The following is a 55853-nucleotide window of genomic DNA, read 5'->3' as shown; positions in this document are numbered from 1 at the left end:
GGCACCCCGCGGGGGCGCCAGGTAGCGCAGCAGGCGCAGGTGTTCCCTGGACAGCCGGCGCAGCTCGGTGCGGGCCCGCGCGCGCCATGGGCCGAACATGCTCTGGCCCAAGCCGCTGCCCAGCAGCGTGATGCTCAACACCGTTTCCCACAGGGGGTCGGGCCTGCTGACGAACCGGATTCGAGAGAGGTCGTCGCCGGTGAAGTGCAACCGCAACATTCATGCTCCCATCAGTCGGTGTCGCCGGTTTTACCGGCATGAGATGGCTTATATCCACCCCCTTTTGGCTACAACCAAAAGTCATGGAAATGACCGCTCATGTTCCGCCCCGCCGAAGCACGACCGGAGATCGCCCCTGATCCCCGGCATGTACGGATAAGGAAGGGACACATCATGCCCATATCGAAGCGGAAAGTCTTCGCGGCGGCAGCTTTGTGTGCGTCGGCGCTCCTGGCTCCGGTTGTCGTCGCGACGGCGCCGGCATCCGCATCGACGTCGGGTCCTGTCACCATCGCCGCGAACACCTGTGGCCTGCCGACATCCGCCACGCCGCCCAGCAAATTCATTCAGAGCTGCAGCAACTGCAACACCTGCGTCGCCCAGGCCTACAAAAAACGACGAGCAACCCCTTCGGCCGGTGGTACTACTGCACCTACAACCCGAGCAACAACCTGAACGACCTGCACCGGTATCTCGGCTAGGCAGGCCGGAAGGCCTCCGTGGAACGGCGGCCGCCGGCGCGATCTGGTGCCCGGACACCGTGCCCGCCGGCCTGGCTGTCCCCGGAAAGATCACTCGCCCAGGCGGGCGCCCGCCCGCCTGCCTGGCTGGCTGGGGCGCTGACGGCGATCTGCTACGGACCACGCCCAGTGGTGTGGTGCACGAGTATCCGACGCCGAGGGTGAGGCCGGGACCGGGGGTGGCGTCGGGGGAGTATCCGGAGCGGAAATCACTCGAAGCCTCGCCCGAGGCGGCTGCTAGCGTGTGCTCGTGTCGAAAACAGACAAGGTGCGCCGTCGCTGAGAGCGGCGGCGCAAAACCCCAGTTCTCGCCGTCGCTCCTGACCCCTCGGCCAGGAGCGCCTTCGTGGCGCTCGGATTCCCTTGTTCCGGAGCGCACTCATGTTCGCCTTGTCCCTTCGTCAACGTCGGCGTGTCCTCTGGGCTGCCCTCATCTCTGACGCGGTGTTCCCACTCGCCATCACCGGTTCGACAGCGGTCGTCCCCGATGTGACCGCGCAGCTGCCCGGTGCGGGTGCGCTGGGCCCGTGGATCGTCCTCGCCTACAACGGGCTGTTCGCCGCAGCCCTGCTGCTGGCGGGGGCGACAGCGGACCGCACGGCCCGCACCCGGTTCTTCGCCGTCGGCAACCTCGTTGTCGCGGCCACCGGAGCCTTGTCCGCCCTCGCTCCGGACCTGGTGTCTCTGGTGGCACTTCGCACAGTCGCCGGCGTCGGGGCGGCGATGTGCGCCGCCGGCGGATCGTCGATGATCCTGGCCGTGTACCCGCCGGAGGAGCGGCGCCGGGTGTACGGCTACGCGGGCGCCGTCCTGGGCAGCAGTCTGGCGCTGGGCCCGGTCGTTGCCCAGGCCCTCATGGCCGTCGGAGGTTGGCCCCTCGTCTTCGTCACGCCGGGGGCCGTCGCCGCCGTCGCGGCCTTGGCCACGCTCGGGCTTCCGGGCCTTCGCAGCCCCGAGGTGCCCGATGACTTCGACCTTGCCGGCGCCGTCCTCTTCGGGGTGACCATCGCCGCCGTGGTGTCCGCACTCGGGCTGGGCTTCGGGGCCGACGTCCCGTGGTGGGGGCCAGGTGGGCTGATCCTCGTCGCGGCGGCCGGCGCCACGTTGCTCGTCCGCGTGGAACGGCGCGCGTCCGATCCCGCGATCCCCGTGGACCTGCTGCGGATTCCCGCCTATCGCGCGTACGCCGTGGCGACGGGGGCCTTCATGGGGATGCTCGTGGTGGGATTGACCGTGCTCCCTCAGCTTGGCTCTGTCCAGGGCATGGGCCCGGGCGAGACAGCGATCATGCTCAGCCTGCTGACCCTGCCGTCAACGGTCCTTCCGCTCCTTGCCGCCCGGCTCGCGCGCCGGCTGGCACGGCAGCTGGTCACAACCGCCCTGTTCGCCTGCACCGTCACCGCCGTCATCCTCCAGGTGACCAACCATCCCGCCTCCCTTCTCGTCGCGGCCGGGGTTGTCGGGCTGTGTCTCGGGCTGACCGAAGGCGTCCCGGACGGGCAAGCACTCAAGTACGTGCCCTCCCAGCGCGGAGGGGCGGGCGCCGCGCTGTTCAGCACGGCGCGGATGAGCCTTGAAACTGTCACCCTGGCCGCTGCCACCGGGGTGATGGCAGCTCTCGGCCCCTCATCCGGAATGGCGGTCGCCGGAGCCATGTGCCTTACCGCCGCCCTCATCGTCCGGCGAGCCGTCCCCTCCCGCGATGCCTAGCCCCGGCCGTCCCATGCAGTTGCCGGTGTCAGGGAGGCGTTCCAGAAGTCGGCGTAGCGGCCGCCGTGGCGCAGCAGCTCGTGATGGCTGCCTTCTTCCACGATCCGGCCGCCGTCCAGGAAGGCGATGCGGTCGGCGCGTTGGACGGTCCGCATCCGATGCGCGACCATCACCACCGTCCGGCCCGCCATCAGGCGCTCGATGCCCTCGTGGACGGCCGCCTCGTTCACCGGGTCCAGGGCGGAGGTCACCTCGTCCAGCAGCACGATGGGCGCGTTCTTCAGCAGCGCTCGCGCGATCGAGACACGCTGGCGCTCCCCACCCGACAGCAGTGTGCCGCCCTCGCCGACGTTCGCCGCCCACCCGCCGGGCAGCCGCTCGATCACCTCGTCCAACCGCGCGGCGGTCGCTGCCGCCCGTACCTCGGCAACGCCCGCGTCGGGACGGCCCAGGCGCACGTTCTCCTCGATCGTGCCGTCGAAGAGATAGACCTCCTGGAAGACGATGGCGATCTGCGCCATCAGCACCTCGGTGCTGATGGCGCGCACGTCCGCACCCCCCACGCGCACCGCGCCCGCGTCCACGTCGTAGAAGCGGGCGAGCAACTGCAGCAGCGTGCTCTTGCCCGCACCCGAGGGTCCGACGACGGCAAGCCGCTGCCCCTCCGGCACCGACAACGACACCTCGTCGATCACCGTGCGGCCGCCGTGCCGGAAGGCGACGGAGTCGAACTCCAGGTCGCGGCCTACCGGCTGGATCGGTTCACGGGCTTCCGGCAGCGGCTCGGTGCGCAGTACCGTGTCGAGCCTGGCCAGCTCCGAGCGTGCGCCGCGGAGCTGGCTGCCGATATCGGCCAGCGACAGCAGCGGATCGGCGCAGCGGGCGGCCAGCACCAGGATCGCCAGAACCTCTGCCGCGCCGATGTTCCCGCCGAGCGCGAGGGAGGCGCCCAGGACCAGCAGCACGGTGAACATCGCCTGCACGGTGAGCGTCAGGCCCACCGCGCCGGGCAGCACCGACAGCACGCTGCGGCGGGAGACGCGCTGGACCTCCCGCAGCGAGTCGTCGAGCAACCGGAAGCGTTCGCCGCTCCGGCCGCCGGCGCGCAGCACCGGCTGGGCCTGGAGGTATTCGATGACGCGCCCGGTGGCCTCCTGGTCGCGTTCGGCGCGCTCGGCATCGGTGGCGGCCGTCGAGCGTGCGGTCCAGAGCTGGATCGCCGCCACGACCGGTACCGCGACCAGCGCGGCCAGCCCCAGCTGCCAGTTGAAGGCGAGCATCACGACAATGATCGTCAGGGGAGTCACGCTGGCGGAGATGGACGGTGCCAGCAGATGTGCGATCACGCTCATCGCCTGCAGGACGCCGCCGCTGGCCAGGGCGGAGACCTGCCCGATGCGGCCCGCGTTGTACCAGCCGATGGGCAACCGGGCCAGATGATCGCCGAGCCGGTGATACATGCCGCGCAACATCGTGGTCCCGACGCGGAAACCGGACAGATCACTGATGTAGCGCAGCGCCGCGTAGGCCGCGACCACGGCCCCGAACGCGATCAGCCAGGGCCAGGCGGCTGCGGGCTCGCTGCCGAACAGGGCCCGCAGCACCGGGACCAGTAGTGCGTAGGACAACCCCTCGGCTATCGCGGTCGTCGTCATCAGGGCCACGGTGCGACGTATCGGCCGGGCGTACTGGTCTCCGAGCACGCGCAGCAGCATTCGGATCATCGGGGCTCGTCTCCTTGCGGTACGCCACGGTGGGTGTCGATCTCGTCGGCGATCGCCGATCGGTGGGATTGCCAGAACGCGGCGAACTTTCCGTTCTGTGCCAGCAGCTCGGCGGGCCTGCCGCGCTCGACGATCGACCCGTTCTCCAGCATCACGACGGTGTCGGCGTCGGCGACCGTCTCCAGGCGATGGGCGATGACCACGATGGTCCGATCGCCCCCCAGCGTGGCCAGGGCCCGGCGCACCGCCTGCTCGGTCTGCGGGTCGGCGAAGGAGGTCGCCTCGTCCAGCACCAGGACGGGCGTGGCGGCCAGCAGGGCGCGGGCGAGCGAGATCCGCTGTGCCTCGCCGCCCGACAGCCCGGCGTCTTCACCGATCACCGACTCGTATCCACGCGGCAGCTGGAGAATCCGATCGTGAATATTCGCCAGCCGGGCGGCGCGGATCACGTCGTCGCGGTCGGCGTGCGGTACCGCCAGCGCGATATTGTCGGCGACCGACGCGCGCAGCAGGCGGACGTCCTGGAAGACGAAGGACACCGTCCGGTAGAGCTCCCGGCTGCCGAGCTCGCGCAGATCGACACCGCCGATGGCGACCGAACCGTGGGTCGGGTCGAAAAAGCGCGGCAGCAGCTGGACCAGCGTGGACTTCCCGCTTCCCGACGGCCCGACGATCGCGGTGACGGTCCCGGGTTCGAGCACCAGGTCGATCCCGCGCAGCACCTCGTGTTCGGCTTCGTAGCCGAATCGAACCTCACGCAGTTCCACCCGGTGTCCCTGGGGGGCGAGCGGGTGTGCAGGCTCCGGCAGCGCCTGCACCTCGAGCACGTCCTTGATCCGGCCGACCGCGCGCCGGGCGGCCTGCAGGTCGTCGAAGCCGTGGCTGAGGGCCGCGACCGGAGCGGTCAGGCCCAGTCCGAGCAGCAGGAAGGGCAGCAGGTCGGCCACGGCCATGGATCCGGCCGTGATCAGAGCCGCACCGCCGATCAGCACGGCCAGCAGCACGAACGGCGGCGACAGCGCCACCTGCATGCCGGCACCGACCACGGACAGGCCGCGCACCATCCGGTAGAAGATGCGGGCGAAATCGTCTGCGGCCGTGCGGAACTTATGGTGGGCGCGCTCGCCGCCGCCGAACGCCTTGACCACCGAGATGCCCTGGACGAACTCGACGACGGAACTGGCGATCCGTCCCATCGCCGCATCGAACTCCTCCTGCTCGCGCAGCCGGGTCGGGGTCATCAGCAGCGGGACCAGCGCCACTGCCAGCACCACCGGGATCAGCGTGATCAGCGTGAGCCGCCAGTCGATGGTGAACAGGTAGATCAGCGACACCAGCGGCACCACGAACGCGGAGATGAGCTCGCCGGGGGCGTGGGCGATGAACGGGTGCACGGCACCCACGTCCTCGCCCACCACCTTCGCCAGCTCGCCGGTGCGGCGCCGGGAGAACCAGCCGATCGGTACGCTTCCCAGCCGCGCGGCCAGTTGCCGGCGGAACGACAGTTGCACCCGGCCGTCGAGAATGTGCCCGAGTCCGGACGAGGCGGCCGTGAACAGCAGCCGGACGAACAGGCCGGCCGCACCCGCGATGACGACGGTCCAGACATGACCGTGATCGATCGGGCCGGGCGACAACAGAGTGCGCCCCAGCTCGACGACCGCCAGCAGCGGCGCCAGACCCGCGACGGCGCCGACGACCTGCAGGATCACAACGGCGGCGAAACTCCGGAGATAAGGGCGCAGCAGCCCCGCCAGGCTCTGTCCCGCCCCGGAGTCGGCCTCCGGTGGTGGTGCGGACCGCTCCCTCGCCTGGGCAAGGTCGGTGGTGGTCATCGCTCTCCCGTCTTCGTCAATCTCGTCGCGACCAGGCGCGGATTCGAGCCGATGGTCGTATTTCCTGGGCAGTGCACCGACCGTGTCGATCGACAGGTGACCGCTCGTCTCATGATCAATGAGTGCGACGGGGACTCTCCCCGTGCTGTCCGTCCCACCTCACTCGGCCGGCGCAGGGCGGCGCCGAGTTCGGGCCGGGGATTGCGGCACATTCCCCGTATCCCGGCTGGACCCGATGATGGGGCGGAAACCGGCAGGCCGGGACCTGTCACCCGGCGAGGGCCCCTCGGAGGAACTCGACGATCTCCGCCCGTGCGGCCTTGGCCTGCGGCACCACGCCCGGCATGCTGAGGAACGCGTGCGTCGCTCCGGGATGTTCGGTGAGCCGCGCGGGCGTCCCGGCCGCTCGCAGCCGTTCGGCGTAACAGCGGCCGTGATCGGCCAGCGGGTCAAGGGTCGGCACCACCACGAGCGCTGGGGCCAGCCCGCTCAGATCGTCGGCATACAGCGGCGACAGCGCACGAGGGTCGGTTCCCGGCGGAACGGCGAACCGGTGGAGCAGCCGCAGCTGCGGCACGGTGAGGGTCGGGCTGTTGGCGTGCCGGATGATCGAGGCGTGGTCGAACATCGTCGAGGTCAGGTCGACAGCGGGATTGACCAGCACCTGCGCCCGCAGGTGCAGGCCGGCCTCTCTGGCCCGGATCGCGGCCAGGGCGGTGACCATCGAGCCGGTGCTCTCGCCGAAGACGGCGGTCCGCGCCGGGTCGATGCCCCACCGCGCGGCGTGCTGCACCACGTGCCGGAGCACGTCCCAGCCATCGTCGACGGCCTCCGACAGCGGAGTCTCCGGGCCGAGGAGGCGGTGCTCGACCGAGACGACGACCGCGGGCAGCCGGGCCGCGAGGCGGCTGTTCACCCAGTCGCACTGCACCGCCGTGCCCACGAAGCCGCCTCCGTGCACGTGGATCACCAGTGGCAGCTCAGCCCGGTCCACGCCCCTGCCGCCGCGGCCGGGCGAGGGCCGGTACACCCGGACCGGGAGCTCGCGGCCGGGCAGCGCCACCCGTTGCCACCGGATCGCGGCGCCGCGGTCCGGACGCCCGGTGATCACTCGCGCCAGGCGGGACGCCCGAAAGCGGTTCTCCGCGTCTCGGTAGGCGACCAGCTCCTCGTCCGTCATCGCCGACCAGTCCCGCTCCTTTCCCAGGGCATGCAGCAGCCGGATGCCCAGCGGCGGCCGCTCCGTGCTCGTGCCGGGTTCCGGCGCGAGGGGTGATGGCCGGCAGCTCTCCGGGCTCACGTAGCGGGGCTCGCCCTTGACGTGGATCGTGTGCATACCGGACATCGTGGTATCCGGGCCGGTCAGCGGTCATCATGCCCAGGGAGACTCCTCCGCCTGGCACCTGGGAAGCAGGATCTGCCCCACTACATCGCGGGGAGTAGTGATTTATTACGACATACGGCGGAGGACTCCCAGCGGGAAAGCCCTTAATCTACGCAAATGAGATTTACAGACCGCTGGCGGCCTCTCGCCCAGGACGGCCTGCTGGCCGCGGTGATGGCCGTCCTGCTGTCGGTCGTCGTGGTCAACACGCCGCGCGCGGGCGCGCTGGATCTCTCGGCCGCCCTCGCCGGCTCGCTCGCGGTCGTCGCCTGGCGGCGGGCGCCCCTGGTGTCGTTGCTCGTCAGCACGGCCTGCATGCTCGTGGTCGCGGCGCACATCCAGCCGGGCCCGCCGGCTGCCTTTCCCGTGCTGGTGTCGGTGTTCGGCGCGGTCAGGGCCGGCCATCGGCTGGCCCCGGCGCTGGCGGGCGTGCTTTTCCTGGGTGTCGACCTGGTGGCGCACCTGCCCGGCGCCGACGGGTCCGGGCAGAATCTTCACAGCGCCGCACTGCTGGTCGGCTGGTTCGTGGCGGCCGGCGTGGCGGCGACGATGATCCGGCACCGGCAGGCGTACCTGGAGGAGGCCGAGCAGCGGGCCGCCGAGGCCGAGCGCACCCGCGAGGAGGCGGCCCTGCGCCGCGCGGGCGAGGAGCGGCTGCGCATCGCCAGGGAACTGCACGACTCGCTCACCCACAGCATCTCGGTCATCAAGGTCCAGGCCGGAGTGGCCGTCCACCTGGCACGCAAGCGCGGCGAGGACGTGCCCCCCGCGCTGCTGGCCATCCAGGAAGCCAGCGGCGACGCCATGCGCGAGCTGCGCGCCACCCTGGAGGTGCTGCGCGACTCCGACCGCTCCGACGGCGAGGTCCCGGCCAGCGGCCTCGACCGGCTCGACGACCTGGTGGAGCGGGCCCGCTCGACCGGGCTGCCGGCCACGGTGACGATCTCCGGCACGCGGCGGGAGCTGTCGGCCGAGGTGGACCGGGCCGCGTACCGGATCGTCCAGGAAGCGCTCACCAACGTCTCCAGGCACGCCGGCGGGGCGGCCGCGGCGGTGCGCATCGACTACGCGGACGAGGAGCTGGTCGTGCAGGTCGACGACGACGGAAAGGCCGACCCGGACGCACCGCCCGTGCCCGGCACGGGTCTGCTCGGCATGCGCGAGCGCGTCGCGTCGCTCGGCGGCCGCCTACGGGCCGAGCCCCGCCCCACAGGCGGCTTCACCGTACGCGCCGAGCTTCCCCTTGGAGAACCATCATGATCCGCGTGCTGCTCGTGGACGACCAGGCGCTCATCCGCGGCGGCTTCCGGGCCCTGCTGGAGATCGAGGACGACATCGAGGTGGTGGCCGAGGCCGTGAACGGCGAGCAAGGCGTCGCGCTCGCCCTCGAGCACCGGCCCGACGTCGCCCTCGTCGACATCCAGATGCCGGTGATGGACGGCATCGAGGCGACCCGGCTGATCGCCGCCGACGAGCGGCTGAGCGGCGTCCACGTCGTGATCCTGACCAACTACGGCCTCGACGAGTACGTCTTCAACGCGCTCCGCGCCGGCGCCTGCGGCTTCATGGTCAAGGACACCGAACCCGCCGACCTGCTGCAGGGCGTCAGGGTCGCGGCCCGCGGCGACGCGCTGCTGTCTCCCGCGATCACCCGCCGCCTGATCGCCGAGTACGTCGCCCGCCGCCCCGCGTCCGCGCCCGAGGGACTCGACGTGCTGACCAACCGCGAGCGCGAGGTCACCGCGCTGGTGGCCCGCGGCCTGTCCAACGACGAGATCGCCGTCCACATGGTGATCAGCCCGACCACCGCGAAGACGCACGTCAGCAGGGCGATGACCAAGCTGCGTGCCAGGGACCGCGCCCAGCTCGTGGTGTTCGCCTACGAATCCGGCCTCGTCACTCCGCGGCGCGGCTGATCGCGTGCCGCTCGACCGGTGGGACTTCGCCACCGGCACCGGCTGCCCGGCAGCCGGACAAGCGGCGTCCGGATCGCCGCCGTCCCGATGCGACCAGGCCTGTGCTCGACATGAGCCTCCTACCCCGCGCCGAGGCGCTCCCGCAGCGCGCCGTACACCTCCGCCGGGAGCGGGCCCTTCCGGACGGCTGCGACATTGGCCTGCACGTGCGCGACCTGGGCCGAGCCGACGATCACCGAGTGAAGATCTTGGTGGCTGAGGATGAAGCGAAGCAGGAGTTCCATCGTCGAGGCGCCGTCTGCCAGATCGTCCAGGCCGGCGGCGGCGAGCCGCGCGTGGTGGTCGGCGAGCGGCCGGCGCAGCGGTTCCGGCATGGCCTCGGGCGGAGCCGCGAGTGGGCGGGCGACCGAGCCGCGAGCGATCGTCCCCGCGCCGGCCGCCGCGGCGGCGCTGATGAGTTCCTCGTGGGAACGGTCGAGCGCCGAGTAGGGGAGGAGGAAAACGTCGAACACCCCGATCGCTATGTGCTCCGGAAGGTTGGGCAGGTTCCCTGACATGCCGGTGAAGCGGATCGCGCCTTCGTCCTGGAGTGCCTGCATCTCGGCGATGGTGTCCTCGGCCTGCATCACGGCGACGCTCGGGCTCATGTGCACCATCAAGACGTCAAGGTGGTCGGTGCGCATCCGGCGCAGGCTCTGCTCGACGCACGCGCGGACGTTCGCCCTCGTGTAGGCGTGCAGCGGAAACGTCCGCGGGTCACCGTCCGCGGCGAGCGGGCAGCCGCACTTGCTGACGAGGACGAACTCGTCACGCCGGTGGGAGATCCAGCGGCCGATGTGCTCCTCGGCGTCGCCGTAGTCCGGTGACGTGTCGATGAGGTTCATGCCCGAGTCGAGGACCGTGTTCAATACCGTGCGGGCCTGATCGTCGCTTATCGGCTTGCCCCACGCCTGCGGCCCGCGCATCTCCATCGCTCCGTAGCCGAGACGGCTCGTCTGCAATCCGGTCCTTCCGAGCTTCGCAGTCGGCAGCGTCACGTCATCGTCCTCTCTTCGGTCGCAAGCGCCGCTGGCGCGTCCGTATTCGGCCAGGGCGTGGAAGGCGGCCTTGGGCTCCCACGGCAGCCCCGGATATGCAGTCCCTGTGCGGCCGCGCTCCAGGATCTTGACGATGCCGAAGCCGGCGGTGTCGAAGTCCCGTTCGGGCTCGGAGGACGTCGGCAGGTCCCGGCGGGCGAACGTGTCGACGAACGCCGCGTCCGCGCCCTCCTCGTCGTAGATGTCGAGAAGCTCGCGCACGTACCCGGCTTGTTCTTCTTCGTCTCGAATGACGGCCGCGGTCAGGCGGGGGCGGGCGTGTCCGTCTCCGGTGACGCGGACCGCGTCGCGGTACAGCTCGTCGCGGACGATCTGCATCTCGCGGCGCACTGTGTCCGGGGTGAAGGGCTCGTGGGGCCCGCGTCCGCGACGCGCAGGTTGAAGATGGGGCTAGAAGTCCATGTCGCCGCCGCCCGGCATGGCGGGAGCGGCTCCGGCCTTCTCGGGCTTCTCGGCGATGACGGCCTCGGTGGTGAGGAAGAGCGCCGCGATGGAAGCGGCGTTCTGCAGCGCGGAGCGCGTCACCTTGGCCGGGTCGATGATGCCCGACTCGAACATGTTGACGTACTCGCCGGTGGCGGCGTTCAGGCCCTCACCCGGGGTGAGGTTGCGCACCTTCTCCACCACGACGCCGCCCTCAAGGCCGGCGTTGACGGCGATCTGCTTCAGCGGCTCCTCAAGAGCCTTCTTCACGATCGCGGCACCGGTGGCCTCGTCGCCGGACAGCTCCAGCTTGTCGAACGCCTTGGCGCCGGCCTGCAGCAGGGCCACGCCACCGCCGGGGACGATGCCCTCCTCGACGGCCGCCTTCGCGTTGCGAACGGCGTCCTCGATGCGGTGCTTGCGCTCCTTGAGCTCGACCTCGGTCGCCGCGCCGGCCTTGATGACGGCCACGCCGCCGGCCAGCTTGGCCAGACGCTCCTGGAGCTTCTCGCGGTCGTAGTCGGAGTCGGTGTTGTCGATCTCGGCGCGGATCTGGTTGACCCGGCCGGCGATCTGCTCGGCGTCGCCGCCACCGTCGACGATGGTGGTCTCGTCCTTGGTGACGATGACCTGGCGGGCGCGGCCGAGCTGGTCCAGCGTGGTGGACTCCAGCTTGAGGCCGAGGTCCTCGCTGATGACCTGGGCACCGGTCAGGATGCCGATGTCGCCCAGCATGGCCTTGCGGCGGTCACCGAAGCCCGGCGCCTTGACCGCGACCGACCGGAAGAGACCCTTCATCTTGTTGACGACCAGGGTGGCCAGGGCCTCGCCCTCGATGTCCTCGGCGATGACCAGCAGCGGCCTGCCCGACTGCACGACCTTGTCGAGGACCGGCAGCACCTCCCTGTTGGCGGCGACCTTGCCGCTCACGAGCAACACGTACGGCTCGTCGAGCACCGCTTCGAGCCGGTCGGGGTCGGTGATGAAGATGGGGGAGATGTAGCCCTTGTCGAAGCGCATGCCCTCGGTGAGCTCAAGCTCCAGGCCGAAGGTGTTGCTCTCCTCGACGGTGATGACTCCTTCCTTGCCGACCTTGTCCATCGCCTCGGCGATGAGCGAGCCGATCTCGGGATCGGCGGCGGAGATGGAGGCGGTGGAGGCGATCTGCTCCTTGGTCTCCACGTCCTTGGCCAGATTGGACAGCTCCTCGGAGACGCGCTCGACGGCGGCCTCGATGCCCTTCTTCAGGGACATCGGGTTGGCGCCGGCGGCGACGTTGCGCAGGCCCTCACGTACGAGAGCCTGGGCGAGCACGGTGGCGGTGGTGGTGCCGTCGCCCGCGACGTCGTCGGTCTTCTTGGCGACTTCCTTGACGAGCTCGGCCCCGATCTTCTCCCACGGGTCCTCGAGCTCGATCTCCTTGGCGATGGAGACACCGTCGTTGGTGATCGTGGGTGCGCCCCACTTCTTCTCCAGGACGACGTTACGGCCCTTGGGGCCGAGGGTCACCTTGACGGCGTCCGCGAGCTGGTTCATACCGCGCTCCAGGCCGCGCCGGGCGTCCTCGTCAAAGGCGATCATTTTCGCGGTCATTACCACTCCTGCTCTCGATGATGGCGGCTCTCTGATGGCAGCCGTCTGTTGGTAGGGGTCGTCTCTTGACGGGAGCGTCCGGGACGACGCCCGCGACGGACGGCCCCGCGGGCAGGCGGTCGGCCTGCCCGCGGACCTCGCCGCCCCGGCACACACCTGGTGACTGGCACTCTTCAACTGTGAGTGCCAGCCATGTCCCGCACTCTACACAGAAATTGCGTGACACGCATATAGTGCGCCGCACGCACTGTCGGATAGGATCAGCCCATGAACGACGACGCGCCGGACCTCCGGACGCGCAACAAGCAGGCCACCCGCATGGCGATCGGCGACGCCGCGCTACGGCTGGCCATCGAGCTGGGGCCCAACGGGCTGGCCCTCGTGCGCGTCCACGACATCGCCACGACCGCGGGCGTCTCGCCCCGCACCTACAACAACTACTTCTCCAGCAGGGAGGAGGCGATCTGCTCCTTTCAGGCCGACCGGTCCAGGAAGGTGGGACAGGCGCTGCGCTCCCGGCCCGACGACGAGCCGCTCGACCAGGCCGTCATCGCCGCCGTAATCGAGCTCTACACCAGCCCCGAGCCCGACAAGGCCGGCCTACGCATGATCATGTCGACACCCGAGCTGGAGGGCGAGGCGCTGAAGGCGTTCACCATGGCGGAGGGCCCGCTCGCCGAGGCGATCGCGGCGCGCACCGGCACCGACCTCGGACGCGACCTGTTCCCCGCCGTCATGGCGGCCGCCGTCGCCGGCGCCATCCGCGTGGCGGGACGGCGCTGGCTGGAGCCCGGCAACACCGCCTCCTTCGCCACCACCCTGCGCCACGCCCTGTGCTGCGTCCTTCCCGCCGCGCCGCCGAGCCCCGTCACCTGATCGTTGATCGCGTTCAAGCACGTTGCACCCTTGTGCCACAGGCCGAAGTGCCGTGGATTCGAATTCGCGTACAGGCTGCTCCGCCAGATGACCGCGTTCAACGCCAAGCCTCCGGCGCACAGACCTGGCCGACGCCGAGCTGATCGGCGACGAGCTCCGGCACCGCCCCGGCACGTTCAGAGGATCTCCGGGCCGGCGGAGCCGCTTGACGACCCGCCGCTCTCACGGGCGGCGGGCCCCGGCGTGCCGCTACCGCCGCCCCGGTGCCGCGGCCTCTAGGTCGTCGACGCTGCCGGACATGATCGTGCGGATGTGCTCGGTGATGTGCTGCAGCGGCCAGTCCCACCAGGCCAGGGCCAGAAGGCGGACGATGTCCTCGTCGCTGTGGCGACGGCGGATGAGCTTGGCCGGGTTGCCGCCGACGATGCCGTAGGCGGGGACATCGTCGACGACGACGGAACCGGAAGCGATGATCGCACCATCACCGATGCGGACTCCGGGCATCACCATGGACCGGTACCCGAACCAGACGTCATGGCCCACCACGGTGTCACCCCGACCGGGCAGAGCGGCGATGAGATCGAAGTGCTCGGCCCAGGAACCGCCCATGATCGGGAACGGGAAGGTCGAGGGGCCGTCCATGCGGTGGTTGGCGCCGTTCATGATGAACCGCACCCCCTCGCCCAGCGCGCAGAACTTCCCGATGACCAGCTTTTCCGGCCCGTAGTGATACAGGACGTTGCGGGTCTCGAAGGCGGTCGGATCATCCGGGTCGTCATAGTAGGTGAACTCCCCGACCTCGATCAGCGGAGAGGTGACCAGCGGCTTCAGCAGCACCACCCGCGGCTGCTCGGGCATCGGATGCACCACGGTCGGGTCGGCGGGAACATGTGACTTCAAGAATCGTTTCCTCTCAGAGCGCGGTGTGACCTGGAAAACTCCTGCCGGTGGCGGCGCGTCCGAGGGAGACCCGGTCGCGGGAGACCGCCACCGCGGTGCCCGGCCGGGTGCGCAGGTGTTCCTCCAGCCGGCTCGGGGCGCTCTCGCCGAGATCGTTGGCCGGGTCGTCCAGCAGCAGCACCTCCGGGGCGGCCGCCGGCCACGACCGGGCCCGCTCTCCGCCGGACAACCTCCTGGACGGTCGCATACGGCGGCAGCCGCCCGTCCTGGGCGAGACAGCCGGCGCCGCCGTCGGCGTGGACGACGACCTCTCCCTGATCGGACCGTTCACCCCCGGCGAGCAGGCGCAGCAGGATGGTCCTGCCGGATCCGTTCTCACCGATGATCCCCGTGCGCTCACCCGCGGCGGGCGAGCGCGTCACCGGGTCAAGAACGAGCCTGCCGTTGAAGGTCTCGCCGAGGGCGGGCGCGGTGATTCGCGTAGGCACGCAGGCACTCCGAAGTATTCAAGGACGAGGCGGCCGTCGAAGGCCGCGCGGCCGGGTGAACGCTTCGGAAGAGCATCGATACCCCCACTAGTGCGACAAGTGCTGCATTAAGATGCTGTCATGACGCTGTCTGCTGAGCAAACGGATTCCCGGCGATGACTCCCACGGTTCCACCGCCAGAGGGCAGCCCGTCGGCGCCGCCGCCCCGGCGCCGACCCGGTGGCCGTACCGGCCGCATCCGTACGCAGGTTCTCGACGCGGTCCGCGCCGAGCTCGGAGAGCGCGGCTACGACGAGCTCACCCTGGACGCCGTCGCGGCCCGCGCGGGCGTGCATCGCGCAACGGTGTACCGGCGCTGGCGGGATGTCGGCGGCCTGCTCGCCGATGTCTTCGAAGCGGCGAGTGACGATGACTGGCAGCCTCAGGACACCGGCTCCCTGCAGGGCGACCTGGCGGCACTGAACCACGAGAATCAGGCGGCCCTGACCGCGCGGCCGCCGATCGCCGCAGCCCTGATCGCCGCCTCGTTCCGCTCCGAAGAAGCCGCCCGCGGCGTGCGGCGGCTCTGGGAGGACCGGTACGCCCGCTGTGAGGTCATCGTCAGCCGAGCCGTCCGGCGCGGAGAGCTGCCGCCGCACACCGACGCGCGGCGACTGCTCATCGCCGCCACCGCGCCGCTCTACCACCAGCTGGTGCTTCTCCGTACGCCACCCGACCCGCACCTTCCCGACCACGCGGCCAGGACCGCCGCCCTCGCCGCATCCGCCGGCGCCTTCGCCACGCCGGATCCGGAGAAGCTCCTCCTCCCCGACGCCTCCGGCCGAGACGTGTCGGTCGGTGGCGTGGCCGCGCCGGCATCGGGTGCCGCCACCGATGACCACCCCTCCGATCAGCCCGGCCGGTGAGCGATCAGCCCGGCGAGTGCCGACAGACGGACGACTGCAGGGGAGACGGCAGGGGGCCGCGCCCCATATTGCATCGATCGATGTAAAACGTGTAGCGTGCCCGTATGGCTCGACCGCGGACATTCGATGAGGACCGGGTCCTGGACGCCGCAATGCGCGCCTTCTGGGAGAACGGCTACGAGGCCACCTCGACCCGGGACCTGTGCGAGGTCAGCGGCCTGGACCGCAGCAGCATCTACAACGCCTTCAAAAGCAAGCACGGACTGTTCGCACGTGTACTGACCCGCTACATCGACACCACGACCGCCACCCAACTGGAGATCCTGGAGGACCGGGAGCGGCCGGCCGCCGAACGGATCCGTGCACTGTTCGCCGAGATCATCGAGATCGAGGCCGCCGGCCGGCGGAACGGCCACGGCCGCGGCTGCCTCACCGTCAACACCACGGTGGAACTCGCCGGACGCGACCCGGAGATCGCCCGGCTGCTGGATCGGGACATGGCCCGGCGGCTGGAGTCTCTCAAGGCCGTCATCGCGGAGGGGCGGCGCGATGGCGACATCACCTCTCCACGCGACCCGGCCGCGCTCGCCCGCTTCCTCAACGCCGTGATCGCGGGGATCCGGGTGTCCGCCCAGGGCGGGGCCGATCGCGCCGTCCTGGAGGCCATCGCGGCAACGGCGGTAGACGCCCTGACGCCCTGACCTGCCACATTCGCTGACGCACCGCGGGCCGCCGCGGCGCGTCCGCATGCCCACATTTTACACCGATCGATGCAAAATCCCCTCGTACAGGAGCGCCCTTCATGCCTCGTGCCGTACACCTGATGGCCCTCGGCGTCTTCGCCATGGTGACCAGCGAGTTCGCCGTCGCCGGACTGATGCCGCAGATGGCCGACGGGCTGAGCGCCACCATCCCGCAGATCGGCTACCTCATCACCGCCTTCGCGGTCGCCATGGCCGCCGGCGGGCCCTTCCTCACCATCGCGGTGCTGAAACTGCGCCCCAAACCGGCACTCATGGTGCTGTTCGCGATCTTCCTGGTGGGCAACCTGCTGGCCGCCACCGCCCCCTCCTATCCGATCATGATGGCGGCACGCATCATCACCGGCATCGCCGCCCAGGCGTTCTTCGGAGTCGCCATCTCACTGGCTGTCCGGCTGACGCCTCCGCAGAGTCGCGGCCGGGCCATCGCGGTGGTCATGAACGGGCTGATGGTGGGCACCCTGCTGGGGCTGCCGCTGTCCACCCTGATCGGAGAACACCTGGGCTGGCGCGCCGCGTTCTGGGCCGTCAGCGCCGTGGCCGCCCTTGCCGCGCTCGCCACGATGATCGGTGTGCCCCGGCTGGAGCGCGCCGAAGGCGACGGTGGCGACTTCCGGCAGGAGATGCGCGTCTTCACGAAACCCAAGCTGTGGCTGGTGTTCGCGACCAGCACCCTCATCATCGGCGCGACCTTCTCCGCCTTCAGCTACCTAAACCCGATCCTCACCCAGGTCACCGGATTCAGCGCCGGAACCGTCCCGCTTCTGCTCATCGCCTACGGCGCCGCCACCGTGGTCGGCAACAACATCGTCGGACGCCTCGCCGACCGGCACACCGTCAGCGTCCAGCTGTGGGGACTGGCCCTGAACCTGATCTTCCTGACCGGGTTCGCGCTGCTGGCCCACCTCAGCATCCCCGCCGTGGTGCTCATGCTCGGCATCGGCCTGGTCGGCGTCACCATGAACCCGGCGATGGTCACCCGCGTCCAGCGAACCGGCAACGCCCGGCCACTGGTCAACACCGTCCACTCCTCCTTCATCACCCTCGGCGTCATCATCGGCTCCTTCGCCGGAGGAATGGCCATCGACGACTTCGGCCTGCGAGCCCCGCTGTGGCTCGGCGCCGGGTTGGCCGCACTCGGGATCCTCACCCTTGTCCCCGACCTCATCCGCCGCTCCGCCGCCAAACCCGCACCCGCGCCCAACGCGCCCGCCGCCGGGGGAGGGCCCGCCGTGGACGCCCGAAAGCACATGGTCTAGCAGGCCGGCGAGGATCACGTGCCGGGGGTCGTCGAGCCGCCAGGCGCGACGACCCCCGATCTCGCGGTGCCGCTCAAGGCGGTCGCCGACCCGGTACGGCTGCGCCTGCTGTCGATGATCGGCTCGCACGCGGGCGGCGAGGCGTGCGTGTGCGACCTGACCGACGCCTTCGACCTGACCGCGCCCACCATCTCCCACCACCTCAAAGTGCTGCGCACCGCCGGGCTGATCGGCTCGGAGCGGCGCGGCACCTGGGTCTACTACCGGATCATCCCGTCGGCGGTGAACCGGCTCGGCGAGCTGTTCGCCCCACTCGCCGCACCCGCGGCCGTGTGACCGGGCGGCCACGGCAGGCCGACATCCGGGTCGGCGGCGGCCGGGCACAGCTCGCCGCGGGCTACCCGTACGGTCCTCAGCGTCACCTGGCATGAAGCCCACCGGCCGGGTGCCGGGCCCTACGAGGCGGGCAGAAGCCCGGTGATGAGCTTTTCGATCCGAGCGCGGATGTCGTCGCGGATCACTCGCACGGCCTCGATGCCCTGACCGGCGGGATCATCCAGCTTCCAGTCCTCATACCGCCTGCCGGGAAAGATCGGGCAGGCGTCGCCGCAGCCCATGGTGATGACCACGTCGGAGGCCTGGACGGCTTCGGTGGTCAGGATCTTGGGCTGGGCGGCGGTGATGTCGACGCCGGCTTCGCGCATGGCCTCGGCGGCGACCGGGTTGATCGTCTCGGCGGGGGCGGATCCGGCCGAGCGGACCTCGACGCGGTCGCCGGCCAGGTGGGTGAGCCAGCCGGCGGCCATCTGGGAGCGACCAGCGTTGTGCACGCAGACGAACAGGACGCTGGGCTTGTCAGGCATGGGCCGGCCTCTTGGGTGTGGTGGTGAACAGACGCCGGGCCCGCAGGCTGACGTAGACCAGGGCGACCAGGACGGGCACCTCGATGAGCGGGCCGACCACCCCGGCCAGGGCCTGGCCGGAGGTGACGCCGAACACCCCGACCGCGACGGCGATGGCGAGTTCGAAGTTGTTGCCGGCGGCGGTGAAGGCCAGGGTCGTGGTGCGGTCGTACGGCAGGCCGATCGCGCGGCCGGCCAGGAACGAGCCGCCCCACATGAGGAAGAAGTAGGCCAGCAGCGGCAGCGCGATCCGGGCGACGTCGCCGGGCCGGGAAGTGATCGTGTCGCCCTGCAGGGCGAACAGGATGACGATGGTGAACAGCAGGCCGTACAGCGCCATGGGGCCGATCTTGGGCAGGAAGCGCTGCTCGTACCAGTCGCGGCCGCGTGCGCGCTCGCCCAGTTTGCGCGAGGCGTAGCCGGCGGCCAGGGGGATGCCGAGGAAGATCAGCACGTACTGGGCGATGCCCCACGCGGACACGTTCAGGGCGGTCTGCGACAGGCCGAGCCAGCCGGGCAGGATGTCGAGGTAGAACCAGCCGAGCACGCCGAAGGCGACGACCTGGAAGATCGAGTTGACGGCGACCAGGACGGCGGCGGCCTCGCGGTCGCCGCGGGCCAGGTCGTTCCAGATGAGCACCATGGCGATGCAGCGGGCCAGGCCCACGATGATGAGGCCGGTGCGGTATTCGGGCAGGTCGGGCAGGAGCAGCCAGGCCAGGGCGAACATCAGCGCGGGGCCGATGACCCAGTTGAGCACCAGGGAGGAGATCAGTAGCCGCCGGTCGCCGGTGACGCTGTCCAGGCGGTCGTAGCGGACCTTGGCCAGCACCGGGTACATCATCAGCAGCAGGCCCAGGGCGATCGGCAGCGAGATCTCACCGATCCTCACCGCCTCCAGCGCGCCGTCCAGGCCGGGCACCGCGCGGCCGAGCAGCAGCCCGGCCGCCATCGCGACGCCGATCCACACCGGCAGGAACCGGTCCAGCGTGGAGAGCCTGCCGATCACGCTCGCCTCCGCCGCGAAAGCGGCAGCAGGGGCACGGGTACTCGAGGACATGGATCTTCCTTCAGGACGGGGTCAGACCGTGGCGGGAATGTTCAGCAGGGCCGACAGCTCCGACAACGTCTCCGGGACCAGGCGGTAGTACACCCAGGAGGCGCGCCGCTCGGAGACCAGCAGGCCGACCTCCTTGAGGACTTTGAGGTGGTGGCTGATGGTGGGCTGGGACACCTCGAAGACGCCGGTGATGTCGCACACGCACACCTCGCCGCCGGCGTGGCCGGCCACGATCGACAGGATCCGCAGCCGCACCGGGTCACCCAGGGCCTTGAACACCCGCGCCACGGCGGCGGCCTGCTCGGCGGTCAGCGGCTCACGCGTCAGCGGCGGGCTGCACGCCAGAAGTTCCAGGGGCTCCACCGGTCCCCCCTCCTCATATAGAAGTCCATCGAAGTCGACGTTCATCTATATTGACATACATCTATTCATGCTCGGTGCAGCGGGACCTCCCATCGGCCCGCGAGGAAGACGAGTGCAGGATTCAGCGGCAGGGCGGGGGAGAGGCGGGGCACCGTCCGCTTCGCGGGAGAGGCGCAGGAACGCGCCCGGCGGCTGTCGCTCACGCTTGAACCGTAACGGCCTGCCGTCTGCTGATCGCCGCCCTGTCCGTGCCGCCCTCGGCGTGCGAGTCGCGGAAAGTGCGGCGGTAGGTGTCGGGCGGCACGCCGACCGTGCGGTTGAAATGCCGGCGCAGCGTCGTGCCGGTGCCCATTCCGGTGGCTGCCGCGATCGCCTCGACACTGTCGTCGGTGGTCTCCAGCAGTTCCTGGGCGCGGCGGATCCGCTGGGTCAGCAGCCATTGCAGCGGAGTGGTGCCGGTCACCGACCTGAAACGGCGGCCCAGGTTGCGCGAGCTCATGGCGGCCTGGCGGGCCAGGTCCTCCACGGTCAGCGGATGGTCCAGCCGTTCGATCACCCACGGGAACAGCTCCGCGAGCGGGTGGTTCTCCTGCGCGGGCACCGGCGAGGTGACGAACTGGGCCTGGCCGCCGGCCCGGTGGGGCGGCACGACCAGGCGGCGCGCGACCGCGTTCGCGACCGCCGAACCGTGGTCGAGGCGGACGAGGTGCAGGCACAGGTCCATCGCGGCGGCCTTGCCGGCCGAGGTGAGCACGCTGCCGTTGTCCACGTAGAGCACGTCCGGATCGACCTCCACCCGGGGATAGCGCGTGGCCAGCGCCCCGGTGTGCGCCCAGTGCGTGGTCGCGCGCCGACCGTCCAGCAGGCCGGCGGCGGCCAGCACGAACGCGCCCGTGCAGAGGGCGGCCACGCGCGCACCCGCCCGGTGGGCCGCGCGTACCGCGTCGATGAGGTCGCCGGGCGGGTCCACGTCGACATCGGCCCACGCCGGGACGATCACGGTGTCGGCGCTCGGCAGCCGGTCGAGCCCGTAGTCGGGCTCCAGCCGGAACCTGCCGGCCTGTACGGCGCCTGGCCCGCAGCCGGTGAGGCGGTACCAGGGGCCGGCCATGCCGGCCGGCGCGGTGCCGAACACCTCGTAGGCCACCGACAGTTCGAAATGCAGCATCCCGTCGGTGACGGCGACCGCGACAGTCCTCATGTCCGAAATTGTACGAGACATGGCGTTCCAGACACTCGTGGGAGACGGCCGCCGCCGCCATGATCTCTGTAGTGGATCAACCGAGCGCAATGGGGGAAACGATGGGATCGGGTCAGACGGTCGCGGTGTTCGGCGCCTACGGGCACACCGGGCGCTTCGTGGTGGCGGAGCTGCAGGAGCGCGGGTTCGTCCCGGTCCTGTCCGGCCGCGGCGCCGGGAAGCTGGAAGCACTGGCGGCGTCCTTTCCCGGGCTCGACGTCCGGCCCGCGTCCGTCGACGATCCGGCGTCGCTCGACCGCGCGCTGGCCGGCACGGCAGCGGTGATCAACAGCGCGGGGCCCTTCGCCGCGACGGCCGCCCCGGTGATCGAGGCGGCGCTGCGCGCCGGCATCCCGTACGTGGACGTGGCGGCCGAGATCGAGGCCAACGCCGACACCTTCGCGCACTTCGCGGAGCGCGCCCGCGCCGCCGGGACCGTGATCGTCCCCGCGATGGCCTTCTTCGGCGGTCTCGGCGACCTGCTGGCCACCGCCGCGATGGGCGACTGGACGGCCGCCGACGAGGCGCACGTCGCGTACGCGCTGAGCAGCTGGCACCCCACCACGGGGACGCGCGCCTCGGGCACGGTCTCCCGGGAACGGCGGGACGGCCGGCGGGTCCGCTTCACCAACGGGAAGCTGGAGTACCACCAGGACGCTCTGCCGTCCCTGAAGTGGACGTTTCCCGAGCCGATGGGCGTCCGGCCGGTCATCGGGGAGTTCAGCATGGCCGACGTCGTCACGATCCCCAGCCACCTGGCGATCCCCAAGGTGCGCTCGTACATGACGGTCGAGGCGGTCGAGGATCTGTCGGCCCCGGACACGCCGGCGCCGGCGGCGGCCGACGAGCGCGGACGCTCCGACCAGGCGTTCCTCGTCGATGTCGTCGTGCGTTCCGGCGGCGCGGAACGGCGTGCCACGGCGAGCGGCCAGGACATCTACGCCATCAGCGCGCCGCTCGCGGTGGAGGCGGTCCGCCGCATCCTCACCGGCCGGACCAGGACGACCGGGGTCGCCTCCGCCGGGGAGATCTTCGACGCGGCCGACTTCCTCCGCGCGCTGTCCGCGCACCTGTCGTTCGACCTGCGTCAGTAACCGCCGCCGGGGATCGCCGTCGGGCACGCCCTCGAGCCGGGCGACCGGCGGGAACCGTCCGGTGAATCAGCGAAGCCGGGTGCGGCCTCCATCGGCGCCGCCGCCGGAGTCTCGGCCTCCCTGGACGCCGGCACCTCCTACGGCCGGATCCACAACGCGCTCAAGAACACCGACGGCGCCGACGCCACCGATGACCCGCGCCGCCCGGCCCGTCCCGTTCTGTCCCCTTGTGAAGGAGGTCGACTTCACCGACGTCGGCCTGGCCGCCCGGCCCCCGGGGTTCACCCTGCACGGGCAGGACGGCCCAGCGGGGCTGATGACCTGCCCGGGCTGGGGTCGACGGGCGGGTACGCGCTCATCGCGGCAGGTGCGTGCGATCGTGCAGGGTCAGTGGTCATCGTCTCCAGAACAACAGGTGAGTGACTCCGCTGGGGCTCGGTACCGTCTCGAGGTGGAAGCGGTCGAGCAGGTCGGTGTGGCTCTTCCACAGTCGTTCGCCTCGACCGAGGTCGACGGGCGCGACGGCGATGTGCACCGTGTCGACCAAGTCGGCCTCGAGGAACTCGCGGACGGTGGCGACTCCGCCGCCCAGGCGCACGTCCCGGCCGTCGGCGGCCTGCTTCGCGCGTTCCAGCGCTTCGGCCGGTCTCGCGTCGAGGAAATGGAAGGTGGTGTCGGCCAGGGTGAAGGACGGGCGTTCGTGGTGGGTGAGCACGAAGACCGGTGTGCGGAACGGCGGGGTGTCTCCCCACCATCCCTGCCACTCGTGGTTCTCCCAAGGGCCACGCTGAGGGCCGAACTTGTTACGCCCCATGATCTCCGCTCCGATGTTGCGGGTGTGGTCGCGGGTCAGGTGGTCGTCCAGGCCGCGAGTGCCACCGGGGTCGGTGCGGGCCACCCAGCTGGCGGTGGCACCCGCCCAGGACCAGAGGGGGGTGGGGTCCGCGTGCCCGAAGGGCCGGTCCAAGCTCTGCCCCTCCCCGGCGCCGAACCCGTCCCGCGACACGTTGAAGCACTGCACCTTCAACAGCTGCGACATGCTTCCTCCTTCAGGAGCTGACAACCGACTTCTGAAAGGACGCCCAGGCCAGGCACCCTTCGGGGAGACAGTCGGAGCAGTGGGGGGATTCTTGCGGTCCGGTGCCGCAAGAATGCGGCACCGGCTCCGACTCCTTGCTGAACGGCGCCTTGGGGGCGCCGCCCGGCCGTCGAAGGAGACGACGCATGAAGTTCATGTTGATCATGCATGGCAACCCGCAGATCTGGGACGCGCTGACCGAGGAGGAGCGCAACGAGGTGATGAGCGGCCACGGCCCGTTCATGGAGACCGTCAAGAGGTCCGGCGAGATGATCGGCACCGTCGCGCTGGCCGATCCGTCGCAGAGCGCCGTGGTCAGGGTCCGAGGCGGCGTCCCGGCGGTGACGGACGGCCCCTATCTGGAGGCCAAGGAGTACCTCGGCGGCTACTACCTGGTGGAGTGCGACAGCCGGGAGCGTGCCCTGGAGCTGGCCGCGCTCATTCCGGACGCCGGCGTCGAGGGCCTCGGCATCGAGGTACGGCCGGTGCTCTTCGCGGGCACGGCCGACGACTGAGCATCCGGTGAGGTTCCCGCCGGGTCTCTACCTGCACCCGGCGGACCTGCCGGGGGCAGGGGCCGGCCATGAGGGGTGCCTGGCCGCCACGGCCGACCAGGCCCGCGCCGGCCGTGGCGGCCCGGCCGCGGCAGGGGCCGCGCGGTACCCGGGACGGCCCGGCCGCGATCACTACGCCGCCGACAAATCTTCATCGGCGTTTTCGTCGGCCAGGCCACCTGCGGGAGCGGGCCCGCCCTGGCAGCGTGGCACCCGAACACCCCGGCGGCATCGCGCATGGAGCGGCGTCCGGGAAACGAAGGGGGCGTTGATGGGAGACGGGATGAGGGCGGGTGCCCGGGTCACCGGGCTCGGTGCCACCACACCACTGGGCGGGGACGTGGCCTCCACCTGGGCCGGCATGCTGGAAGGGCGATCCGGCATCGCCCTGATAGAGCAGGACTGGGCCGAAGGCCTGCCCGTGCGGATCGCCGGGCGGATGCGGGTGGAGCCGGCCGAGGTGCTGGGCCGGGTGAAGGCCCGGCGGCTGGACCGCTGCCAGCAGGCCGCCCTCGTCGCCGCGCGGGAGGCGTGGGCGGACGCCGGGGCCCCCGATGTCGAGCCCGAACGCCTGGCGGTGGTCATCGGCACGGGGGTCGGCGGGGTGCTGACCACCCTCGCCCAGGACGACCTCCTTGAGACGGCCGGGGCGCGGAAGGTCTCGCCGTACACGGTCCCCATGCTGATGCCCAACGCGCCCGCGGCCGTGGTCAGCATCGAGTTCGGCGCCCGGGGCGGCGCCCACACGCCGGTGAGCGCCTGCGCCTCCGGATCCGAGGCGATCGCGATGGGGCTGGACCTCATCCGCCTCGGCCGCGCCGACGTGGTGATCGCCGGCGGCGCCGAGGCGTGCGTGCACCCTCTCACCCTCGCCGGATTCGCCCAGGCCAGGGCCCTGTCCACGCGCAACGACGCCCCGCAGGAGGCCTCCCGGCCGTTCGACGCCGGGCGCGACGGCTTCGTCCTGGGCGAGGGGGCCGCCCTGGTGGTCCTGGAACGCGAGGGGTTCGCCGCGGCTCGCGGAGCCCGATCGCACGCCACGCTGGCCGGGGCGGCCACCACCTCCGACGCCTACCACATCACCGGCGCCGACGCGGGCGGGCAGGCGCGCGCGATACGGCTGGCCCTGGCCTCGGCGGGGCTGGAGGCCCTCGACGTCGGGCACGTGAACGCCCACGCCACCTCGACCCCGACCGGCGACCTGACCGAGACCCGTTCGATCACCGAGGCGCTGGGGACGCATCCCGCGGTCACCGCCACCAAGTCGATGACCGGGCACCTGTGCGGAGCCGCCGGGGCGGTGGGCGCGATCGCCGCGATCCTCGCCATCCGCGACGGGGTGATCCCCGCCACCCGCAACCTGGAGGAGCTGGATCCCCAGGTCAAGCTCGACATCGTCACCGGGCGGCCGCGCCGTGGCCGGTGGGCGGCGGCGATGACCAACTCCTTCGGCTTCGGCGGCCACAACGCCTGCCTGGCCTTCACCGCCTCCTGAGCCGGTCCGCGGCGCGGACCGATCTCGGTGATCCTGTGCGGGTGCTGCCGCCGGCGTGCCGCGCGATGGGCGGGGCGCGCCGTCGGCCCCCGGCGCGCCGCCCGCCGGGACACGCACGCGAAATATACTTGCACGCGCGCTTTATTGCGAAACATTGGTAGGCTGGGCCGCGAAGACCGTCCGCCTGGCCGGGGGAGGACACGAAAGGAGGCGGCCGTGGCAATCGGAGACGACGCGGTGCAGATCCGCACACAGGGCTGGCGGACGCTGGCCGCGCTGCACGGGCTGATCGACGCCGCGATGGAGAGGTCGCTGCAGGCCGGTCACGAGCTGTCGGTGGTCGAATACACGGTCTTGGACGCGCTGTCGCGCCAGGACGGCTGGCACATGCGCATGCAGCAGCTGGCCCGTGCCGCGGCGCTGTCCGGCAGCGCCACCACCCGGCTGGTCAACCGGCTCGAAGACCGCGGGCTGCTGACCCGCATCCTGTGCCAGGACGACCGGCGCGGCATCTACACCGAGCTCACCGAGCAGGGATGGGCGCTGCTGACGCAGGCCCGGCCGACCCACGACGAGGTCCTGGCCAGGACGCTGGGCGAGGCGGAGCAGACCCCGGAGCTCGCGCCGCTGGTCGAGGCACTGAACAACCTGCCCACCGGCTCCAGCCCGCTGACCGTCTGAGCGCGACAGGGCGGGAAACGGCCCGCTTTCCCGCCCCGGCTGAGCCGCGGGCAACCGCGGGGCCCCTCTCAGGAGACCGGGATCAGATCGGGGCCGACGATGTGCCCCTGGTGGTCGTCGGGGGCGTTCTGGTCGTGCCGGAAGTGCCCGGCGTACCAGACGACGACGTTGGTGGCGCCGATGGCCTCCCCGTCGACGAACCGGTTCAGCATCGCCCGGTTGTCGGTGCCGGGGTTGCCGTCGTACAGCTCGGCCGGGTGGTGCCGCAGGAACCACAGGTCGCTGACCCCGTAGGGATCGGCGGTGTTGTCGTGCTCGCCGGGATGGATCTGGTAGCCCCGGCCGCTGGAGCCGTCGGTGACCTGCCAGAAGCGGGCGGGGTGGCGGCGCCTGCGGGCGACCTCCCGCACGATGGGCAGCGGCTGGGGGATGGTCGAGCCGGTGTCGTCGAACTGCTCGACCACGTCGTTGGCCGCGCCTTCGACGTCGAAGTCGAAGCGCCAGTAGACGTGGTGGCGGTGGCGCATGCAGGTGCGCGGGTTACGCACCCCCGCGAAGCCGAAACGCGGCCTGATCGTGCCGTCGTCGGCCAGGCGCCACTCCGACACGTACCGGTACCAGCCGGCGGCCAGCTCGCTGACGATGCGCAGCTCGCCGTCGGCGTAGTGGAAGGCCACCCCTTGGAAGTCGCCGACGTCGCCGCCGGGCCGCTCCAGGATGGTCCTGGGCGGCCGGGTGCAGACGCGCCAGCCCCAGCCCACCGGGTCGGCGCCGGTGGCCGAGAAGCGGGTCTCCTGGTTCTGCCAGTCGCGGAAGGTGACCCCGTCCTCCTCGTACTGGACGTTGAGGATCGGCACGTGCGCCTGGCGCAGCACGAGCCTGCCCCGGTGGCGCACCTGCCGCAGCTCCACCCCCGAGCCGTCGCCGGGATCGTGCGGCACCGAGGCGCGGGGCCGCACCACGATCAGGTTCCACAGCTCGGTGTCGCCGTCGACCACGCGCAGCCGCACCTGGTCCGGGCCGCCCCGGTCGCGCAGGCTCTCCACGCCCTCGGGCAGGTGCGACTCGCAGTCGCCCGGATGCATCGTGACCGAGACCCCGGCCGGTGACCAGTCCACCTCGCCCGCGGCGACGTCGACGGCGACGATCCGGTGCCGGAGCGCCCCGGCGGGGTCGTAGACGCCCAGGGTGGGACGGCGGGTGGTGGTGCCGTCGGGGTTCTCCCGATCGGCCAGCGGCGGCATCTGCTGGTAGATCAGCACCTGGTCGCCGGCGGGGAAACGCCCGTCGGCCCGCAGGATCGCCGCGGCCGCCCTGAGCTCCTGCGGCCGCGGATTGGGGCGGTAGGCGCTGGGCAGCACCCGCGCCTGCTCGGGCCGGTCCAGGGTGCCGCGCAGCTCGACCCCCCGGTTGGCGACCGGGTCGAACACGCTGGCCCGGAACTGCGCCCGCTCGTCCGGATCGTGCCCGAGCGCCGGGGCGGCCCCCACGATCAGCCCCCGGGCGTCGGCGCGTTCCAGGTGCGCGAGCACGGCCGGATGCCCGTCCGCCACCTGCCGCACCTGTTCGGCCGACAGCCCCGCCCGCCCGGCTGCCTCGATGATCACTCGTACGGTCATGCTGGTCTCCCCCTCGCGGCTGCGACTGCGATGCCTGAGGCCGCCCCCCGAGTGCTCTGCGGCGCATCCCTGTCCTACCGCCCCGTCACGACGCTGGGAAGGCCCGCGAAGTTCGGATTCGCCGGAATCCATGGAGGAACAGTCGATGCCGGCGCCGCGCAGCGGCGAGACCTTCCGGCCGGCGGCATGACGTGTGCGAGTCGCGCACCGTTGCAGGGGACGGGCCGCCTGCTCGGAGGCGGGGGCCGCCCGGCCGGAGATCATCTGCCGGCAATCTCCGGCGACACACCGCGGCAGAACCCAACCTCGCAGACACTTACCGCTTAACCTGCAGAAATAGGATCACGCGGAGATCAATCGATATACCGCTCCGCCGGCCTTCCACCGTCAAGTGGCTGCACGCGATGAGCGCACCGCTTGTCATGGTCGGTCTGCCACGCACCGCCCGGCACGACGGTTCCGGCGCGGAATGCCCCCCTGTGGCGATTCACCCGGCAGATTTCACAGGTCAATCGGCTCGGGCCTCCGGCGAGGTCCGCGAGGAGGGCAGTCTGGTGCGTAAGCGCTATCCCATCGTGACGGGCACGGGCGTGCTGTGCCTGGCACTGGCAACCGCCTGCGCAGGCGGCGGCTCGATCAACCTGGCGAAGGCTCCCACCGGGAGCCCGGGCACCGCGCCCGGCGGGGCCGACGCCGTACCCGAAGGCTTCGAACAGGTCGGCAGCCCCGCCAACGGGCTGTCGGTGGCCGTCCCCGACCCCTGGATCGCACTCGACCTGACCAAGAACGACCTCGAACAGGGCCTCAAACGCAGCGGCCTGTCGGGCAAGGCGCTGCAACAGGCCAAGCAGGACCTGCAACCGCTGGTGACCAACAAGGCGGTCTGGGCCTTCGACCCCAAATCACGCCAGAGCTCGCCGAACAAGTTCACCACCAACCTCAACGGCTACTGCCAGCCCAGCGGGAACATCTCCGCCGACCAGCTGATCGGCGCGGCCACCAAGGACCTGGAGCAGGTCAAGGCCAAGGTCACCGAGGCGACCAAGGTCACCGTCGGCGGCGTCGAGGCGGCCAAGCTGGTCTACACCTTCCCCGCCGGCGGCATGGAGATCAAGGGCACCCAGTTCTACCTGCCCGGCTCCGACCGGACCTGCACCGTCACGCTCAGCACCGACCAGGACGGCAAGCAGCGGCTGTTCGACCGGATCGGCCAGACGATCCGCCTGCTGTGAGGCTGCCCGCGGGATCGGCGGGCAGGTGAGACGGGGCGCGGCGGGCAGGCACGCAGCCCCCCGGGGCGGCGCCCGCCTGCTCCAGCGCCCGCGAGCGTCCGGCGGGTCCGGCGGGCCGGAGGCCGTCCAGGCAGGCACCGGCCGCTTCCCCGGCGACGGAGAAGGGAGGCGGGGGAGGGGAGAGGATCGCGCCGAGACGTCCCCGCTCCGACCGGCAGGCCACCCGTTTCGCGAAGTGTCAGTAGGTGCGCGTATCGTCCGCGAGGCGGCCGAATCCCCGCCAACTGATCAGCGGCCCTCCGCCACTGCTCTACCCTGGCCCGGGAAGGTTAGGAGAGAGGTTTTCCGTGAAGCCTGGATCGGGTGGTCCCTCTGCCGCGTCCATCGACGCCGTCCTCGAACGCATCACCTACGCCAACGAGGAGACCGGCTACACCATCGCCAGGGTGGCCACCGAACGCTCGGGCAGCGATCTGCTGACCGTCGTCGGGCCGCTGCTGGGCGCCCAGCCCGGCGAGTCGCTGCGGCTGACCGGGCGCTGGACCTCCCATCCCAAGTACGGCAAGCAGTTCGAGGTATGGTCCTACGCCACCGTGCTGCCCGCCACCGTCCAGGGCATCCAGCGCTACCTCGGCTCCGGGCTGATCAAGGGCATCGGGCCGAAGATGGCCGAGCGGATCGTCGACCACTTCGGCGCCGACACCCTGCAGATCATCGAGACCGCCCCCGAGCGGCTGGTCGAGGTCCCCGGCCTCGGCCCCAAGCGGACCAAGATGATCGGCATCGCCTGGGAGGAACAGAAGATCATCAAAGAGGTGATGATCTTCCTTCAGGGAGTCGGCGTCTCGACCTCCATCGCGGTGCGGATCTTCAAGCAGTACGGCGACGCCTCCATCACGGTCGTCAAGAGCGAGCCCTACCGGCTGGCCGACGACGTGTGGGGCATCGGCTTCAAAACCGCCGACACCATCGCCCAAGCCGTCGGCATCCCGCACGACAGCCCCGAACGGGTCAAGGCGGGCCTGCGCTACACCCTGTCGCAGGCGGCCGACGACGGCCACTGCTACCTGCCGGCCCCCAACCTCGTCGCCGACGCGGTGAAGATCCTGGAGGTCCCGGCCGAGCTGACCGTCCGCTGCCTGGAAGAACTGGTCGCCGAGGAGGGCGTGGTCCGCGAGGAGGTCCCCGCCGGCGACAGCCTCGTCCCCGCGGTCTACCTGGTCCCCTTCCACCGCGCCGAGCTGTCGCTGGCCGGCTCCCTGCGCGCCCTGCTGACCTCCGGCCACGACCGGCTGGGCGTCTTCGGATCGGTGGACTGGCAGGTGGCGCTGGAATGGCTGCACAAGCAGACCGACGCCGAGCTCGCCCCCGAGCAGGCCCACGCCGTACGGCTGGCGTTGTGCGAGAAGGTCGCGGTGCTGACCGGCGGGCCCGGCTGCGGCAAGAGCTTCACCGTGCGCTCCATCGTCACCCTCGCGCGCGCCAAGAAGGCGAAGGTCATCTTGGCCGCGCCCACCGGCCGGGCGGCCAAGAGGCTCGCGGAGCTGACCGGCCACGAGGCCACCACCGTGCACCGGCTGCTGCAACTGCGCCCCGGCGGGGACGCCACCTTCGACCGCGACAACCCCCTGGACGCCGACCTGGTCGTGGTCGACGAGGCCTCGATGCTGGACCTGCTGCTGGCCAACAAACTGGTCAAGGCCATCGCGCCGGGCACGCACCTGTTGTTCGTGGGGGATGTGGACCAGCTGCCCTCGGTCGGCGCCGGCGAGGTGCTGCGGGACCTGCTGGCCGCCGAGGAGGAGATCCCCCGGGTACGGCTGACCCACATCTTCCGCCAGGCACAGGAGTCGGGCGTGGTCGTCAACGCCCACCGCGTCAACACCGGCCTGCCCCCGGCACTGGAGGGCATGGGCGACTTCTTCCTGTTCCCGTGCGAGGAGCCGGAGGAGATCGCGGCGCTGACCGTCGATGTGGTGGCCAACCGGATCCCGCGCAAGTTCGGCCTCAACCCGCGCCGGGACGTGCAGGTGCTGGCGCCGATGCACCGGGGCGCCGCGGGGGCGGGCAACCTCAACAACGCGCTGCAGGAGGCGCTGACCCCCTCGCGCGAGGGCATGCCCGAACGCCGCTACGGCGGCCGTGTCTACCGGGTCGGCGACAAGGTGACCCAGCTGCGCAACAACTACGACAAGGGCGCGGCGGGGGTGTTCAACGGGACCGTGGGCGTGGTGGTCGACATCAAACCCGACGACCACAAGCTGACCGTGCTGACCGATGAGGACGAGAACGTCGAATACGCCTTCGACGAGCTGGACGAGCTGGCACACGCCTACGCGGTGTCCATCCACCGCTCCCAGGGCAGCGAGTATCCGGCGGTGGTCATCCCGCTGGCCACCAGCGCGTGGATGATGCTGCAGCGCAACCTGCTCTACACCGCGATCACCCGGGCCAAGAAGCTCGTCGTCATCGTCGGCTCACGCCGGGCGCTGGCCCAGGCGGTGCGCACCCGCGGCGCCGGACGGCGTCACACCAGCCTCACCCACCGGCTGCGCTCGCCTTAGAGGTCGCCGGCGAGCTCGCCGGTGGGGTCCTGCAGGCCCAGCAGCTCGCCCAGGGCCCGCCGGCCGGTCCCGGTGAGGCGCAGCGCGCGGCCGGAGCCGATCCGGCTGACCCACCGGCGTTCCAGCGCGGTCGCGCAGAGCACGGCCCCCGCGGCGCCGGCCAGGTGATGGCGGCGCTCGGTCCAGTCCAGGCAGGGCCGGACCAGGGGGCGCCTGCCGGTGGGGGAGGGCAGGCTCACCCGCAGCTCCGCCTCGAACCACGCCAGCCCGTCGTCGCTGAGGGCGAAGCCGGCGTCCTGGCGCAGCAGCCCCCGCGTGGTGAGCGCGTCGGTGATCGCCACGCCGAGCCGCCCGGCCAGGTGGTCGTAACAGGTACGCGCGGCGGCCATCGCCCTGGCCGCGCTCGCCGCGCGCAGCGTCGGCGGCCGGGCGGCGGCCCCGGCGCGCTCGGCATGGGCCGTCATGTCCTCGATGAGCTGGGCCACCTGCGGCCCGGCGAGCCGCAGATACCGGTGGCGTCCCTGGCGCTCCTCGGCCAGCAGCCCGCCCTGCACCAGGTGCGACAGGTGCTCACTGGCCGTGGAGGCCGCCACCCCGGCGTGCCTGGCCAGCTCCCCGGCGGTCCAGGCGCGCCCGTCCAGCAGGGCCAGGCAGAACTGCGCGCGGGTGGCGTCGGCGAGTAGCCCGGCCAGCGTGGCCAGCGGGATCGGCGTCGTAGCTGTCATCGTTCCATCATGGCCCGCGCACACTTCGGCGCCCGCCGAAGCGTCGCCTGCCTAACGTGGCGCCATGACCTCACACCCGCTGGTCCTCGGCCGCCACGCCGAGGTGCGCGCTGCCCTGGCCGACCCCGCTCCCACCGTCGTGGCGGCCCCCCGCCCGCCCTTCGCCCCGACGGTTGCCCGGCTGCGCGGCGCGGCGCGGCCGGGGCCCACCGGCACCACCGCCGAGGTGACGGTGGTGCTCGACCTGGCCGCCGCCAACCGCGACCCGCTGGTCTTCGACGCCCCCGACCGTTTCCGGCCCGGCCCTGCCCAGGGCCATCCGACCTTCGGGGCGGGGCCGCGTCCCTGCCCGGGCCGGGAGGTCGCGCCGGCCCGGGCGGCCGGTGTGGTCGGGGCGGTGCGGCGGTGACGTTCGAGCGCTTCAGGGCGTTGCACCACGGTCCGGAGCCGTTGCTGCTGCCCAACGCCTGGGATCACGCCTCGGCGGCGGCACTGGCGGCGGCCGGGTTCGCCGCGGTGGCGACCACGAGCCTGGGGGTGGCGGCCGCCGCGGGCCTGCCCGACGCCGAGCAGGCGACCTGGGCCCAGACCGTGACGCTGGCGCGCGGGATCGCGACGCTGGGCGTGCCCGTCACCGTGGACATCGAAGGGGGCTTCGGCGGCCCGCCCGCCCGGGTGGCCGAACGGGCCGCGGAACTGGCGGCCGCGGGGGTGGCGGGCGTCAACATCGAAGACGGGCGGGGTCAGGGGCTGGCGGAGGTGGCCGAGCAGGTGGCGCTGATCGGCGCGATCAAGCAGCGGGTGCCGCGACTGTTCGTCAACGCCCGCACCGACCCGTTCTGGCTGCGGGCCCCCGACGCCCTGGCCACGGCCGTGCACCGCGTCAGGGCCTACGCCGACGCGGGGGCCGACGGGGTGTTCGTGCCGGGAGCCTACGGGGAGCCGGAGGTGCAGGCCCTGGCCGCCGCGGCCCCGGTGCCGCTGAACGTGCTCATCCAGCCGCAGGTGCCGGTGGCGAGGCTGGCGGCCCTGGGCGTGGCCCGGATCAGCTACGGCTCCCTGCTGTTCCGCGCCGCACTGCGGGCGGCCGTCACCACCGCGCTCCAGGTGGCCGCCGGCGCCCCGGTCCCCGGCGACCTGCCCTCCTACGAGCAGGTCCAGCGGCTGCGGCACCGGCCCGGACTCCCGGATCCGGCCTGAGCCCCGCCCCGGGAGTCCCGCACGACCGCCGGGGGCGGGCTTCTAGGCGGGCGGCAGCTCGAAGACCTGGTCCAGGGCGGTCACCTTGAACAGGTGCCGCAGGTAGGGGGTCAGGGCGATGATCCGCATGGCGGAATTGCGCGCGCGGGCGGTGTTGTAGACGTTGATCAGGGCCGCCACACCGGAGGAGTCGACGAAGTCCAGGCCGGACAGATCCAGCTCCAGCAGGCGCAGGTCGGCCGAGAACAGCTCCTGCGCCAGCGTGAAGAGCTCGGCGGCCGTGTCGTAGTCCAGGTCACCGGTGAGCACCAGGCGGACGGTGCCCTCAGCGGTGCTCTGCACCTCGGTACGGAGCGGGGTCTTCTCGAGCATCTGTCGTCAGGTCTCCAAATCGGCGCCGCGGTCGTGAGCCGCCTCGATCCCCCGGACCAGCGTGCGGCGGGCACGGGGGAAGTCTCGCAGCTCATCATGGAAAATACGCAATCCCGCCTCTAACGCCCTAGCCGGCACCCCGCGCGCCTGCAGCACGCCGCGGGTCCAGGTGACGAAGCCGGTGAAGACCTCGACGTCGTCGACGTAGAGGGCGGCGGCCAGGAAGTCGAGGATGTGACCGAGATCCTCGGCGGTGGTGTCGAGCTGGTGGGCGGTGTAGGTGGCCATCGGCGGGTAGGCCCCGGCCAGGGTGGACATCGCGGAGCCGAGCAGCTCGCCGCGGCGGCGCCTCAGATGGGTGTACTCCTCATCGGCCAGGTGGGCCAGCACCTGCGGCGCGACGGGGAAGGACGGCAGCCCGCCCGCCAGGTGGTCGGCGGCGGCGTCGGCCGTGGGAGCCCACGCGTCGGCGCCCAGCAGCCGGGCGAAGCGGCCGTCGGCGCCGAACCCGGAACCGCCGGCCAGGACCGGCACGCCGACTGCCTGGCAGGCGGTGAGCGTGGCGTGTGCCCGGGGCAGGCGGGTGGCAAGCGCGCAGCCCAGCGCGACCGCGTCGGGCCCGGTCTGGTGCAGGTGGGTGATCAGATGCGGGCCGGGCACGTTGGCACCCAGGAAGTCGACCCGCCAGCCACGCAGGCGCAGCACCTCGGCCAGCAGCCGGGTGGGCAGCGCGTGATACTCGCCGTCGGTGCAGGCGACGGTGACGCGGCCCAGGGTTGGCTCGGGCCGGACGCGGGCGGCGATCGCGGCGACGGCGCGCTCGCTGACGGCCGTGGCCCCGTGCTCGCGGGCGACCGACCAGCGGTTGGCCGCCCACAGCTCGCCGACGCGCCGCTGGGCGGGCGCGATGAGCTCCAGCAGCAGGCGCTCGGCGGGCACGCCCTCGGCCAGCAGGCCGACCACCAGATCGACGGCGCCGAACTCGTCGGCCTGGCCGATGCGCTGCAGGTAGTCCTCCCCGGCGGCGCGCAGGTCGCCGCTGAGCAGACGAGTGCCGCTCATCGCGCGGGCCTGGCCTGTACGGCGAGCAGCGCCCGGTCGTCCTGGACGTCGCCGGCCAGCCATTCGGTGCTGATCTGCTCCAGCCGCTCCACCGCCGCCGAGACCGGCATGCCCGCGCAGGTGGACAGGGCGTTCTTGAGCCGCTGCCCGCCGTACATCTCCCGGCCGGTGGGACCGCCGACGGCCTCGGTGATGCCGTCGCTGTAGAGCAGGCACATCTCGCCGGGGGCCAGGTCGACGGTGACCGGGGTCAAGACGGTCTCCTGCAGCGCGCCGAGCAGGGAGCCGCCGGCGCCTGCCTCCTGCACGGTGCCGTCCCGGCGCAGGATGAGCGGCGGGGGATGCCCGGCCACGGCCAAATCCAGCAGCACGTGGCCCCGCTGCCCGGCCCGCAGCGCGCCCAGCACGAGGGTGACGTAGGGGTTGGGCGAGGGGGAGGCCAGCAGGGAGCGGTTGAGCAGCGACATCAGCCGCTCGGGGCGCCTTTCCAGCAGCAGCAGCGTGCGCAGGGACTGGCGGACCTGCCCGGCCAGGACGGCGGCGCGCGCCCCCTTGCCGCAGACGTCGCCCAGGACCACCAGCGGCTCGCCCGGGGCGCCGGGGGCGGGCAGGTAGAGGTCGTAGAAGTCACCGCCGATCAGCCCGGCCTGCTGGGCCGAGCGCAACGAGCCGGCCAGCTCCATCCCGGCCAGGGCGGGCAGGGCGGGCGGCAGCAGGTCCCTGATCAAGATCGCGTTGGTGGCGCTCTGCTCCTGGTACAGGGCGGCGGCCGAGATCGCCGCGCCCGCGCGGGCGGCGAAGACCCGCACCAGGATCTCGGCCTCCTCGTCGAAGGCCGGTCCGCCCTCGCGGCGGGCCAGCACCAGCGCCCCGGCCGGGACGCCGTTGCCGGGCAGCGGGGTGACGAGCAGGTGACCGGCCTGGCCGAACCCCTCGGGCAAAAGCCACTGGGGGGCCTGGCCGGGATCCAGCCACCGGCTGGGCACCGGCGGGAAACCCGCCAGCGCCTCGGCCAGGCCCGGCACCTGCGCGGTGGAGGCCGCGGGGACCGCGCCCTCCTGCAGACTGTGCTGCCCGGCGACCGAGCGCAGCCAGCCCGCCTGGCGGCGCCCGGCGGGCGGCAGCACGACCATGGCGGCATCGGCCAGGAAGGAGACGGCGAGCTCGACCGCGGTACGCGCGCAGCGGCGCGTGTTGAGCGAGGCCGACAGCCGCCGCCCGGCCTCCACCAGGAACTCGGTACGCCGGCGCTCGGCCAGCAGCGCGTCGGTCCTGGCCGACTCGGCGGTGACGTCGCGCAGGTACCAGGCGTGGTGGGCGACGCCGAAGGCCTCCCGGCGCACCCGCAGCCGCAGGTCGCCGCGGCCGACCTCCCTGCTGTCGCCCTCGGGGTGGTCGTGGCCGAACAGCGCCGCCGCACCGCCCGAGGCCGCGGGCCGGCCGGGCACGATCTCCGGCGCCATCCGCGCCGCCGCGGCGTTGACCATGACGACGACACCGTCGGTGTCGCAGAGCACCACGCCCTCGCCGCTGGCCTCCACGATGGCGCGCAGCAGTTCCTCCCCCGGTCCACCGGGGGCGTCGTGCGCCGCGTGGGTGCTCTGTCGTCTGCGATCGGTGTCGCCGGCGGGCCGTGTCGCGGTCATCACCCGGGCCTTCCGTTTCGATTCGGTCACGTCGGCTGCGAGCCGATCACGCCAGCCTAGCTTTCCCGCCGGGGGACGCGGCCGTCCCGTCACAGCCGGGGCAGGGCGCCCCCGGCGCTCACGCACCCCGCCTGTGCCCCGCGGCCGCGCTTTGATGCGCCCGGCGGACGGCAACCGCCCACCCGCGCCGCCGCGGGGGCATCGGCGCAGGTGGGAGCCGCGTGACCGCGCCAGCCACCCCGACCTGGCCACCATGCTCGGCCTTGACTCCCGGTTGGCATGTTATTGACTCTATGAAGTGACCTAAATGTGACCTAACTCTCCTGAACCGGGTGTACTCATCACGCATCTCCTATTAGGGTCTTTAAACGCAGTTTGCTGTAGTGGGGGAGAAAGTAGTGCTAAATGTGGAGCGCCGAGGCATGAGGACGCCGCTGGCCGGACTGGCGGTGGCGGCAGCGGCCATGCTGGTCGCCTCCTGCTCCGGCGGGTCGTCCTCGACGGCCCCCGCCGCCGACGGTGGCGGCGGCAACACCGATGTGAAGTCCACCCCGGCCACACCGGTCATAAAGATCAGCCCGGCCGAGGGCAGCGCGACCGTGCGCCCGGACAAGCGGGTCGTCGTCACCGCCGCCAACGGCTCACTCGAACAGGTCACCGTGGAGAGCGGCGGCACGCCGCTGCCGGGCACCTTTGACGCCAAACGCACCAAATGGGTGTCCAAGGCCCCGTTGAAGCCCTCCAGCAAGTACACCGTCTCGGCGCGCGCGGTGGGCGGCACCACCGCCAGCAGCTCCTTCAAGACGCTCAAGCCCAAGGTCGAGCTGGCGGTGGCCGACGTGACCCCGGCACTGAAGGGGGAGAAGGTCGGCGTGGGGGCGCCGATCATCGTCACCTTCAACCAGCCCGTCACCCAGAAGGCCGACGTGGAACAGGCCCTGGAGGTGGAGTCGGAGAAGCCCTCCCAGGGTGCCTGGCGGTGGATCAACGACACCACGGTGATCTACCGGACCGCCAAGTTCTGGCAGCCCCACCAGAAGGTGACCTTCACCGCCCGCCTCAACGGCGTCCAGGGCGGCAAGGACATGTACGGGGTCGAGGACTTCACCAAGAGCATCCGGATCGGCGCCGCCCAGATCGCCACCATCGACACCCGCAAACACAAGATGATCGTCAAGCGGGACGGCAAGGTCGTGCAGACCATGCTCATCAGCGCCGGCAACGCCAGCACCCGCGAATACACCACCACCAGCGGCGTCCACCTGGCGATGGGCAAGGCCAACCCCGAGCGGATGATCTCACCCGGCCGCAAGAAGGGCGACCCGGGCTACTACGACCTCATGATCAACCACGCGGTGCGCTTCTCCAACAGCGGCGAATACGTCCACGCGCTCAACAACGTCTGGGCCCAGGGCCGCCAGAACGTCAGCCACGGCTGCATCAACTCCCGCCCCGACCAGGCCAGGTGGTACTACAACCAGGTCCAGCGCGGCGACGTGATCACCATCACCGGCACCAACCGGGAGATGGAGTGGAACAACGGCTGGGGATTCTGGCAGATGCCGTTCAAGCAGTGGAAGAAGGGCAGCGCCCTGGCCTGACGGTGAACCGGGGGAGCACCTGCCGGCCACCGCCGGCCCGAGGGGCCACGCCCCGCCGGGCGGAACCCCCTTTTTCAGGCCCCGCCCGGCACACGCGCCGAACATGCCACTCAACCCGGCACCCGTACGGGGCGGGCCCCCACCGGCCCGCCCCACCGCACACGCAACCCGGCCCGACGCTCCGGCCCCTCGCCCGCGCACCGTCCCCGTCGCGGCTCGCGGCGAGACAGACCACACGGACCGCCGGCCCGCCACCCGGAACCCTCAAAACCCCTCAGCCCTCTCAGATGAGGGTGAGCTGCCTGTGAGAGGGCAGAGCCAGCGGCAACGGCTGCTCGGGCCGGGTCGGGCTCATCCCGTAGCGGGCGGCCAGCTGCAAAACCTGACCGGTGATACCGCGCACGTAGACGGGATCGGCCTCGGGGCCCCCGCCGTACAGCTCCCCGTAGCGGGCGGCCAGCGCGGGGTGATGATCACCCAGCCAGGACAGATACCACTCCCGCGCCCCCGGCGGCAGGCGCAGCACATGCGGGGTGAGACTGACGGCGCCGGCGTCGGCGACACGGCGCACGGTGGCGGCGAGCTGATCGGGAGAGTCGGTCAGCAACGGCAGGATGGGCGCCATCGCCACCCCGCACGGCACCCCGCGCTCGTTGAGCTCGGCCACCAGCTCCAGCCGTTTTTGCGCACTCGGCGCGCCGGGCTCCACGGTACGGCGGATCCGGTCGTCGACGAAGGCGATCGAGACCACCGCGCCGGCGCCGGGGGAGGCGGCCAGCAGATCGGCATCACGCAGGATCAGGGTGCTCTTGGTGTGCACGGTGAACGGCGCCCCGGCCTCGCGCAGGGCCGCCACCACCCCGGGCATCAGCCGGTAGATGTCCTCGGCACCCTGGTAGCAGTCACCGGCCATGCCCACGGTGATCGGCTCGCCGTCCCATCTGGCCGCCAGGTCGGCGCGCAGGCGCCGCGCGATGTTGGTGCGCACCACGATCTGGGAGTCGAAGCCGGCGCCGGTGTCCAGCCCCAGGTAACGGTGAGCACGCCGGACCGCGCAGTAGCGGCAGGCCTGGGCACACCCCCGGTAGGGGCTGATCGCCCAGCCGTCCGCGGTGCGCTCCAGCGCACCGCGGGCCTGCACCTCATAGCAGGTCAGCGCGCCGTGAACCCGGATCACCGAGGTGCGCTCGATCCGCGGCCGGGGCTCGGGCGGTCCGGCGAGCAGCGCAGGCGCGTCCCATCGCATGCCGATCAGTGGAACACGTTTTCGACACCGCTCGCAAGTGGAACCGCCCCACCGGCGCCCGGCGAACCGTTCACCGCCCCGTCGGCGCCCCGCATCATGCCGGCGATGACACCTCAGCACCCGCCAGTACCCGCGCCGCCTTCACCCCGCTGCCCGACGACATGCTCTCCACCGCACCGCACCGCACCGCACCGCAACGTCCCGGCACCCGCGGCCGCCGGAACGCCCCACCGCTAAACTGGTACGGTCGTACCGGTTTCTCGGGGAGCGTGTCATGGCGTGGCTGATGCTGGCAGGGGCGATCATCGCCGAGGTCGTGGCGACCACCGCGCTCAAACTCAGTGACGGCTTCGCGCACAAGGGCTGGGCCCTGGTCGTGGCGGCCGGCTACGCCACCGCGTTCATCCTGCTGGCCCAGGCCCTGAAGATGCAGATGGAGGTGGGCACCGCCTACGCCGTGTGGGCCGGCGCCGGCACCGCCGCGATCGCCGCGATCGGCGTGCTGTTCCTCGGCGAGAGCCTGACCCTGGCCAAGGTCGCCGGCATCGCGCTCATCATCGGCGGGGTGCTCGTGCTCAACCTGACGGGCGGCGCCCATTGACCGCGGAAGGCCACGAGCGCCCCGCCGCGGCCCCCCTCACCGCCGGCGGCCCGCCGCCGCCGGGGCGTCCCCCAGCCCAGGAGCGCGGCAGGCGCCGCCGCCTGGCGCTGGCGACGGCGGCGGCCGAGCTACTGCACGAGGGCGGATTCGCCTCCGTCACCCACCGCGCCGTCGCCCGGCGCGCCCACCTGCCACTGGCCGCCACGACCTACTACTTCACCTCCCGCGAGGAACTGGTCACCGAGGCCTTCGCACTGCTGGTGGCCGGAGAACTGGCGGCCCTGCGCGCCGCCACCGCCGGCCCCGACCCCTTCGGCGCACTGCTGCGCACCGCACAGGCCGACCGGCCACGCCAGCTCGGCCTGTGGGAGCTGTATGTACAGGCCGGCCGTGACCCCGCGCTGCAGCGGGTGGCGCGCGCCTGGACCGACGGCTACGGCGAGATCATCGCCGGCGCGCTGAGATCGACCGGCCACGACCCGGCCCCGGACGGCGTCCGCCTGGTCGCGGCGTTGCTCAACGGCCTGTGGCTGGAACAGCTGGTGGAGGAGCGCCCGCACTCGCACGAGGAGACCCGCGCCCTGCTCGGCCGTACCCTGGCGATGCTGGAGAGGGCCGGCTGAGGCCTCGCGGACGCCGGAGCGGCCCGCAAGAAGGCCTGCCGGCCACCGGCGCCGTCCGCACCGCCACCCTGGATTCTGTTCCGTGGATCACCGAACGTTGATCGCGGCCCGCGCGCATCGGCCTCGAAACGCGCCGGCCGCTCCGTCAGCCGGGCGTTGCGACAGGGCACGAAGACCTCCGCCGAGGTGAAGACTCGGACACCTTCGCCGCACCGGAGGTCTTCGCCATGGATCAAGCCATGCCGTCAACAACGCTCCTGGTCAATACGCCTAGCCTCTGACCTGGACCTCGGCCAGGGACAGCGGGTTGGACGGCGAGGCGAGCTGGATCCTGACGTACCTGCCCCTGGTGCCCTCGGGCAGCTTGACCTTGCTCGGCGAGCCGGCCTGCTCGCCGACGTGCACGGCGGTCACACCGGGCGCGGTGCGGGCCTGGTCCAGATCGTCGGTGGTGAACGGCTGGTCGGAGGCCATCACCCAGAAGTCCTTCAGCCGATCGGCGCAGCAGTCGAGCCGGTTCCAGACGTCCACGCTGTCCAGCCTGGCCGAGGCGCCGAGATCGACCTGCCACCAGGCCTGCTTCTCCGGCTCGGCGGTGTGCGTCGTCGATCCGGCGCTCCAGTCGCCGCCGGTGTTGCCGTCGACGGCCCGGGAGGCCGGCGCGTCGTAGCCGGTGCTCTTCTGCGTGGCCGGCTTGCCGAGCGAGAGGTTGGGGCGGTTGACCGTCAGGGGCAGGGCGGTGGTCGTCCCCATGCGCCCGGTGCGCTGGTACAGGCCCAGCGTGTAGGGGGCCGGCGCCACACCCTCGGGGGCGCTCACGCTGATCGGCACCTTCACGCTTTCACCGGGACCGAGCGGGCGCACGCGAGGCGCCCCGAGCGTGGCCGTCCAGCCCTGGGGCACGGTGAGGGAGAGCTTGGTGGCCGGGGTGTGCCTCTTGCCGGGGTTGGTGACCGTGAGCTCGCCGCTGATCGTCCGACCGGGGGCGATCTCCTTTGCCAGGCTGGAGGAGGTGCGCAGCAGGCTGCGCACGCCCGGCGTCTCGATCTTGAAGACGTAGGCGTGCTTCCCCGCCTCCTGCGGGGTGTTCACCACGACGCGGCCCTGCTCGTCACGGCTCCACGACAGGCGCGCGCCGGAGCCGAGCATGGTGATGCGGGTGCTGTGGTCCACCGGCAGGTCGGCGCCGAGCGTAAGCTGCTCGCCCGGCCACTTCAGCGCCGTGGCGTACAGGGTGGCGTCCTTCGCCGTGTAGCGGACGTCGTCGGGGCCGCCCTTCTCCTCGGCCCGATTCCAGTACGTGGTGCCGTAGATCGCCTCGCCGTTGGCCTTGAGCCAGGCACCGATGTCCAGCAGTCGCTGCCGCTGGATCTCGGGGATCGTGCCGTCGGCCTTCGGGCCGATGTCGAGCAGCAGGTTGCCGTTCTTGCTGACGATGTCCACGAGCGAGTCCACGAGCTGGTCGGAGGTCAGGTGGTCCTCCTCCGGCTCGTTCTGGTTGTAGCCGTAGGAGTGCGCGATGCCGCGGCTGGACTCCCATTTGACCGGGTCGATGTCCGGCTTGACGGTGTACTCAGGGGTCTGGAAGTCCAGTTCGGGGCTGTCGAGGTTGCCGCTCTGGATCTTGCACCGGTTGGCGACCGCGACCTCCTTGCCGCTGTTGAGCGCCTTGTTGTAGTAGTCGGCGATCACCCCGGCGGTGTTCCAGTAGGAGGCCGGCTTCTCCCACTGGCCGTCGCACCAGATGATGTCGGGGTCGTAGCCGTCGATGAGCTCGCGCATCTGCGGGAGCATGTAGTCCTTGACGTAGTCACCGCCGCCCGGTGCTCCGGTGTACGGAATTTCCGCTCCCGTGTAGGGATTGGTCGCCGGCCGTCCGGTGTAGGCGGGGTTGTACCACTCATAGAGCGAGTAGTAGAACCCGGCCTTCAGTTTGGCCTCGTCCTTGCGGGCCGCGTCGAACAGCTCCTTGGCCAGGTCACGGCCGGGTCCGAGGTCGACGCTGTCACGCCCGCTGCTCTTGCTGTCCCACAGGGCCATGCCCTCGTGGTGCTTGGAGGTCAGCACGAAATACTTGGCGCCGGCGTCCTTGAACAGTTTGACCCAGTCGGCCGGGTCGAACTTCTCCGCCTTCCACTGCTGCAGGAAGGCATCGTAGTTGAAGTCCTGGCCGTAGGTGGCCTTGTGGTGGGCGTTCGTCGCACTCCCGCCCGCGTTCATGTAGTTCCCGTACCACTCGGCGTAGCTGCCGCGCGGTCCCCACGCGGGCACCGAGTAGGCGCCCCAGTGGATGAAGATGCCGAACTTGTCGTCGTTGAACCACTGAGGCACCGGATGGCTGTTCAGCGACTCCACCGTGGGCTCGTACACAGGGGGCGTGTCGGCACTCGCGACAGGCTGCGTGGCGAAGATAGATCCGATGACAAGGAGGCCGACAGCGGGAACTAAGAGCAGTTTTCGCCTCATGGGGGGGCTCCAGACGTTGATTGATCGGATGAAACGTAACCTTGGTGTTATTGTCTTCACAAGGTGGCCGGGCCAAAAATGAGGGTGATCCACGACAGGAGACCCCCCATGCGTCACGGCAAGCCCTGGCGGCTGCTCCTCGCGGCATGCGTCGCCGCGAGCGGGCTGACCGCCCTCCCCCCCACCGAGGCCCTGGCGGCCGACACCGTCTTCCACGTGGCCACACAGGGCGACGACGACGCCGCGGGCACCGAGGTCGCACCGTTCAGGACGATCACGCGCGCCCAGCGCGCCGTACGCGAGGCCCTGCCCACCGCGACCGGCCCGCTGCGGGTACGGGTGCGGGGCGGCGTCTACTACCTCTCCGAGCCCCTCACCTTCACCCCCGCCGACTCCGGTGCCACCTACGAGGCGGCCGCGGGCGAGCCGGTCGTGCTCAGCGGCGGGCGCAGGCTCACCCCCGCCTGGACCACCTACCAGGGCGCCACCCTGGTCGCCGACATCGGCAAGGACCTCGACTTCGACGAACTCTTCCTGGACGGCAAGCGGCAGGTCCTGGCCAGGTACCCGAACTTCGATCCCAAGGTCGCGGTGCTCAACGGGTACGCCGCCGACGCGATCTCCCCGTCGCGGGTGGCCCGCTGGAAGAACCCCACGACCGCCCTGGTACGCGGGCTGCACCAGGGCGAATGGGGCGGCAACTCCTTCAAGGTGACAGGTGTCGACGGCAACGGCGACCCGACGCTGCAGTGGGTGGGCGACAACAACCGGGGCAGCGGGCTGCACCCGCACAAGCGCATGGTCGAGAACGTCCTGGAGGAGCTGGACGCGCCGGGGGAGTGGTTCCACGACAAGGCCGCGGGCAGGCTGTACCTCCAGCCTCCCGCCGGCGTCGACCCCGCGGCGGTCCGCGTCGAGACGGCCGAGCGGGAGGAGCTCATCCGCATCGTGGGCGATTCACCCGCCTCGCCGGTGCACGACCTCACCTTCGCCGGGTTCACCTTCACCCAGACGCACCGGACGCTGTTCAGCCGGCCGTACGAAAAACTGCAGCTGGGTGACTGGGCCATCGCCCGCGCGGGTGCGGTCTACCTCAAGAACACCAGAGGGATCACCGTCCGTGACGCCCGCTTCGACCAGGTCGGCGGCAACGCCGTCTTCATGGACGGATACGCCGAGGGCAACGTCGTCTCCGGCGGCGACTTCCGCGACTCCGGGGCGAGCGACATCGCGGTCATCGGCTCCCACGACGCCGTCCGAGAGCGCTCCACCTGGGACGCCATGCAGCGCACCATCACCGACACCACGCCGGGCCCGAAGACCGAGGACTACCCGCGTGACATCACGATCACCGGCAACTACCTGACCCGCAACGGGCGCTTCGAAAAGCAGACCTCCGGCGTGCAGATCTCGATGAGCCGCCGGGTCACGGTCTCCGGCAACACCGTGCACGACGGGCCGCGCGCCTGCATCGACATCAACGACGGCACCTGGGGCGGGCACGTCATCGAAGACAACGACATCTTCGACTGCGTCAAGGAGACCTCCGACCACGGGCCGATCAACTCCTGGGGCCGCGACCGCTTCTGGCCCCTGACCGCAGATGACGCCGTGAAGAAGAGTTACGCCAAGCTTGACGCGATGGAGACCACGAAGATCCGGCACAACCGGATCTGGCACTCCTCCCACTGGGACGTCGACCTCGACGACGGCTCATCCAACTATGAGGTCACCGGAAACCTGCTGCTCAACGGTGGGGTGAAGCTGCGCGAAGGCTTCTTCCGCACGGTGAGCGGCAACGTCTTCGTCAACGGCGGCGGGCACTTCCACGTCTCCTACGCCGACAACGGCGACGTCATCGAGAAGAACATCTTCGTCACCGACGACCCCTACGACTTCATCCAGAGCGATCCGTCCACCTCCAAGACCGTCTACGACGACAACCTCTTCTGGGACAACGGCAAGCCCGTCGCCGACATCACCGACGCCTGGCGCGCCCGCGGCCTCGACACCCGCTCGGTCGTCGGCGACCCCCTGTTCGAGGGGCAGAGCCCCTACGCCGATCCGGCCAAGCTCGACTACTCGCTCAAGGCCGGCTCCCCGGCTCTGGCGCTGGGCTTCAAGCCCTTCGCGATGACCGGATTCGGCAAGCCGGGCTCGCCCACGCCGCCGCCGCTCACCTGGCGCAGGCCGGACACCGGCATGACGATCGGCAACCTGGCCGAGCCGCTCATGGGCGCGACGGTCACCGAGATCCACAGCGACGAGGTGAAGTCCTCCGTCGGGCTCACCGACTACGACGGCCTGTTCTTCGCCGCCGTGCCCGCCGACTCCCATGCCTGGCGGCAGGGGCTGCGCACCGGCGACGTCATCAGGGAGATCGCCGACGTCAAGGTGAGCGACCGGAACAGCTTCTGGAAGGTCTACAACCGCACCCCAGCCGGACGGCCGACGGCGCTGAAGGTCTGGCGCAACCAGGCGCTGACGGACTTGAGCCTGACCAAGGCCGCCGGCGTGGAGACGATCGACAACGTCTCCGGCGTCACCTACACCGGCACCGGCTGGGACTGGAAGAACGACCAGCGTGGCGGCGCCCGATCCACCCTCGACGACCTGCACGCCACCCAGACCGACGGGGACGCCTTCGAACTGGCCTTCCACGGCACCGGCGTCGAATACATCGCCCAGGTCAACTCCGACGAGGGCAAGGTCGACCTCTACCTGGACGGCAAGCTCGACACCACCATCGACAACCACAGCCCGACCCGCGAGTACCAGAAGGTCGTCTACACCAGGACCGGCCTGGCACCGGGGCCGCACACGCTCAAGGGAGTGAAAAAGGACGGCTCCTACTTCATCGTCGACGGATTCAAGATCCACACTGTTCCCGGGGGCGACGGCGAGGCGCCGGTGACCACCGCGTCCGGGGTGCCCTCAGGCTGGACCTCCCAGCCCGTGCAGGTGGTACTGACCGCCTCCGACGCGGGCACCGGCGTGGAGCGGACCGAATACCACCTCGGCGACGGCTCCTGGCGGGCCTACACCGGTCCCGTGCGCGTGGACCGTGAGGGGGAGAGCGTACTGACCTTCCGCAGCGTCGACCGGGCCGGCAACGTCGAGGAGTCCCGGTCGGTCGCCGTCAGGATCGACACGACGGCTCCCACGCTGACCGTCACCCCCAGCCCCGACCGGTTGTGGCCGCCGAACCACAGGCTGGTGCCGGTGGAGATCTCGCTGAAGGCGGCCGACGCCGGTCCCGTCACGGTCACCCTGGTCTCGATCACCAGCTCGTCGGCCGGGGCGGAGGACGACGTCCGCGATGCCTCGTACGGCACGGCCGACATCTCCTTCGCGCTGCGTGCGGAGCGGGATGGCGGGTCGGCCCGGGTCTACAGGATCACGTACCGGGTGGTGGACCGGGCGGGCAACGCCACTGTGGCCCACACCCGGGTGAGCGTACGGCAGGCCGCCTAGGTTTCCGGCAAGGCGGACCGGGGCTTCCGGGCCGCCTTGCCCTTCCCCTGCCGGCGCAGATCGCACCTGGTGCCGGGCCCTGCCGGTCACGTCGCCTATAGCGCCACCACGTGACCGGTCACAGACCTGCGGTCGTGACGGGGCAGTGCATACGAACGGCTGCCCCCGACGTCCGAGGCCGCGATCAAGGCCGCGGTGATTCATTTGCTGCTTGCCCGGTTCGCCGGGAGGGCTTGCGGTGGAGCGGGCCGGCCATCCGACTGACTGTGAGGGACGGTCAGTGGTTGCCGGCGGTGGCGAAGTCGGGCAGCTCGGTGGACAGCAGCTCGCCGGCGGCGCCGTCGAGGAGCTGGGCCATCTCCGTGGAGCGGGGAAGCATGGTCTCCTCGTAGGCGTGGATGGCTTCGTCGATGGTGTCGTGGCAGGCGATGGCGAGGGCGAGTTCGCATGCGTCCAGCATGGCGAGGTTGACGCCGACGCCGAGCGGGGGCATGAGGTGGGCGGCGTCGCCGAGCAGGGTCACCGTGGGGTTGTGCTCCCAGGCGTGCGGGACGGGCAGGGCGAAGATCGGGCGGTCGACGTAGGGGCCGTCGTTGTCGCTGATCAGCCGGCGCAGGCGGGGCGACCAGTCGCGGTAGCGCTCCAGGAGGAGGGCGCGGATGCCGTCGGTGGCCTGGGGGGTGAGACCGCCGGCGGTGATCCAGTCGGCCGGGACGCGCTGGATGATGTAGACGCGGATGTGGTCGCCGCTGTTGCGCTGGGCGAACAGGCCGCGGTCGCCGTCGGCTGCGGCGGCGCCGCCCTGGCCGACGAGCTCGGCGATGTCGGGGTGCCGGGTCGCGACATCGTGGAACCAGGCTTCCAGGAAGCTTACGCCGCTGTAGCGGGGGGTGGCCTGGGAGAGGGCGCGGCGGACCTTGGACCAGGCGCCGTCGGCGCCGACGACGAGGTCGGCTTCGATGGTGGTGCCGCCCGTGAAGTGCAGCTGCCGGGGGCCTTCGGCGGGGCCGCTGACGGTCTGCAGGGCATGGCCCCAGCGCACGGTGCCGGGCTGAAGCGAGTCGAGCAGCAGGTCGCGCAGCCTGCCGCGGTCGATTTCCGGTTTGAACCGCTCGCCCTGCTCGGGGACGTGGTGGAAGAGGATCGTGCCGGCCGGGTCCATCTGGCGCATCTCCTGGCCCTCGGGCCGGGCCAGTCGGAAGAACTCCTCCAGGAGGCCGGCTTCGCGCAGAGCGATCTGGCCGTTGTCGGCGTGCAGGTCGAGAGTGCCGCCCTGGTCGCGGGCGGCGGGGCCGGCGTCGCGGTCGTAGACGGCGGCGGTGATGCCGTGCTGCTGGAGGATGCGAGCGCAGATCAGGCCGCCGGGACCGGCCCCGATGATGGCGATGCGGGGTGTCGGAGTGGTGTTCATGGTGGTGCTCCGTTCGTTCCATGCGGCAGTGCCGTGACTGCCGTGCTGAAGGGGTGCCCGGGTCAGGGGGGTGGCGGGGCCTCGCCGAGAAGAAAGGGCGGCCGGGCGATGCCTCGGAACCGCCGCTCCAGAAAAACACACCAACTCAATAAGTGCAACAACACAACTTTTGAAGTCGGTCAACTTGGGAGGTAGGGTGCCGGTATGCCCAGCACCACGACCGACACTGCGGCAGGCCCCTCTCCCACGCCGGTGGGGCGCCGCGAGCGCAAGAAGGCCGCCACCCGCCAGGCCATCGCCGACGCCGCGCTGCACCTGTTCCTGGAGCGCGGATACGACGAGGTCGGCATTCGCGAGATCGCGGACGCCGCCGACGTGTCCACCACCACGCTGTTCAAGCACTTCCCGGTCAAGGAAGCCCTCGTCTTCGACGAGGACTCCGACCAGGAGACCCGCCTGCTCGCCGCCGTCCGGGAGCGGCCCAAGGGCCAGTCCATCCCCGCCGCGCTGCGCGAACACGCCCTGACCACCCGGCTGGCCGACACCGGCAGCGACGCCGGCTTCACCGCCTTCACCAACCTGGTGGCCGGCACTCCCGCGCTGCGCGACTATGCCCAGAACATGTGGCTGCGCCACACCGCCGCACTCGCTCAGGCCATCGCCGAGGAGAGCGGCCTCGCCGCGGGCGACCCCGTCTGCGCCGCCCTGGCCCACTTCGCCCTCGAAGCCCCCCGCGCGGCCTACCCCCACGACAACCCCCGCAAGGCCATCACCCGGGCCTTCGACCTCCTGGAACACGGCTGGAGCGCGCTCACCCAGATCAAGGCGTGAGCAAGCGCCTTGCCGCGGAACGGGGTCCTGCCGGAAGGAGGGCTACGGCCACGGGCGTAGTTGTCCATGGACATCCTCTTGCACAGGCCATGCCGTACGACCCCAACGCCCTGACCGTGCCGGCCTCTGCGGCATCGCCCTCCCGGCCGCCTGGTCACCGCGTGAGTGAAGCGAGCCGCCCGCACCGCGCCGGGCGCGTGGCCCTCGGAGCGCTTGACATTGTTTGGAATACCAACCAATATGAAGTTGTTGGCATTACAAACCAACGGCCCGGCCAGGAGCGACTCCGTGGTGATCGTGATCATCCGCGGCTTTGCCCGTCGGCGCCGCTGGGTGAGCCACGGTCTCATCCCCCCTGACGCAAGGAGGAATCCTCATGCCCGCAATCCGGACCAAGCGCCGAGCGGCAGCACTGGTCACCGCGGCAGCGGTTTTGGCGTTCGGTACGTTCGCCGGCTCTGCGGCCCAGGCGGCCGCCCCGCCCGCGACACCGACCGCCCGCTCCGCCACCTCGGGGATCCCGGCCCTGGTCGATCCCGCGGCCGATCTGGGACGGCACGCGCCCGGGCCCAAGCCGACCTGGTTCGACTCGATCTACTTCATCAGCTCGGTGAAGGCCAACGGTCAGGAGTTCGGCCTTCAGGTCCACACGCGCATCCTCCCGAGCAGGGCCGAGGCCGCGTACCGCTGGACATTCTCGGTGATCAACAAGACCACCGGGTGGTACAAGGACTACGACGCGATGGTCAAACCGGAGGACTATCGGTGGAGCGAGGGCAAGCTCGACATCAAGGCACCGGGACTGAGCTGGACGGGTGACACCGTCCGCCAGTCGGTGCAGGTCGAGACGCCTTGGGGATCTCTCGATGTCCAGCTGGCCCCCACCGGCCCCGCCATGAACTACGCGTCGACCGGCGTTTTCCACCTGGCCGACGGCGTGCCGAACTACGAGTTCGCACTCCCGGAGATGCAGACGTCCGGAACGCTCGTCGTCGACGGCAAGAAGCACAAGGTCAGGGGCACCTCCTGGCTGGACAGGCAATGGGGTGAGATGCCGACGTCGCTGACCCGGTGGACGTGGATGAACCTCAGCATGCCCAATGGCGACAAGGTCGCCATCTGGGACACGATCGGCGCCGAATCCAAGGACAGCTGGGCGACAGTCCTGCACCCGGACGGCTCCTACGACGTGGTCGACGTCGAGCCGCTCGCGCAGGGCGCCTCCCGGCAGTGGACCAGTCCGGCCACCGGCCAGAGGTATCCCACTCGTTGGCGCATCCGTATTCCCGCCCTGCACTCCGAACTCGACGTGCGGGTCACCGGAAATCCGGACCAGGAGATCCAGACTCCCGACGGGAGCGGCTACCTGGAGGCCACAGCGGCTTTCACCGGTAAGTACAACGGCAAGAAGGTCCGTGGCGAGAACTACGTCGAGATGACCGGCGAGTGGACCTCCTGATTACCGGCGAAGCCATCCTCGCCTGACGCAATCCGACACCACCCCGGGATCGACCACTGGTCCCGGGGTGAACCATTGGGAGAAGACGGCCTCAGTCGGGGGAGTGCAGGACAGCGTGCAGCAGCTGGACGAGCCGGTCGCGCTCTTGCGGGTCGAGCCGGCTTGTCGCAGGCGCCAGTGCGCGTCGGACCTCGCCGTACACCTGCTCCGCCAGCTCCAGGCCGGCGGGGGTGAGGAACACATCGACGACGCGGCGGTCCTGGGGGTCTTTGCCCCTGGCCACCAGCCCTCGGCGTTCGGCACGGTCGATGAGGCCGGACAGGGTCGATTTGTCCAGGCCGATGAACGCGGCGAGCTCGGTCATGCGTGGGCGGCGGTCGCGGAGGATGCCGAGGACCCGCAGTTGGGTGAGTGAGAGGTCGCGCTCGGCTCCGATGCGGGTGAGCACGCCCACCACCTGGAAGGTGCTGCGGACGAGGGCATCCACGAGGGCGTGGGAAGTCATGTGCCCACGTTATTCACCATGCTTTGTACTACAAACCACCAGGCTGGAGAAAGCCGGCACGCTCAGCGCGTCCCGCGTTTTCCGCCCCGGCGGCTTCCCTTGTGCGTCTGTCCCCCGTGCGAGCTACCCGCGAGTGTCCACCGTGCGGGGACGATTCCGGACCGCCGAATCCCTAGCGTTTCTCGGCGTAGCGGCGGCGCCCCGTCGCGGAGTCCCCCCATGCAAGGGAGTCGTCATGCGGTTGTTGAAACAGCTCGTGCCCGTCGCGGTGGTCGCCGCCGCCGGCGGCACGATCGTGGGCGCGGTGCAGGGGAGCCCGCTCCTCACCCTGCTCCTCGGCGTCGCGACGGCCGTGCTCGCCGTACTCGTGTACGCCCGCGTGGTGCGGTGGTCCGAGCGCCGCGCACCGGTGGAGGTGGCGGCGCAAGGCGCCGCCCGCGCCGTCGCACGAGGGACGCTGATCGGCGTCGCGCTGTTCGCGGCCGTCATCGTGAACATCGCTCTCATGGGCGGCTACCGGATCGACGGCCAAGGCTCGCCGGCGAGCGCGGTCGGGCTGCTCGGCTTCATGGCCGCCGCCGCGGTGACGGAGGAGCTGCTGTTTCGCGGCATCCTGTTCAGGATCGTCGAGGAACGCACGGGGACGTGGATGGCGCTGGCGCTGACCGGCACGCTGTTCGGCCTGGTGCACCTGTTCAACCCGCACGCCGACCTGTGGGGCGCGATCGCCGTCGCGATCGAGGCGGGCGGCATGCTCGCCGCCGCCTACGCCGCCACCCGCACCCTGTGGGTGCCGATCGGTGTGCACTTCGGCTGGAACTTCGCGGCGGCCGGCATCTTCGGCACCGAGGTCTCGGGCAACGGCGCGACGCAAGGGCTGCTGCACGGCGTGACGTCGGGCCCGGCCCTGCTCACGGGCGGCGAGTTCGGGCCGGAGGCGAGCCCGTACGCGGTGGTGTTCGGCCTGCTGCTGACGGTCGTGTTCATGCGGCTGGCCCGCCGGCGCGGCAACGTGGTCCCGCTCCGGCGCCGCGCGACCGCTACGCTCACCCGATGATCGATCCACGGCGGGTCACGGACCTGTGGCGGCGATGCGACGTCGTGGCCCGGGACCTACCGTTCGGGCTGCTGCTGGCCCTCGCATCGCTCCTGCCGGCACTCCACGGCAAGGGGACGCAGGTCGGCGACCTGCCGACCCGCCCCTTCGACGCGCTGGCGGTCGTGGTGATCGCCCTGGAGTGCCTTCCGCTCGCCGTGCGCCGGCGATGGCCGGCCGTGTGCCTGGCTCTGGTGTCGCTCGGCTTCGTCCTCGACCAGCTCCGCGCCTACCACGTGTTCGCGAGCAACGCGATGCCCATCGCGCTCATCAGCGCGGGCGCCCACCTGGAGCGCCACCGGCGCGTCACCGTGGTCCTCCTGTCCACGGCGTACGTGCCGCTGGCGCTCGCGCTCGGCCGGCTCGGCGCGACCGAGAGGGTGGAAGGTTACGTGGTGTTCTACCTGGCCCTGGCCCTCGCGTGGGGCATCGGGACCTGGCTGCGCTCCACCCGCGCCGCCGAGACCCAACGCCGCCGCCACGTCGCCGAGGCCACCCGCGCCGCCGAACGCACCCGCATCGCCCGCGAACTCCACGACGTCGTGACGCACCACGTGACGGCGATGGTCGTGCAGGCCGAGGCCGCACGCTACCTGACCGCCGCCCCCGACCGCCTCGACGCGACGCTGAGCGCCGTCACCGACACCGGCCGGCGAGCCATCGCCGACCTGCGGCACATGCTCGACCTGCTCAAAGCCGATCACGACACCGACGCCAGCATGCCCTCCGCCGGCGAGCTCCGCACGCTCGTGGAGCAGACCCGCCGGGCCGGGCAGCCGGTGGAGTTCGCCGAGGAGGGCAATCCGGCGGCATCGGCGGGCAGCGCCGAGTTCGTGACCTATAGGGTCGTGCAGGAATCCCTGACGAACGCGCTCAAATACGCCCACGGCAGCCGCACCGTGGTCCGGGTGCGCTACGGCGAGAAGGAGATCAGCGTGGCGGTGAGCACCGACGGCCCCGGCTCCCGGGCCGGCTCTCCCGGTGGGAGCGGGCTGGGCCTGGCCGGGCTCCGCGAACGGGTGGACGCCCTGGGCGGCGAGTTCAGCGCGGACCGGCAGGCGGGTGGCGGCTTCGTGGTACGGGCCCGCGTCCCCGCGGGGCGCCCGTCGTGACCGCCCCGGTCCGGGTCCTGGTCTGCGACGACCAGGCGCTGATCCGCACCGGCTTCGCGACGATCATCGACGCCCAGCCCGGCCTGGAGGTGGTGGGCGAGTGCGGCGACGGCCGCACCGCAGTCGACCTGGCCCGCCGCCTGAACCCCGACATCGTGGTGATGGACGTGCGGATGCCGGTGCTCGACGGCATCGAGGCGACCCGCCGGCTGGCCGGCGCCGGGGTGGCGGACCCCGTCAAAGTGCTCGTGGTGACGACGTTCAACCTGGACGAGTACGTCTACGAGGCGCTGCGCGCGGGGGCGAGCGGCTTCCTGCTCAAGGACGCCCCACCGGCGCAGCTCCTGCACGGCATCCGCACCGTCGCCACCGGCGCCGCTCTGCTGGCACCCGAGGTGACGCGGCAGCTCGTCGGCAGGTACGCGGCCCGGATCCGCCCCGCCCAGGCCACACCGGCCGAGACCGCGCTGACCCCGCGCGAGCTGGAGGTGCTGCGCCTCATCGCCGACGGCCTGTCCAACAGCGAGATCGCCGCCACCCTGGTGATCAGCCAGGAGACCGTCAAGACGTACGTGTCGCGCATCCTCACCAAGCTCGACCTGCGTGACCGCGTGCAGGCGGTGGTCTACGCCTACCGCAGGGGCCTGGTGACCTGAGACACACCGCCCGGCACGGATGATCACCACTTCTTCCGCGCCCGGAAACCTCGACGGGGAACGCCGCAGACGTCAGGAACTGCCCGAGGTCCTGTTCGACCGTCAGCGCGCCACCGTCGGCGACACCGAATTCCGGCAGCGCGTCAACCAGGAACAGCCCCACGGCGGTCCGCTCTCCCGCCGGCCGGTGTCGCGGGCGATCGCCAGGCACGGTCACGCGACCAGGCGCAGCCAGGCCGCCGCGAGTGCGGCGTGAGCGGCCGGCGTCGGGTGCACGCCGTCCGCAGCCCAGTACTCCGGCCCGGTCGCCGCGGCGAGCTCGGTGAACATGCCGTCGGCCGCGAGCAGGTGCGCGCCGTACTTGCGAGCGAGTTCGCGCACGACCTGGATCTTCGGGTTCAGGTCGGCCCGCCACTCCTTCCGGACCTCTTCGCCGACGTGCACGTCGCCGACCTCGACAAGGCCGCGTCGCCCGCGATCCCGGTGTTCAGCCAGGTCACAGGCCGGTCCGGGTGCCGGAAGCCCCACTCGCCCGCGACATGCAGCGGGTAGCCGAACCCGAGCCCCTGTTCGCTCTCCAACCGCCGGCAGTCGGTGATCGAATCGCCGGTGAACATCACGGTGCTTCCCGCTCGGAGGGTGATCGTCATGTGCGCTCCTGTGACTCGGTTGAGGAAAGGAAAAGTTCACATCGGTCACCTGGTGTCGACGCCCACGGCAGCGACAAGGGACCGGGCGGCTGCTTCAGATCGCCGGACTACCGAACCAATGGCCGGCGGCCCGCTCGAACGCTTCACGATCAGGGGCGCGATCACCTGCCCAGGCGACTATGCCGTCAGGTCGGACAAGCACGGCACCCAGCCCGAGGTCGTTTCTCGCCGCCCCGGCCGCATACCGCATCCGGCCCTCCCAGCCCATCGCCGAACCGCGGAGGCACCGGTCGGTGCTGAAATCGAGCGCGACGCCTCGTCCGTCCCGCATCAGGTCGCCGAGGCGAGTGCCGTCCTCGAGACGGAGGTCCGGGGCGTTACGGCCGACCAGCGGCTGCTCGCCGCCAAGGTCATGGCGGACCGACGATCCCGATACCTTCTCGAACACGTAGGTCGTTCCGTCGTGGGTCCCGATCAGGTCGCGGATCACTCCTTGGACCGCCTGGGCATGCGGATCCGGCTTCATGGCCGCCGCCTGGGCGCGCGTCCAGTCGAGCACCCACGCGCCGATCGGATGCTGCTCGCGGGTGTAGGTGTCGAGAAGCCCGTCCGGCGCGTACCCGCGCACGGTCGCCGCGAGCTTCCATCCCAGGTTCATGGCGTCGCCGATGCCGAGGTTGAGTCCCTGCGCTCCGAGGCGAGAGTGGATGTGAGCGGCGTCGCCCGCGAGCAGGACGCGCCCCCGCCTGTAGGTCGTCGTCTGCATCGCCCGATCGGTGAAGCTCGAAGCGAGATGGACCTCGCTCAGCGTCACGCCGGTGCCGGATACACGGCGCAGAACCGCCTGGAGATGTTCGCGAGTCGGCCGCTGCGAGCGATCGAAAGCGCCGCCGTCGAACTCCAGCATGCCGAGGTACCCTTTCGCGGGCGTCCGGAGGTACATGCCCGTCGGCGTCAGATTGAACCCAGGGCGCAACTTGGCGGGGTCGGCGATGGTGGCGAGCACGACATAGCCGGTGAACTGCGGCTCGGTGCCGACGAAGTCGAAGCCCGCGAGCCCGCGCACCGCGCTGCGCCCGCCATCGCAGCCGACGACCCAGCGCGCCGGGTACTCGTGCTCGCCGGCATGCGCGACCACGATCTGATCGTCCTGCGCGATCGCTGAGACCGTGACGCCGCGCCTGACCTCCACGCCGAGCATGGATGCCCGCTCGGACAGCACGCTCTCCACCGCTTCGAGGTGTGTCATCACGCCCTCCGTCGCCGGGCCGGGGAGCCGGAAGGGCAGGGCCGTGACGTCGACCTTGGCCGGATCGAGCATCATGCCGGCGAAGTGGCCCACGCCACGAGGGGGCGCCGGCTCGTCCGCGCCGGGATAGTCGTTGACGCCCGACGCCTTCAGCAGCGGCTGGAGCATCCCGCGGCGGTAGAACGCCTCGACCGACGCGGCGGACAGGCCCCGCATCCCGAGCGGGTCCGCCTTCCACGGGGAGCCGGGCTCCGGCTCCCGCTCAAGCACCAGGACAGAGCAGCCCGCGAGGCCAAGCTCGCAGGCAAGGAACAGACCGACCGGGCCTGCGCCCACGATCACTACGTCATGCACGAAAGATCCCCTTCTTGAAGC

Annotated in this window: 51 protein-coding genes and 2 pseudogenes (2 of these 53 cut by a window edge); 27 read left to right on the top strand and 26 right to left on the bottom strand. The window is 71.2% G+C overall.

Going from position 1 to position 55853, the window contains the following annotated elements; translation table 11 throughout:
- Positions 1–219, bottom strand: partial view of an ArsR/SmtB family transcription factor gene (locus SROS_RS21910; RefSeq protein WP_012891122.1) — the 5' end (the start) only. It extends 762 nt beyond the left edge of the window; the window shows 219 of its 981 coding nt (coding positions 1–219); the start codon lies at positions 217–219; the stop codon falls past the left edge of the window.
- Positions 220–1184: 965 nt separating this feature from the next.
- Here SROS_RS21910 and SROS_RS21905 point away from each other — a divergent pair.
- Positions 1185–2450: an MFS transporter gene (locus SROS_RS21905; protein WP_218919898.1), complete on the top strand. Its 1266-nt coding sequence runs from the start codon at positions 1185–1187 to the stop codon at positions 2448–2450.
- Here SROS_RS21905 and SROS_RS21900 read toward each other — a convergent pair.
- The 3 genes from SROS_RS21900 to SROS_RS21890 all read right to left on the bottom strand — a co-directional run bounded on the left by SROS_RS21900 (position 2447) and on the right by SROS_RS21890 (position 7345).
- The gene (locus SROS_RS21900) at positions 2447–4174 is read right to left on the bottom strand and encodes an ABC transporter ATP-binding protein (RefSeq protein ID WP_012891119.1); all 1728 of its coding nucleotides are present in this window, start codon (positions 4172–4174) and stop codon (positions 2447–2449) included. The two genes, SROS_RS21905 and SROS_RS21900, sit on opposite strands and share 4 nt — an antisense overlap.
- Positions 4171–6009: an ABC transporter ATP-binding protein gene (locus tag SROS_RS21895; RefSeq protein ID WP_012891118.1), complete on the bottom strand. Its 1839-nt coding sequence runs from the start codon at positions 6007–6009 to the stop codon at positions 4171–4173. Before SROS_RS21895 ends, SROS_RS21900 begins: the two co-directional genes overlap by 4 nt.
- 268 nt (positions 6010–6277) lie before the next feature.
- A complete protein-coding gene (locus tag SROS_RS21890) occupies positions 6278–7345 on the bottom strand; it encodes an alpha/beta hydrolase (RefSeq protein WP_148269154.1) in 1068 nt (355 codons plus the stop codon).
- Positions 7346–7510: 165 nt separating this feature from the next.
- Between SROS_RS21890 and SROS_RS21885 the strand changes: the two genes are divergently transcribed.
- Together SROS_RS21885 and SROS_RS21880 are read left to right on the top strand one after the other, a co-directional pair.
- The gene (locus SROS_RS21885) at positions 7511–8653 is read left to right on the top strand and encodes a sensor histidine kinase (protein ID WP_012891116.1); all 1143 of its coding nucleotides are present in this window, start codon (positions 7511–7513) and stop codon (positions 8651–8653) included.
- On the top strand, positions 8650–9309 hold the full coding sequence (locus SROS_RS21880) for a response regulator (protein WP_012891115.1): 660 nt from the start codon (positions 8650–8652) through the stop codon (positions 9307–9309). Before SROS_RS21885 ends, SROS_RS21880 begins: the two co-directional genes overlap by 4 nt.
- Positions 9310–9428: 119 nt before the next feature.
- Here the strand turns inward: SROS_RS21880 and SROS_RS21875 are convergent, their stop codons facing one another.
- Complete coding sequence (locus SROS_RS21875; RefSeq protein WP_012891114.1) at positions 9429–10724, bottom strand: aldo/keto reductase; 1296 nt, start codon at positions 10722–10724, stop codon at positions 9429–9431.
- Between the two features lie 72 nt (positions 10725–10796).
- Positions 10797–12422 (bottom strand): chaperonin GroEL, encoded by a 1626-nt coding sequence (groL, locus tag SROS_RS21870; protein WP_012891113.1) that lies wholly within the window; start codon positions 12420–12422, stop codon positions 10797–10799.
- Between the two features lie 267 nt (positions 12423–12689).
- Between groL and SROS_RS21865 the strand changes: the two genes are divergently transcribed.
- Complete coding sequence (locus SROS_RS21865) at positions 12690–13298, top strand: TetR/AcrR family transcriptional regulator (protein ID WP_012891112.1); 609 nt, start codon at positions 12690–12692, stop codon at positions 13296–13298.
- 249 nt (positions 13299–13547) lie between these two features.
- Here SROS_RS21865 and SROS_RS21860 read toward each other — a convergent pair whose 3' ends face one another.
- The 3 genes and pseudogenes from SROS_RS21860 to SROS_RS54450 all read right to left on the bottom strand — a co-directional run.
- Entirely contained in the window at positions 13548–14156 is a 609-nt protein-coding gene (locus tag SROS_RS21860) for a CatB-related O-acetyltransferase (RefSeq protein ID WP_043656326.1), read from the bottom strand.
- 55 nt (positions 14157–14211) lie between these two features.
- Positions 14212–14427, bottom strand: a complete 216-nt coding sequence (locus tag SROS_RS53065; protein WP_043652577.1) for a hypothetical protein — start codon at positions 14425–14427, stop codon at positions 14212–14214.
- Between the two features lie 58 nt (positions 14428–14485).
- Positions 14486–14620: pseudogene (locus tag SROS_RS54450) on the bottom strand (ATP-binding cassette domain-containing protein); the annotation flags it as partial.
- Between the two features lie 221 nt (positions 14621–14841).
- Here SROS_RS54450 and SROS_RS21850 point away from each other — a divergent pair.
- The 4 genes from SROS_RS21850 to SROS_RS21835 all read left to right on the top strand — a co-directional run bounded on the left by SROS_RS21850 (position 14842) and on the right by SROS_RS21835 (position 17947).
- Positions 14842–15591 carry a TetR/AcrR family transcriptional regulator gene (locus SROS_RS21850; protein WP_012891110.1) on the top strand — a complete coding sequence of 250 codons (750 nt, stop codon included), beginning with the start codon at positions 14842–14844 and terminating at the stop codon, positions 15589–15591.
- A 104-nt stretch (positions 15592–15695) separates the two neighbouring features.
- Positions 15696–16292: a TetR/AcrR family transcriptional regulator gene (locus tag SROS_RS21845; protein ID WP_012891109.1), complete on the top strand. Its 597-nt coding sequence runs from the start codon at positions 15696–15698 to the stop codon at positions 16290–16292.
- A 101-nt stretch (positions 16293–16393) separates the two neighbouring features.
- Entirely contained in the window at positions 16394–17611 is a 1218-nt protein-coding gene (locus tag SROS_RS21840; RefSeq protein WP_012891108.1) for an MFS transporter, read from the top strand.
- Between the two features lie 18 nt (positions 17612–17629).
- Positions 17630–17947 (top strand): ArsR/SmtB family transcription factor, encoded by a 318-nt coding sequence (locus SROS_RS21835; RefSeq protein ID WP_012891107.1) that lies wholly within the window; start codon positions 17630–17632, stop codon positions 17945–17947.
- A gap of 119 nt (positions 17948–18066) precedes the next feature.
- Here SROS_RS21835 and SROS_RS21830 read toward each other — a convergent pair whose 3' ends face one another.
- The 4 genes from SROS_RS21830 to SROS_RS21815 all read right to left on the bottom strand — a co-directional run bounded on the left by SROS_RS21830 (position 18067) and on the right by SROS_RS21815 (position 21137).
- Positions 18067–18474 carry an arsenate reductase ArsC gene (locus SROS_RS21830; protein ID WP_012891106.1) on the bottom strand — a complete coding sequence of 136 codons (408 nt, stop codon included), beginning with the start codon at positions 18472–18474 and terminating at the stop codon, positions 18067–18069.
- Positions 18467–19573 (bottom strand): ACR3 family arsenite efflux transporter, encoded by a 1107-nt coding sequence (gene arsB, locus SROS_RS21825; protein WP_012891105.1) that lies wholly within the window; start codon positions 19571–19573, stop codon positions 18467–18469. The genes SROS_RS21830 and arsB overlap by 8 nt, the downstream gene beginning before the upstream one ends.
- 21 nt (positions 19574–19594) lie before the next feature.
- Positions 19595–19981, bottom strand: coding sequence for an ArsR/SmtB family transcription factor (locus SROS_RS21820; RefSeq protein ID WP_043652574.1), 387 nt, complete (start codon positions 19979–19981; stop codon positions 19595–19597).
- A gap of 154 nt (positions 19982–20135) precedes the next feature.
- A complete protein-coding gene (locus SROS_RS21815) occupies positions 20136–21137 on the bottom strand; it encodes a helix-turn-helix domain-containing protein (RefSeq protein WP_043652571.1) in 1002 nt (333 codons plus the stop codon).
- Between the two features lie 101 nt (positions 21138–21238).
- Between SROS_RS21815 and SROS_RS21810 the strand changes: the two genes are divergently transcribed.
- Positions 21239–22270, top strand: a complete 1032-nt coding sequence (locus SROS_RS21810; RefSeq protein WP_012891102.1) for a saccharopine dehydrogenase family protein — start codon at positions 21239–21241, stop codon at positions 22268–22270.
- A gap of 78 nt (positions 22271–22348) precedes the next feature.
- A pseudogene (locus SROS_RS54720) lies at positions 22349–22456 on the top strand (DUF4097 family beta strand repeat-containing protein); the annotation flags it as partial.
- Between the two features lie 208 nt (positions 22457–22664).
- Here SROS_RS54720 and SROS_RS21805 read toward each other — a convergent pair.
- Complete coding sequence (locus SROS_RS21805; protein ID WP_012891101.1) at positions 22665–23309, bottom strand: dihydrofolate reductase family protein; 645 nt, start codon at positions 23307–23309, stop codon at positions 22665–22667.
- 185 nt (positions 23310–23494) lie between these two features.
- Here SROS_RS21805 and SROS_RS21800 point away from each other — a divergent pair, with 185 nt between their 5' ends.
- The 3 genes from SROS_RS21800 to SROS_RS21790 all read left to right on the top strand — a co-directional run bounded on the left by SROS_RS21800 (position 23495) and on the right by SROS_RS21790 (position 26078).
- The gene (locus SROS_RS21800) at positions 23495–23863 is read left to right on the top strand and encodes a YciI family protein (protein WP_012891100.1); all 369 of its coding nucleotides are present in this window, start codon (positions 23495–23497) and stop codon (positions 23861–23863) included.
- A gap of 310 nt (positions 23864–24173) precedes the next feature.
- Positions 24174–25397 carry a beta-ketoacyl-[acyl-carrier-protein] synthase family protein gene (locus SROS_RS21795; RefSeq protein WP_245564693.1) on the top strand — a complete coding sequence of 408 codons (1224 nt, stop codon included), beginning with the start codon at positions 24174–24176 and terminating at the stop codon, positions 25395–25397.
- 216 nt (positions 25398–25613) lie between these two features.
- The gene (locus tag SROS_RS21790) at positions 25614–26078 is read left to right on the top strand and encodes a MarR family winged helix-turn-helix transcriptional regulator (RefSeq protein WP_012891098.1); all 465 of its coding nucleotides are present in this window, start codon (positions 25614–25616) and stop codon (positions 26076–26078) included.
- A 68-nt stretch (positions 26079–26146) separates the two neighbouring features.
- On the opposite strand, the gene SROS_RS21785 is transcribed toward SROS_RS21790, so the two are convergent.
- Entirely contained in the window at positions 26147–27697 is a 1551-nt protein-coding gene (locus tag SROS_RS21785) for a hypothetical protein (RefSeq protein WP_012891097.1), read from the bottom strand.
- A gap of 554 nt (positions 27698–28251) precedes the next feature.
- Between SROS_RS21785 and SROS_RS21780 the strand changes: the two genes are divergently transcribed.
- Both SROS_RS21780 and recD2 read left to right on the top strand, forming a co-directional pair.
- A complete protein-coding gene (locus SROS_RS21780; RefSeq protein ID WP_012891096.1) occupies positions 28252–28929 on the top strand; it encodes a hypothetical protein in 678 nt (225 codons plus the stop codon).
- Between the two features lie 347 nt (positions 28930–29276).
- Positions 29277–31493: an SF1B family DNA helicase RecD2 gene (gene recD2, locus SROS_RS21775; protein ID WP_012891095.1), complete on the top strand. Its 2217-nt coding sequence runs from the start codon at positions 29277–29279 to the stop codon at positions 31491–31493.
- On the opposite strand, the gene SROS_RS21770 is transcribed toward recD2, so the two are convergent.
- The gene (locus tag SROS_RS21770) at positions 31490–32218 is read right to left on the bottom strand and encodes an ArsR/SmtB family transcription factor (RefSeq protein ID WP_012891094.1); all 729 of its coding nucleotides are present in this window, start codon (positions 32216–32218) and stop codon (positions 31490–31492) included. The two genes, recD2 and SROS_RS21770, sit on opposite strands and share 4 nt — an antisense overlap.
- 64 nt (positions 32219–32282) lie before the next feature.
- Here SROS_RS21770 and SROS_RS52255 point away from each other — a divergent pair, with 64 nt between their 5' ends.
- Both SROS_RS52255 and SROS_RS21760 read left to right on the top strand, forming a co-directional pair.
- Positions 32283–32627, top strand: coding sequence for a hypothetical protein (locus SROS_RS52255; protein WP_043652565.1), 345 nt, complete (start codon positions 32283–32285; stop codon positions 32625–32627).
- A complete protein-coding gene (locus SROS_RS21760; protein WP_012891093.1) occupies positions 32624–33418 on the top strand; it encodes an isocitrate lyase/PEP mutase family protein in 795 nt (264 codons plus the stop codon). Before SROS_RS52255 ends, SROS_RS21760 begins: the two co-directional genes overlap by 4 nt.
- 42 nt (positions 33419–33460) lie before the next feature.
- Here the strand turns inward: SROS_RS21760 and SROS_RS21755 are convergent, their stop codons facing one another.
- From SROS_RS21755 to SROS_RS21745, 3 genes are read right to left on the bottom strand one after another with little or no spacing between them, the layout of a single operon-like run.
- On the bottom strand, positions 33461–33790 hold the full coding sequence (locus tag SROS_RS21755) for an STAS domain-containing protein (protein WP_012891092.1): 330 nt from the start codon (positions 33788–33790) through the stop codon (positions 33461–33463).
- A gap of 6 nt (positions 33791–33796) precedes the next feature.
- Positions 33797–34852 (bottom strand): cobalamin B12-binding domain-containing protein, encoded by a 1056-nt coding sequence (locus SROS_RS21750; protein ID WP_012891091.1) that lies wholly within the window; start codon positions 34850–34852, stop codon positions 33797–33799.
- The gene (locus SROS_RS21745) at positions 34849–36498 is read right to left on the bottom strand and encodes a PP2C family protein-serine/threonine phosphatase (RefSeq protein ID WP_012891090.1); all 1650 of its coding nucleotides are present in this window, start codon (positions 36496–36498) and stop codon (positions 34849–34851) included. Before SROS_RS21745 ends, SROS_RS21750 begins: the two co-directional genes overlap by 4 nt.
- Before the next feature lie 422 nt (positions 36499–36920).
- Here SROS_RS21745 and SROS_RS21740 point away from each other — a divergent pair, with 422 nt between their 5' ends.
- Positions 36921–38099 (top strand): L,D-transpeptidase, encoded by a 1179-nt coding sequence (locus tag SROS_RS21740; protein ID WP_012891089.1) that lies wholly within the window; start codon positions 36921–36923, stop codon positions 38097–38099.
- A gap of 283 nt (positions 38100–38382) precedes the next feature.
- On the opposite strand, the gene SROS_RS21735 is transcribed toward SROS_RS21740, so the two are convergent.
- On the bottom strand, positions 38383–39345 hold the full coding sequence (locus tag SROS_RS21735; protein ID WP_012891088.1) for a radical SAM protein: 963 nt from the start codon (positions 39343–39345) through the stop codon (positions 38383–38385).
- Between the two features lie 274 nt (positions 39346–39619).
- Between SROS_RS21735 and SROS_RS21730 the strand changes: the two genes are divergently transcribed.
- Complete coding sequence (locus SROS_RS21730; RefSeq protein WP_012891087.1) at positions 39620–39946, top strand: DMT family transporter; 327 nt, start codon at positions 39620–39622, stop codon at positions 39944–39946.
- Positions 39943–40569 (top strand): TetR/AcrR family transcriptional regulator, encoded by a 627-nt coding sequence (locus tag SROS_RS46115; protein WP_012891086.1) that lies wholly within the window; start codon positions 39943–39945, stop codon positions 40567–40569. The genes SROS_RS21730 and SROS_RS46115 overlap by 4 nt, the downstream gene beginning before the upstream one ends.
- Before the next feature lie 270 nt (positions 40570–40839).
- Here SROS_RS46115 and SROS_RS46110 read toward each other — a convergent pair whose 3' ends face one another.
- On the bottom strand, positions 40840–43035 hold the full coding sequence (locus SROS_RS46110) for an alpha-L-fucosidase (protein ID WP_012891085.1): 2196 nt from the start codon (positions 43033–43035) through the stop codon (positions 40840–40842).
- A gap of 108 nt (positions 43036–43143) precedes the next feature.
- On the opposite strand from SROS_RS46110, the gene SROS_RS21715 reads away from it, so the two are divergent.
- A complete protein-coding gene (locus tag SROS_RS21715) occupies positions 43144–46509 on the top strand; it encodes an OmpL47-type beta-barrel domain-containing protein (RefSeq protein WP_012891084.1) in 3366 nt (1121 codons plus the stop codon).
- A 277-nt stretch (positions 46510–46786) separates the two neighbouring features.
- Here SROS_RS21715 and SROS_RS21710 read toward each other — a convergent pair whose 3' ends face one another.
- A complete protein-coding gene (locus tag SROS_RS21710; RefSeq protein ID WP_012891083.1) occupies positions 46787–47920 on the bottom strand; it encodes an FAD-dependent oxidoreductase in 1134 nt (377 codons plus the stop codon).
- 204 nt (positions 47921–48124) lie between these two features.
- Between SROS_RS21710 and SROS_RS21705 the strand changes: the two genes are divergently transcribed.
- Together SROS_RS21705 and SROS_RS21700 are read left to right on the top strand one after the other, a co-directional pair.
- Positions 48125–48751 carry a TetR/AcrR family transcriptional regulator gene (locus SROS_RS21705; RefSeq protein ID WP_012891082.1) on the top strand — a complete coding sequence of 209 codons (627 nt, stop codon included), beginning with the start codon at positions 48125–48127 and terminating at the stop codon, positions 48749–48751.
- 376 nt (positions 48752–49127) lie between these two features.
- The gene (locus tag SROS_RS21700) at positions 49128–50210 is read left to right on the top strand and encodes a lipocalin family protein (RefSeq protein ID WP_012891081.1); all 1083 of its coding nucleotides are present in this window, start codon (positions 49128–49130) and stop codon (positions 50208–50210) included.
- Between the two features lie 91 nt (positions 50211–50301).
- On the opposite strand, the gene SROS_RS21695 is transcribed toward SROS_RS21700, so the two are convergent.
- Entirely contained in the window at positions 50302–50715 is a 414-nt protein-coding gene (locus SROS_RS21695) for a MarR family winged helix-turn-helix transcriptional regulator (RefSeq protein ID WP_012891080.1), read from the bottom strand.
- Positions 50716–50950: 235 nt separating this feature from the next.
- Between SROS_RS21695 and SROS_RS21690 the strand changes: the two genes are divergently transcribed.
- From SROS_RS21690 to SROS_RS21675, 4 genes are read left to right on the top strand one after another with little or no spacing between them, the layout of a single operon-like run.
- The gene (locus SROS_RS21690) at positions 50951–51772 is read left to right on the top strand and encodes a CPBP family intramembrane glutamic endopeptidase (RefSeq protein ID WP_012891079.1); all 822 of its coding nucleotides are present in this window, start codon (positions 50951–50953) and stop codon (positions 51770–51772) included.
- Complete coding sequence (locus SROS_RS21685) at positions 51769–52923, top strand: histidine kinase (RefSeq protein WP_012891078.1); 1155 nt, start codon at positions 51769–51771, stop codon at positions 52921–52923. The genes SROS_RS21690 and SROS_RS21685 overlap by 4 nt, the downstream gene beginning before the upstream one ends.
- Positions 52920–53579, top strand: a complete 660-nt coding sequence (locus SROS_RS21680; RefSeq protein ID WP_012891077.1) for a response regulator — start codon at positions 52920–52922, stop codon at positions 53577–53579. The genes SROS_RS21685 and SROS_RS21680 overlap by 4 nt, the downstream gene beginning before the upstream one ends.
- 19 nt (positions 53580–53598) lie before the next feature.
- Positions 53599–53835 (top strand): hypothetical protein, encoded by a 237-nt coding sequence (locus SROS_RS21675; protein ID WP_012891076.1) that lies wholly within the window; start codon positions 53599–53601, stop codon positions 53833–53835.
- On the opposite strand, the gene SROS_RS52250 is transcribed toward SROS_RS21675, so the two are convergent.
- The 3 genes from SROS_RS52250 to SROS_RS21665 form a co-directional block, all read right to left on the bottom strand.
- On the bottom strand, positions 53793–53960 hold the full coding sequence (locus SROS_RS52250; RefSeq protein ID WP_218919896.1) for an SGNH/GDSL hydrolase family protein: 168 nt from the start codon (positions 53958–53960) through the stop codon (positions 53793–53795). The genes SROS_RS21675 and SROS_RS52250 overlap by 43 nt on opposite strands.
- 17 nt (positions 53961–53977) lie before the next feature.
- Entirely contained in the window at positions 53978–54229 is a 252-nt protein-coding gene (locus tag SROS_RS52245) for an SGNH/GDSL hydrolase family protein (protein WP_218919895.1), read from the bottom strand.
- Positions 54230–54323: 94 nt separating this feature from the next.
- On the bottom strand, positions 54324–55853 hold the 3' portion of the coding sequence (locus tag SROS_RS21665) for an FAD-dependent oxidoreductase (RefSeq protein ID WP_218919894.1). 126 nt of this gene lie beyond the right edge of the window; only the last 1530 of its 1656 coding nucleotides appear in the window; the start codon falls outside the window, past its right edge — the gene reads right to left on this strand; the stop codon is at positions 54324–54326.

The sequence above is a fragment of the Streptosporangium roseum DSM 43021 genome, assembly GCF_000024865.1.
Classification (GTDB): domain Bacteria; phylum Actinomycetota; class Actinomycetes; order Streptosporangiales; family Streptosporangiaceae; genus Streptosporangium; species Streptosporangium roseum.
Note: the sequence above shows the minus strand (reverse complement) of the source record. Positions and strands in the feature narration are given on the sequence as shown.

Excerpts from the sequence above, each read along its gene's own strand:
- SROS_RS21900 (WP_012891119.1), bottom strand. The coding sequence starts at position 4,174 with ATGATCCGAATGCTGCTGCGCGTGCTCGGAGACCAGTACGCCCGGCCG.
- SROS_RS21895 (WP_012891118.1), bottom strand. The coding sequence starts at position 6,009 with ATGACCACCACCGACCTTGCCCAGGCGAGGGAGCGGTCCGCACCACCA.
- SROS_RS21890 (WP_148269154.1), bottom strand. The coding sequence starts at position 7,345 with ATGCACACGATCCACGTCAAGGGCGAGCCCCGCTACGTGAGCCCGGAG.
- SROS_RS21885 (WP_012891116.1), top strand. The coding sequence starts at position 7,511 with ATGAGATTTACAGACCGCTGGCGGCCTCTCGCCCAGGACGGCCTGCTG.
- SROS_RS21880 (WP_012891115.1), top strand. The coding sequence starts at position 8,650 with ATGATCCGCGTGCTGCTCGTGGACGACCAGGCGCTCATCCGCGGCGGC.
- SROS_RS21875 (WP_012891114.1), bottom strand. The coding sequence starts at position 10,724 with ATGCAGATCGTCCGCGACGAGCTGTACCGCGACGCGGTCCGCGTCACC.
- groL (WP_012891113.1), bottom strand. The coding sequence starts at position 12,422 with ATGACCGCGAAAATGATCGCCTTTGACGAGGACGCCCGGCGCGGCCTG.
- SROS_RS21865 (WP_012891112.1), top strand. The coding sequence starts at position 12,690 with ATGAACGACGACGCGCCGGACCTCCGGACGCGCAACAAGCAGGCCACC.
- SROS_RS21860 (WP_043656326.1), bottom strand. The coding sequence starts at position 14,156 with ATGCCCGAGCAGCCGCGGGTGGTGCTGCTGAAGCCGCTGGTCACCTCT.
- SROS_RS21850 (WP_012891110.1), top strand. The coding sequence starts at position 14,842 with ATGACTCCCACGGTTCCACCGCCAGAGGGCAGCCCGTCGGCGCCGCCG.
- SROS_RS21845 (WP_012891109.1), top strand. The coding sequence starts at position 15,696 with ATGGCTCGACCGCGGACATTCGATGAGGACCGGGTCCTGGACGCCGCA.
- SROS_RS21840 (WP_012891108.1), top strand. The coding sequence starts at position 16,394 with ATGCCTCGTGCCGTACACCTGATGGCCCTCGGCGTCTTCGCCATGGTG.
- SROS_RS21830 (WP_012891106.1), bottom strand. The coding sequence starts at position 18,474 with ATGCCTGACAAGCCCAGCGTCCTGTTCGTCTGCGTGCACAACGCTGGT.
- arsB (WP_012891105.1), bottom strand. The coding sequence starts at position 19,573 with ATGTCCTCGAGTACCCGTGCCCCTGCTGCCGCTTTCGCGGCGGAGGCG.
- SROS_RS21820 (WP_043652574.1), bottom strand. The coding sequence starts at position 19,981 with ATGAACGTCGACTTCGATGGACTTCTATATGAGGAGGGGGGACCGGTG.
- SROS_RS21815 (WP_043652571.1), bottom strand. The coding sequence starts at position 21,137 with ATGAGGACTGTCGCGGTCGCCGTCACCGACGGGATGCTGCATTTCGAA.
- SROS_RS21810 (WP_012891102.1), top strand. The coding sequence starts at position 21,239 with ATGGGATCGGGTCAGACGGTCGCGGTGTTCGGCGCCTACGGGCACACC.
- SROS_RS21805 (WP_012891101.1), bottom strand. The coding sequence starts at position 23,309 with ATGTCGCAGCTGTTGAAGGTGCAGTGCTTCAACGTGTCGCGGGACGGG.
- SROS_RS21800 (WP_012891100.1), top strand. The coding sequence starts at position 23,495 with ATGAAGTTCATGTTGATCATGCATGGCAACCCGCAGATCTGGGACGCG.
- SROS_RS21795 (WP_245564693.1), top strand. The coding sequence starts at position 24,174 with ATGGGAGACGGGATGAGGGCGGGTGCCCGGGTCACCGGGCTCGGTGCC.
- SROS_RS21785 (WP_012891097.1), bottom strand. The coding sequence starts at position 27,697 with ATGACCGTACGAGTGATCATCGAGGCAGCCGGGCGGGCGGGGCTGTCG.
- SROS_RS21770 (WP_012891094.1), bottom strand. The coding sequence starts at position 32,218 with ATGACAGCTACGACGCCGATCCCGCTGGCCACGCTGGCCGGGCTACTC.
- SROS_RS52255 (WP_043652565.1), top strand. The coding sequence starts at position 32,283 with ATGACCTCACACCCGCTGGTCCTCGGCCGCCACGCCGAGGTGCGCGCT.
- SROS_RS21755 (WP_012891092.1), bottom strand. The coding sequence starts at position 33,790 with ATGCTCGAGAAGACCCCGCTCCGTACCGAGGTGCAGAGCACCGCTGAG.
- SROS_RS21750 (WP_012891091.1), bottom strand. The coding sequence starts at position 34,852 with ATGAGCGGCACTCGTCTGCTCAGCGGCGACCTGCGCGCCGCCGGGGAG.
- SROS_RS21745 (WP_012891090.1), bottom strand. The coding sequence starts at position 36,498 with ATGACCGCGACACGGCCCGCCGGCGACACCGATCGCAGACGACAGAGC.
- SROS_RS21740 (WP_012891089.1), top strand. The coding sequence starts at position 36,921 with ATGAGGACGCCGCTGGCCGGACTGGCGGTGGCGGCAGCGGCCATGCTG.
- SROS_RS21735 (WP_012891088.1), bottom strand. The coding sequence starts at position 39,345 with ATGCGATGGGACGCGCCTGCGCTGCTCGCCGGACCGCCCGAGCCCCGG.
- SROS_RS21730 (WP_012891087.1), top strand. The coding sequence starts at position 39,620 with ATGGCGTGGCTGATGCTGGCAGGGGCGATCATCGCCGAGGTCGTGGCG.
- SROS_RS46110 (WP_012891085.1), bottom strand. The coding sequence starts at position 43,035 with ATGAGGCGAAAACTGCTCTTAGTTCCCGCTGTCGGCCTCCTTGTCATC.
- SROS_RS21715 (WP_012891084.1), top strand. The coding sequence starts at position 43,144 with ATGCGTCACGGCAAGCCCTGGCGGCTGCTCCTCGCGGCATGCGTCGCC.
- SROS_RS21710 (WP_012891083.1), bottom strand. The coding sequence starts at position 47,920 with ATGAACACCACTCCGACACCCCGCATCGCCATCATCGGGGCCGGTCCC.
- SROS_RS21705 (WP_012891082.1), top strand. The coding sequence starts at position 48,125 with ATGCCCAGCACCACGACCGACACTGCGGCAGGCCCCTCTCCCACGCCG.
- SROS_RS21700 (WP_012891081.1), top strand. The coding sequence starts at position 49,128 with ATGCCCGCAATCCGGACCAAGCGCCGAGCGGCAGCACTGGTCACCGCG.
- SROS_RS21695 (WP_012891080.1), bottom strand. The coding sequence starts at position 50,715 with ATGACTTCCCACGCCCTCGTGGATGCCCTCGTCCGCAGCACCTTCCAG.
- SROS_RS21690 (WP_012891079.1), top strand. The coding sequence starts at position 50,951 with ATGCGGTTGTTGAAACAGCTCGTGCCCGTCGCGGTGGTCGCCGCCGCC.
- SROS_RS21685 (WP_012891078.1), top strand. The coding sequence starts at position 51,769 with ATGATCGATCCACGGCGGGTCACGGACCTGTGGCGGCGATGCGACGTC.
- SROS_RS21675 (WP_012891076.1), top strand. The coding sequence starts at position 53,599 with ATGATCACCACTTCTTCCGCGCCCGGAAACCTCGACGGGGAACGCCGC.
- SROS_RS52245 (WP_218919895.1), bottom strand. The coding sequence starts at position 54,229 with ATGACGATCACCCTCCGAGCGGGAAGCACCGTGATGTTCACCGGCGAT.